Origin of the sequence: Marivirga sp. (genome assembly GCF_051117495.1) — a bacterium.
Classification (GTDB): Bacteria; Bacteroidota; Bacteroidia; order Cytophagales; family Cyclobacteriaceae; genus Marivirga.
Map to the genome: position 1 here is coordinate 115,343 of NZ_JBNPEF010000015.1, position 57,671 is coordinate 173,013.

43 protein-coding genes (2 of these 43 running past the window's edge) are annotated in these 57,671 nt (G+C 34.6%); 29 read left to right on the forward strand and 14 right to left on the reverse strand.

The genetic code is table 11. From position 1 onward, the window contains the following. Positions 1-204: the beginning of a DUF4174 domain-containing protein gene (locus ACFE0M_RS08955; RefSeq protein ID WP_434545413.1), read on the reverse strand. It extends 234 nt beyond the left edge of the window; only the first 204 of its 438 coding nucleotides appear in the window; it begins with the start codon at positions 202-204; its stop codon lies beyond the left edge, outside the window. Positions 205-568: 364 nt separating this feature from the next. Beyond that, entirely contained in the window at positions 569-1,048 is a 480-nt protein-coding gene (locus ACFE0M_RS08960) for an Lrp/AsnC family transcriptional regulator (RefSeq protein ID WP_434545414.1), read from the reverse strand. Between the two features lie 124 nt (positions 1,049-1,172). On the opposite strand from ACFE0M_RS08960, the gene ACFE0M_RS08965 reads away from it, so the two are divergent. Then, positions 1,173-2,426: a cystathionine gamma-synthase family protein gene (locus ACFE0M_RS08965; RefSeq protein WP_434545415.1), complete on the forward strand. Its 1,254-nt coding sequence runs from the start codon at positions 1,173-1,175 to the stop codon at positions 2,424-2,426. Positions 2,427-2,673: 247 nt separating this feature from the next. After that, on the forward strand, positions 2,674-4,203 hold the full coding sequence (locus tag ACFE0M_RS08970; protein WP_434545416.1) for a SulP family inorganic anion transporter: 1,530 nt from the start codon (positions 2,674-2,676) through the stop codon (positions 4,201-4,203). 220 nt (positions 4,204-4,423) lie between these two features. Here the strand turns inward: ACFE0M_RS08970 and ACFE0M_RS08975 are convergent, their stop codons facing one another. From ACFE0M_RS08975 to ACFE0M_RS08990, 4 genes are all read right to left on the reverse strand, one after another. Then, positions 4,424-6,835, reverse strand: coding sequence for an outer membrane beta-barrel protein (locus ACFE0M_RS08975; RefSeq protein ID WP_434545417.1), 2,412 nt, complete (start codon positions 6,833-6,835; stop codon positions 4,424-4,426). A gap of 194 nt (positions 6,836-7,029) precedes the next feature. Further along, on the reverse strand, positions 7,030-8,892 hold the full coding sequence (locus tag ACFE0M_RS08980; protein ID WP_434545418.1) for a helix-turn-helix domain-containing protein: 1,863 nt from the start codon (positions 8,890-8,892) through the stop codon (positions 7,030-7,032). Between the two features lie 267 nt (positions 8,893-9,159). Next, positions 9,160-10,422, reverse strand: coding sequence for a LamG-like jellyroll fold domain-containing protein (locus ACFE0M_RS08985; protein WP_434545419.1), 1,263 nt, complete (start codon positions 10,420-10,422; stop codon positions 9,160-9,162). A gap of 275 nt (positions 10,423-10,697) precedes the next feature. Then, positions 10,698-12,173 carry an aminopeptidase P family protein gene (locus ACFE0M_RS08990; protein WP_434545420.1) on the reverse strand — a complete coding sequence of 492 codons (1,476 nt, stop codon included), beginning with the start codon at positions 12,171-12,173 and terminating at the stop codon, positions 10,698-10,700. 164 nt (positions 12,174-12,337) lie between these two features. Between ACFE0M_RS08990 and ACFE0M_RS08995 the strand changes: the two genes are divergently transcribed. From ACFE0M_RS08995 to ACFE0M_RS09025, 7 genes are all read left to right on the forward strand, one after another. Then, positions 12,338-13,468: a cytochrome-c peroxidase gene (locus tag ACFE0M_RS08995; protein WP_434545421.1), complete on the forward strand. Its 1,131-nt coding sequence runs from the start codon at positions 12,338-12,340 to the stop codon at positions 13,466-13,468. Further along, on the forward strand, positions 13,452-14,174 hold the full coding sequence (locus ACFE0M_RS09000) for an MbnP family protein (protein WP_434545422.1): 723 nt from the start codon (positions 13,452-13,454) through the stop codon (positions 14,172-14,174). The genes ACFE0M_RS08995 and ACFE0M_RS09000 overlap by 17 nt, the downstream gene beginning before the upstream one ends. 53 nt (positions 14,175-14,227) lie before the next feature. Next, positions 14,228-14,716, forward strand: coding sequence for a cupredoxin domain-containing protein (locus ACFE0M_RS09005; RefSeq protein WP_434545423.1), 489 nt, complete (start codon positions 14,228-14,230; stop codon positions 14,714-14,716). 176 nt (positions 14,717-14,892) lie between these two features. Continuing rightward, positions 14,893-17,241, forward strand: coding sequence for a fasciclin domain-containing protein (locus tag ACFE0M_RS09010; protein WP_434545424.1), 2,349 nt, complete (start codon positions 14,893-14,895; stop codon positions 17,239-17,241). A 125-nt stretch (positions 17,242-17,366) separates the two neighbouring features. After that, positions 17,367-18,371 carry a sensor histidine kinase gene (locus tag ACFE0M_RS09015; protein WP_434545425.1) on the forward strand — a complete coding sequence of 335 codons (1,005 nt, stop codon included), beginning with the start codon at positions 17,367-17,369 and terminating at the stop codon, positions 18,369-18,371. Continuing rightward, the gene (locus tag ACFE0M_RS09020) at positions 18,371-19,141 is read left to right on the forward strand and encodes a LytR/AlgR family response regulator transcription factor (protein ID WP_434545426.1); all 771 of its coding nucleotides are present in this window, start codon (positions 18,371-18,373) and stop codon (positions 19,139-19,141) included. Before ACFE0M_RS09015 ends, ACFE0M_RS09020 begins: the two co-directional genes overlap by 1 nt. A 10-nt stretch (positions 19,142-19,151) precedes the next feature. Continuing rightward, positions 19,152-19,514, forward strand: coding sequence for a hypothetical protein (locus tag ACFE0M_RS09025; RefSeq protein WP_434545427.1), 363 nt, complete (start codon positions 19,152-19,154; stop codon positions 19,512-19,514). Here the strand turns inward: ACFE0M_RS09025 and ACFE0M_RS09030 are convergent. Next, positions 19,511-19,747, reverse strand: coding sequence for a hypothetical protein (locus ACFE0M_RS09030; RefSeq protein ID WP_434545428.1), 237 nt, complete (start codon positions 19,745-19,747; stop codon positions 19,511-19,513). The genes ACFE0M_RS09025 and ACFE0M_RS09030 overlap by 4 nt on opposite strands. Before the next feature lie 191 nt (positions 19,748-19,938). Between ACFE0M_RS09030 and ACFE0M_RS09035 the strand changes: the two genes are divergently transcribed. Further along, positions 19,939-21,237: an MFS transporter gene (locus ACFE0M_RS09035; protein WP_434545429.1), complete on the forward strand. Its 1,299-nt coding sequence runs from the start codon at positions 19,939-19,941 to the stop codon at positions 21,235-21,237. A 323-nt stretch (positions 21,238-21,560) separates the two neighbouring features. Here the strand turns inward: ACFE0M_RS09035 and ACFE0M_RS09040 are convergent, their stop codons facing one another. After that, a complete protein-coding gene (locus ACFE0M_RS09040) occupies positions 21,561-22,478 on the reverse strand; it encodes a glutaminase (RefSeq protein WP_434545430.1) in 918 nt (305 codons plus the stop codon). Between the two features lie 205 nt (positions 22,479-22,683). Here ACFE0M_RS09040 and ACFE0M_RS09045 point away from each other — a divergent pair, with 205 nt between their 5' ends. Continuing rightward, positions 22,684-23,811, forward strand: a complete 1,128-nt coding sequence (locus tag ACFE0M_RS09045) for a DUF4221 family protein (RefSeq protein ID WP_434545431.1) — start codon at positions 22,684-22,686, stop codon at positions 23,809-23,811. Here ACFE0M_RS09045 and ACFE0M_RS09050 read toward each other — a convergent pair. Then, the gene (locus tag ACFE0M_RS09050; protein ID WP_434545432.1) at positions 23,808-24,752 is read right to left on the reverse strand and encodes an AraC family transcriptional regulator; all 945 of its coding nucleotides are present in this window, start codon (positions 24,750-24,752) and stop codon (positions 23,808-23,810) included. The two genes, ACFE0M_RS09045 and ACFE0M_RS09050, sit on opposite strands and share 4 nt — an antisense overlap. A 304-nt stretch (positions 24,753-25,056) precedes the next feature. Between ACFE0M_RS09050 and ACFE0M_RS09055 the strand changes: the two genes are divergently transcribed. Both ACFE0M_RS09055 and ACFE0M_RS09060 read left to right on the forward strand, forming a co-directional pair. Continuing rightward, a complete protein-coding gene (locus ACFE0M_RS09055) occupies positions 25,057-26,580 on the forward strand; it encodes an aldehyde dehydrogenase family protein (protein ID WP_434545433.1) in 1,524 nt (507 codons plus the stop codon). A 106-nt stretch (positions 26,581-26,686) separates the two neighbouring features. Next, positions 26,687-27,079 (forward strand): DUF779 domain-containing protein, encoded by a 393-nt coding sequence (locus ACFE0M_RS09060; protein ID WP_434545434.1) that lies wholly within the window; start codon positions 26,687-26,689, stop codon positions 27,077-27,079. Between the two features lie 118 nt (positions 27,080-27,197). Here ACFE0M_RS09060 and ACFE0M_RS09065 read toward each other — a convergent pair whose 3' ends face one another. Further along, positions 27,198-30,236, reverse strand: a complete 3,039-nt coding sequence (locus ACFE0M_RS09065; RefSeq protein WP_434545435.1) for an efflux RND transporter permease subunit — start codon at positions 30,234-30,236, stop codon at positions 27,198-27,200. Continuing rightward, positions 30,236-31,297: an efflux RND transporter periplasmic adaptor subunit gene (locus tag ACFE0M_RS09070; protein WP_434545436.1), complete on the reverse strand. Its 1,062-nt coding sequence runs from the start codon at positions 31,295-31,297 to the stop codon at positions 30,236-30,238. Before ACFE0M_RS09070 ends, ACFE0M_RS09065 begins: the two co-directional genes overlap by 1 nt. A gap of 105 nt (positions 31,298-31,402) precedes the next feature. Here ACFE0M_RS09070 and ACFE0M_RS09075 point away from each other — a divergent pair, with 105 nt between their 5' ends. The 16 genes from ACFE0M_RS09075 (at position 31,403) to prfB (ending at position 51,648) form a co-directional block, all read left to right on the forward strand. Further along, complete coding sequence (locus ACFE0M_RS09075) at positions 31,403-32,557, forward strand: hypothetical protein (RefSeq protein WP_434545437.1); 1,155 nt, start codon at positions 31,403-31,405, stop codon at positions 32,555-32,557. A gap of 34 nt (positions 32,558-32,591) precedes the next feature. Beyond that, entirely contained in the window at positions 32,592-33,644 is a 1,053-nt protein-coding gene (locus tag ACFE0M_RS09080; RefSeq protein ID WP_434545438.1) for a hypothetical protein, read from the forward strand. 77 nt (positions 33,645-33,721) lie between these two features. Next, positions 33,722-34,507, forward strand: coding sequence for a GLPGLI family protein (locus tag ACFE0M_RS09085; protein ID WP_434545439.1), 786 nt, complete (start codon positions 33,722-33,724; stop codon positions 34,505-34,507). Then, positions 34,504-37,149 (forward strand): carboxypeptidase-like regulatory domain-containing protein, encoded by a 2,646-nt coding sequence (locus ACFE0M_RS09090; RefSeq protein ID WP_434545440.1) that lies wholly within the window; start codon positions 34,504-34,506, stop codon positions 37,147-37,149. The genes ACFE0M_RS09085 and ACFE0M_RS09090 overlap by 4 nt, the downstream gene beginning before the upstream one ends. A gap of 126 nt (positions 37,150-37,275) precedes the next feature. Further along, positions 37,276-38,397 (forward strand): 6-bladed beta-propeller, encoded by a 1,122-nt coding sequence (locus ACFE0M_RS09095; protein WP_434545441.1) that lies wholly within the window; start codon positions 37,276-37,278, stop codon positions 38,395-38,397. Positions 38,398-38,532: 135 nt separating this feature from the next. Beyond that, a complete protein-coding gene (locus tag ACFE0M_RS09100; RefSeq protein WP_434545442.1) occupies positions 38,533-39,012 on the forward strand; it encodes a hypothetical protein in 480 nt (159 codons plus the stop codon). A gap of 569 nt (positions 39,013-39,581) precedes the next feature. Next, positions 39,582-40,997 (forward strand): hypothetical protein, encoded by a 1,416-nt coding sequence (locus ACFE0M_RS09105; protein ID WP_434545443.1) that lies wholly within the window; start codon positions 39,582-39,584, stop codon positions 40,995-40,997. Further along, positions 40,998-41,318 carry a hypothetical protein gene (locus ACFE0M_RS09110; protein WP_434545444.1) on the forward strand — a complete coding sequence of 107 codons (321 nt, stop codon included), beginning with the start codon at positions 40,998-41,000 and terminating at the stop codon, positions 41,316-41,318. A 51-nt stretch (positions 41,319-41,369) separates the two neighbouring features. Further along, complete coding sequence (locus ACFE0M_RS09115; RefSeq protein ID WP_434545445.1) at positions 41,370-41,807, forward strand: hypothetical protein; 438 nt, start codon at positions 41,370-41,372, stop codon at positions 41,805-41,807. A gap of 330 nt (positions 41,808-42,137) precedes the next feature. After that, positions 42,138-45,233 carry an efflux RND transporter permease subunit gene (locus tag ACFE0M_RS09120; protein WP_434545446.1) on the forward strand — a complete coding sequence of 1,032 codons (3,096 nt, stop codon included), beginning with the start codon at positions 42,138-42,140 and terminating at the stop codon, positions 45,231-45,233. Positions 45,234-45,528: 295 nt separating this feature from the next. Continuing rightward, entirely contained in the window at positions 45,529-45,942 is a 414-nt protein-coding gene (locus ACFE0M_RS09125; protein WP_434545447.1) for a hypothetical protein, read from the forward strand. Between the two features lie 335 nt (positions 45,943-46,277). Continuing rightward, complete coding sequence (locus ACFE0M_RS09130) at positions 46,278-47,327, forward strand: hypothetical protein (protein ID WP_434545448.1); 1,050 nt, start codon at positions 46,278-46,280, stop codon at positions 47,325-47,327. 151 nt (positions 47,328-47,478) lie between these two features. Then, positions 47,479-48,039 (forward strand): hypothetical protein, encoded by a 561-nt coding sequence (locus ACFE0M_RS09135; RefSeq protein ID WP_434545449.1) that lies wholly within the window; start codon positions 47,479-47,481, stop codon positions 48,037-48,039. Between the two features lie 179 nt (positions 48,040-48,218). Continuing rightward, positions 48,219-48,767, forward strand: a complete 549-nt coding sequence (locus tag ACFE0M_RS09140; protein ID WP_434545450.1) for a cob(I)yrinic acid a,c-diamide adenosyltransferase — start codon at positions 48,219-48,221, stop codon at positions 48,765-48,767. A gap of 57 nt (positions 48,768-48,824) precedes the next feature. Then, positions 48,825-49,889 (forward strand): branched-chain amino acid aminotransferase, encoded by a 1,065-nt coding sequence (locus ACFE0M_RS09145; protein ID WP_434545451.1) that lies wholly within the window; start codon positions 48,825-48,827, stop codon positions 49,887-49,889. A 666-nt stretch (positions 49,890-50,555) separates the two neighbouring features. After that, a protein-coding gene (gene prfB, locus ACFE0M_RS09150) for a peptide chain release factor 2 (RefSeq protein WP_434545452.1) occupies positions 50,556-51,648 on the forward strand; the annotation gives its coding sequence in 2 pieces (ribosomal slippage) (positions 50,556-50,615 and positions 50,617-51,648; 1,092 coding nt in all). Between the two features lie 181 nt (positions 51,649-51,829). On the opposite strand, the gene ACFE0M_RS09155 is transcribed toward prfB, so the two are convergent. The 3 genes in view from ACFE0M_RS09155 to ACFE0M_RS09165 are tightly spaced (at most 45 nt apart) and all read right to left on the reverse strand, a layout consistent with a single transcriptional unit that may run on beyond the window. After that, positions 51,830-52,927 (reverse strand): efflux RND transporter periplasmic adaptor subunit, encoded by a 1,098-nt coding sequence (locus ACFE0M_RS09155; protein WP_434545453.1) that lies wholly within the window; start codon positions 52,925-52,927, stop codon positions 51,830-51,832. Beyond that, positions 52,924-57,243 carry a CusA/CzcA family heavy metal efflux RND transporter gene (locus ACFE0M_RS09160; protein WP_434545454.1) on the reverse strand — a complete coding sequence of 1,440 codons (4,320 nt, stop codon included), beginning with the start codon at positions 57,241-57,243 and terminating at the stop codon, positions 52,924-52,926. Before ACFE0M_RS09160 ends, ACFE0M_RS09155 begins: the two co-directional genes overlap by 4 nt. A 45-nt stretch (positions 57,244-57,288) precedes the next feature. Further along, positions 57,289-57,671 carry the 3' portion of a hypothetical protein gene (locus ACFE0M_RS09165; RefSeq protein ID WP_434545455.1) on the reverse strand. The gene runs 19 nt beyond the window's last position, so only the last 383 of its 402 coding nucleotides appear in the window; its start codon lies beyond the right edge, outside the window — the gene reads right to left on this strand; the stop codon is at positions 57,289-57,291.

The window sequence follows — 57,671 nt, forward strand, 5'->3', positions numbered from 1 at the left end:
GATAACTTTCAAGTCTCGTTCATCATACCCATCCTTATTTTGACTGATTTTAGCTAGCTGTCCTTCAAATGGGGCGGATTTCTGATCGTTTGAGTAAATGATCAGAACCCTGTTTTTCCATTGAAAATCATCCAAGCTTTTAATTTGGGCTTGAGTGGAACTCAACTGAAAGATTGAAAGTGTAAAAAATAATAAGTATCTCATGGTATTTTCAACTAATTGAACTGGAGTATGTTTAAAAAGTACGTCTCAAGATAAGGTCGCTCCTATGGAGCTTTGGAGAGTGCTATGATTAGAATTACCATAAGGTCGTCCCGCTGGGACTTGTTTTCTTATCAAAGATTGAGATTTAAAAATTGACCTGCTGTTCTATTAATATATGGAAACGACTTTAAGATTAAAGGTAATGACTTTTTAATCAGGTTTAAGTGAAATAGAAATCAATATTTATGCACCAAGAATGCTCTACCATAGCACCGTAGGTGTGATCTTATGGTAACTTTGAAGCGAAAATAAAAATCTAAGCTCCGTAGGAGCGACCTTATTCATATCTATTAATCAACAATTATCACCCCAAAGGCACAGCAATTGTATCCGTAATTTTCTTCATTACAAAGGAGCTTTGAATATTTGCCAGATTCTCACTGGTAGATAATTTATTCACTATAAAATCTTGAAATGCATTCATGTCTTTTATCAAAATCTTGAGATGGTAATCATATTGCCCGGCCAGGTGATAACATTCTGTAACTTCTGGAATCTGCGCTACATGAGCTTCGAACTGAGCCAGTTTATCTTTGGTGTGTTTTTCTAGTCTCAACATGCAGAGTGCCATTAATCCTTTACCGGTTTTATCTGCATCAATCAATGCAACATATTGCCCGATTACGCCTGTTTTTTCCAATCTTTTTACCCTTTCGTAAACAGGCGTAATGGTCAAATCAAGCTGTGCCGCTAACTCTTTATTGGTTATGCGTGCATTCTTTTGCAGGAGCTTTATGATTTGAATATCTGTTGAATCTAAACGAATAGTAGAATTATTTTCCATTTAAATAGATTTAGAGGTACTTAAAAAGATTATCTGTCTTTAAAATTCAAAAATATAGTTTTATTTTCTTTAATATATAGTATCTAAGAATTATTTTCTAATTTTATAAAAAATAATAGAAATTATGAGCGAGCATTCTTTTTCACCTGAGAGCCTAATGATGTCTTTTGGCTATAAGCCCGAATTATCAGAAGGAGCTATTAAATGTCCTATTTTTCAGACTTCAACCTTCGCTTTTAAAAAAGCAGAAGACGGTAAAGCATTTTTCGAAGTAGCTTATGGTAAGCGAGAAAAGTCTGATGAGGAAGAATTAGGTTTGATTTATAGCCGTTTGAATAATCCTAACCTTCAAATCACCGAAGATAGATTATGTCTTTGGGATGGAGCCGAAGACGCAGCTATTTTTGAAAGTGGCATGGGCGCTATCAGCAGTATGTTAATGGAATTCTTAAATCCTGGAGATGTGTTATTACATTCTGTACCTGTTTACGGTGGAACTGACCATTTCATCAATCATGTTTTACCAAAATGGGGCATTCAATCTGTAGGAGTAAACCCTTATCAGGATAAAGCCGAGGTTATGCAAGAATTGGAAGCTAGCGGAATGAAAGATAAAGTTCGTTTCATTTATCTGGAAACTCCTGCCAATCCCACTAATGCTTTGGTAGATATTGGGATGTTTAGAGAGATTGCAAATGAAATTCAAACTCAAGAAGAGCCAGTTTACATAGGAGTAGATAATACTTACATGGGGCCTGTTTGGCAACATCCCTTAAAATTAGGAGCTGATTTAGTGATTTATTCAGCCACCAAATACATTGGAGGACACAGTGATTTAGTAGCTGGAGCATGTTTAGGTGCAGCAGATTTAATAAAAAGAGTGAAAGGTTTTAGAACTTTCATGGGAAATATGGCTGGCCCTCACACAGGTTGGTTGCTAATGAGAAGTTTGGAAACTCTTAAAGTCCGAATGGAGAAGCAAGCTGCTAATGCTGAGGAGGTTGCTAATTTCTTAAATACACACCCTAAAGTAGAGAAAGTATATTATCTAGGGAATTTAAAACCTGAAGATGGACGTCAATATGAAATCTTTAAAAAGCAATGCACTTCCAATGGTGCCATGTTGGCTTTTGACATCAAAGGTGGTGAAAAAGAGGCTTTTAAATTCTTAAATAGCACTAAATTAATAAAATTAGCGGTTAGTTTAGGAAGTACTGAATCTTTAGCTGAACATCCTGCTACCATGACCCACTCGGATGTTGATGAAGAGTTAAGAAATAAAATATCAATTACTTCTAGTCTAATACGAATTTCTGTGGGAGTGGAGGATGCCAAAGATTTAGTTTGGGATATTGAGCAGGCTTTAGAGAAAGTTTGATTTTTAATAATTAAGAGTCTAGAACCAAGATTCTAGACTCTTGATGTTTTAACTTTCAGAATTACTATTGAGCTTTTTGTCTATTGAATGTTGTCAACTGTCTATTAATCACAGCAAGTAGCTCTATTTTCAAAATTTCAGAATATTTTTTCATTTTGGTTTATTTTTAATAATAAACCCTTACCTTTGCGCGCTCATTTGAGAAACGGCTATACAATATGATTGTAATAAAGCCAATTTTGAGCACATGAAACAATATTTTAAATTATTTGACCTTTCTCAAAAAGTAGATTACAAAACCGAGGTTTTATCGGGGATTACAGTTGCTATGGCTTTAATTCCAGAAGCGGTGGCCTTTGCGTTTGTAGCCAAACTCTCTCCCCTTACAGGTTTGTATGCGGCTTTTGTGATGGGATTAGTAACTGCTATTTTGGGTGGACGTCCTGGCATGATATCGGGTGCAACAGGGGCTATAGCGGTTGTAGTTGTTTCCTTGTCAATAAAATTTGGTGTAGAATATGTCTTAGCGGCCGTCATATTATCTGGAATTATTCAGATAATTGCTGGAATATTTAAACTTGGGAAGTTCATGCGTTTAGTTCCTCATCCGGTAATATTTGGGTTCGTAAACGGATTAGCCGTAATTATTTTTACCTCTCAATTAGCTCAATTTAAAGATGATGCTGGTAATTGGTTAACAGGAGAACCATTATATATTTTATTAGCTTTAGTTTTTGGTACCATGTTGATAGTTTGGGGGTTGCCTAAGGTTACTAAAGCCATTCCATCTTCTTTGGTGGCGATCTTGGTAGTTTTTGGTATTGTTGTTTATTTTGGAATAGATACTAAAACAGTTGGGGACGTAGCTTCCATTAAAGGTGGTTTTCCTCCATTCCATATTCCTACAATCCCATTAAATTGGGATACTTTCATGATAATTTTACCTTATTCAGCTATAATGGCTGCAGTTGGATTGATAGAAAGTCTGTTAACCCTCAATATCATTGATGAAATCACCGAGACTAGAGGTAGAGGAAATAAAGAAGCAGTAGCTCAGGGTACAGCCAATATATTGTCTGGCTTATTTTCAGGAATGGGTGGATGTGCTATGCTTGGACAAAGTTTGATTAATATTTCTAATGGCGCTAGAGCTAGACTATCAGGAATTGTTGCAGCTGTAATGTTACTAATATTTATCATGTTTGGTTCTTCTTATATAGAGCTGGTGCCAATGGCCGCTCTAACAGGTTTAATGATCATGGTGGCTATTGGAACCTTTGAGTGGGCCAGTTTGAAAACACTTAATAAAATGCCAAAGTCTGATATTCTGGTTATGGTATTGGTAACCTTGGTGACTATCATTCTACACAATTTAGCGTTAGCTGTTATTGTTGGGGTGATCATTGCGGCATTGGTTTTTGCATGGGATAACGCCAAAAGAATTAGAGCCAGAAAGCGAGTTGATGAAAATGGGGTAAAGCATTATGAGATTTATGGTCCGTTGTTTTTTGGGTCAGTTTCGGCTTTTAATGATAAATTCGATGTGATGAACGATCCTGAGGAAGTTATTATAGATTTTCAAGAGAGTAGGGTAGTGGATATGTCTGCTATTGAAGCCTTGAATAAAATTACGGAACGATATTTGAAAGTAGGTAAGAAAATACATTTGAAGCATTTAAGTCCTGATTGTAGAAGACTTTTGCAAAATGCAGATAAAATTATTGATGTTAATGTAATAGAAGACCCTAATTATAAATTGGTGGTTGATAAAGTTTAGTATTTAGTTTTTCATAGTGAGTAGTTTTGGTTTAGGTTAGAAAGCCGGGAGTAGTGACCCGGCTTTTCTTTTTTTAGATTCTAAAATGGTTTGGACTTTGCCGCTATTTTTTAGATTTGAAATATATTTCTTTATTATGTTTAATTAAAAGTGAAATTGATATTACTATTAGCCCAGTAGGAAAGTTGAAAACATTTCTTTTTCAATATATGAAAGTTGGTTAATTCACTCTATTTTTTTCGTCTTCAGAACCTGAGTTAAGTTTTACGGATTTTAACTTATTATTACCAAATGTTTGAGTATAGGTAATATTTAAAGATTGTATATTAAGGTCTATATTGGCATTACTTATACCTTTTCCATTTAATATAACCCCTTCAATATCAATTGGATTAAAAGTGTCAAATACATCAATAAAGGAAAAAGAAAGACTCCCTTTTTCAAATGATTTTCTTATACCTAGGTCTATACGTCCGTAAGGCTGGCTTTTCCACAAGCCCATGAACTGTGCTGAAAAGTAATTTCCTGAAGCTTCTATTGTAAAGTCTTTTGGTAAGGAAAATGTAAATGTTGAATTGGCATTCCAGGTAAAACCTTCATCCTTAAGGCCATTGTGTGTTTTGAATGATTGATGATTTAGGGAGAAGTCATTTTGAATATCCCACCATGAGGTGATAAAAATAGGCAAGCTAGATGTAATTGCCAAGTTATTGAAATATTCCATATTTTGGCTGCGGTATATTTGTTCTCCTGTTTCAGGATTGGTTTCAGGTTGATATTGTTGTATTTGATTATCCGTAGTATTATACTTTACTGAAATCCACCAGCTTTTTAGTTGATAGCTCAGATCTATGCCATCTGTAATTGCTGGAAATAAAGCCGGATTTCCTGCGAAAAATGTATTTGGGCCATTAAAAAGAACAAATGGTGCAATTTCACCAAAACTTGGTCTCGTAATTCTTCTTGAATAGGCTAAACTAATGGTGCTTTCTTCAGCTAGTTTATTGGAAATGGAAAAATTGGGAAAAAGGTTACCATTTTTTCTGTCAACCAATCCTGTGTTTTCTCCATCACTTAAATATGTATTGGTAAATTCATAACGTAATCCACTATAAATTTTTAGGTTTTCTGAAATACTCCAGTCAAATGAAACATAACTAGCCCAAACATCTTCTGTTAATTTTGCTAAGTTGGTAAATCTGTTATTAACAGTCCATTGTTCTTGTTCAAAGTCTGTTACTATTACATTATTCTCTAATTCTGACAGACTTACTTTTACACCTGCCTGCATTTTTAGCTTGTCGTTGGTTAGGTTTGTGTAGTCAATTTTACTGACTTTAAAATTAATTGGGGTATCTTTTGTGACTTTTAATGCAGTTTCTTCTTCTTTCTCATCATTAATTTGAGTATGAATATCATAAATTGAAGGGTTATCATTTTCAAAATACAGGTAGTCAAAATGAGCATCTAGTGAATGTTGCTTATTAAACCGATGCTGTAATCCAAAACCAAGAATAGCATCCTTCCAGATGTTACTTTCATTGAATTCCATAGTAGTTGTAATAGTAGAATCTGGAGATACCTTGTTTACACTGGTTGTAAATGCGTCCATAAACCAATTACGTTTATGCCCAGTAGCTAGTAAGTTGACAGTCGTTTTATTGGTTAATTCATAAGAAAATCCTGCACGTAGATTTTGTTCTGTTAAATTAAATACTCTTTCTTGTTCAATATTTATGGTTTGGTCAGAAATATCCCTAAATATTTTTCTGTTTTCTAACCATAGTTGTTCATTTTCATCATTACGAATGCCGTATTCTATAAAATAGTTTATACGATTCTGGCGATGGTTCAAGCTTAAATTGCCTGCTAATATTTTGCCCTGATTATAGCCGGCTGTCAATGCTATTATGCCGTTTGTACCCAAATCTGGTGAATTTTTGGTGATGATATTGATTAAACCTCCTACACCTTCTGCATCATATTTTACAGGGGGAGATGTTATGAGTTCTATTTTTTCAATGTTTGTGGCATTCATACCATTTAGCATTTGCACAACTGCTTCTATAGGCATTTGACTTAATTTCCCGTTGATCATAATACCCACACCATTTTGCCCAAACATTGTAATACTATTATTCTGCTGATTAACAATTACCCCCGGGCTTCTGGCCAGTACATCTAAAACCGATTTTGAAGATGATGTAATTTGACTTTGCACATTCACTACCATACGGTCTGCTTTTTTCTCGTATAATGGTTTTTTTGCTTTAACTACTACTTCATCAAGGTTTTGAGCATCCACTTTCATTATAATAGTGAGTACAATGTTTGATTTTTCATTTGTTATTTCTAAGGTTTGAAAGAAAGGATCATAACCAATCATCAGAGTTTGGAGAATGTAGTTTCCATTATTTATATTTTTAATTTCAAAATTACCTTCTGCATCTGAAACAGTACCTGTAACCAGAGCAGAATCCTTGGGTTGAAGGATAACCACATTGGAAAAAGATAGAGCAGCATTGTTTGAATCCTTAATTGTCCCCGTAATTTTATTTTGTGCTTGAGCAAATTGCAGTGTCCATAAAAGTATAGTAATCAAAACGGCAGTAGTTTTAAATAAGCTATTCATGATACTTTATATTTAAATTAAAATAAAAAATTGAATAATATAAAGTTCAGAATATTGTGGTAATGCTACATAGTACTACTGTTGCGATAGCTTTAAAATTTAATAACAGGCTTTAAATTATGTTGCATTTATTTAAGAATGGTTGTGTAATAATATGAATTAGTAGGAATCACCTACTCTTGACAACAAAAAAGCTATGGACGATTTTCTTCGGGAAATCCTATTTTATTTAATAGTTCGTCATAACGAGGATCATCCTTAAGTAATAAAAGGTTAGGGTCTGTTTGCAGCCAGATTAAATCAACTTCATGTCTTTCATAAGACCTTTCCAAATAATAAAAAGCACTGTCAGTCATATCCATACTCGCATAAGCATGAGCAGTAAAGACATTGATCATGGCCTCATTTTTTGTTACGCGTTCTCTAAGCTCTCTCATAAGCTTATCCCGAAGCGTAGGTTGATTGAGTTTGTCATAAGCAATAGCTAAGTGAGCCACCATGGAAGCATGCCTTTTATCAGAAATTTCCAGTCCTTTTTTTAATGTTTTTTCGGCTTCCTGATGCATGCCCATTGCATTGTATAAGTTGCCAAAATGATCGTAATAAGCTTCCTGTTCTGGGTCAATTTCAAATCCTTTTTCAATGGTTTGGAGAGCCTTATCCACTAGTTCAATATGATAATAAGCATAGGCCAGGTTCCAGTAAAAAGTACCTGCAAAGGGATCAGACTGAATTTCTTGTTTGCATTCCGTAATCACTTTTTGGAATCTTCTCAACATCAGGTCTAGATGAAAATCAGTATAGCCTGATCTGTGTTCTAGTTTTCTGGCTTTTTTAAACAGCTTATCTGCTTCTTTAAAATCCCAATCGAAAAAGTATTTTACGATGGCCATATTCCAAAGCAGTAAAGGATGGTCAGGGTCAATTTCTTTAGCCTTATCATAATATGTGTTTGCTATTTTTTTAGCCTCCTCATTTATCAAGTCCCCATACCAGGTGCCTTGAGTAGCATAAGCACCGCCTAACCAAATATACGCTTCCACAAATTCAGGATCATGCTGAACGGCAGCCTCAAAATATTTTATTGCTTTATTAATTTTATCCAATGACCAATTCCCTTCTATTAAATATTTTCCACGAAGATAATTTTCATAAGCCACTGGTTTTTTTGTAATAGGTTGATTAACGGAATTGATTTCATCCTGCGAAATATAAGTGTTAAGTGCTTTGGCAATGCTTTTAGCAATATCAGTTTGGATTGCAAAAATGTTTTCAAGCTTTCTATCATATTGCTCTGACCACAGGTGATTATCAGTTTCCCCTTCTATAAGTTGCGCATTGATTCTTATTTTTCCATTGTTTTCTTGAACACCTCCTTCCAACACATAATTTACTTTTAGCTCCTTAGCTATTTCAGGAATGGATTTATCGGAATTTTTATAGCGCATTGAAGTCGTTCGGGAGATCACATGCATATTTTCAAGTGCTGTAAGGTGATTAAGCACTGCCTCCATTACGCCATCAGAAAAATGCTGCTGATCAGGATTTTTACTCATATTGGCAAAGGGTAAGACAACGATGGATTTTTCCTTTGTTAATTTACCTTCATCTTCATTTCTTCTAAGAAATATAAAGGCAATAACTAGCACAACAAATACACTTAAAATAACATAAAGTTTATAGCTGATCCTTGAAGCTTTCTTTTCTTTTTCTAGAATCGAATTTTTTACCTTACCTGGTGTAGCCCCAAAATAATCATGAAAAGATTTGCTGAAATAGGTAGGACTGTTAAACCCAACTTTATAGGCAACCTCAGCAGCAGAATAATCTTTTTGTTCCAGTAATATTTTGGCTTTTCTTAATCTGTATTCTCTAATAAATTGGCTAATTGATTGGCCCGTAACATTTTTTAATTTTCTATGTAGATGTGATCGGTTTAATCCAAATTCTTTAGCTAAATCCTCTACTCCAAATTGCTCATTACTTAAATTAGCTTCAAGAATTTCTTGCAATTTTAAAATGAAAGGATTGTTGCTATTGGAATTGGAAGTATTCATATGTATATGAATTTACAACAAAATGTTGTTTTTAGGAACTATTTTATTCCAGAATTCTTATTATTCCGAGTCCGATAATCATATATTATTACTTAGACATTTTATTATAACTTTTAAATTTAGGTAATTGTCCTGTCCTTAAATGATGTAAAAAAATGATAAGAATATAAGTTAAATAAAAGAAAAATAGCACTAAGAAGTTCCTCAGTGCTATCTAAATTTAGTATATATCTAAAATTTTATTGCTTATTAAAAATAGGCAAAATATTAACTTTTCGATAAAGCATTTATTTCTTCCGGACTAAGGGTTCTGTCGTATATTCTCACTTCATCAATTGCACCGTTAAAAGGCGCACATGGTCCAGTTGCACACTCACCAATTCCAATATGGAAAGGATTTGTTGATTCCAAATAGGTGCCACAATTTGAAAAACCGCTATCTAAATTGGAAACATCCCTTTGTGTTCCGTTAATATACAGATTGAAGCCGGAAGGGCTGTAATTTCCATTCCAAGTACCCACTACATGATACCACTTATTAGCCTCCAAACTAGTTGCTTCAGTTATTCTGCCATCGTATTTATTACCGTCAGTAGCGTAAAATATATTAAGTCTTTGATCTTCAGTAATACCAAATACAAAACCTATTCTTTCATTACAGGCACCTTCTACACCCGTACCATTATAATTTGAAAGGATTCTCGCAGTACTTCCAACTTCAGAAATATAAATCCAAGCGGCAAAACTGGCTCCATTACTTAAATTTTCGTCTATTTCGGGAGAAGTAACAATATGGTCATCTTCCCCATCAAATTTATATGCTTTACCTGATTGTTGGTTGCGGTCATTAAATGCGGATACTCCATTATTTAAAAACCCATGAAATTCATTGCCACTATAATCTTCTGCATCACCATCGAAAGGATAATAAGCAATTAAACCATTTGTGGGCAGCACAATGATTTCCTTTGTACTAATATTTCCTTCTGGCTCTTGATCTGTGGTCACTTTTAAAGTAGCTTCATATATGCCAGGTGTATTATATTTAACTACAGGATTTGATTCAGTAGAGGAAGCAGGTGAGGCTCCTTCAAAATTCCATTCCCAAGAATTTGGGGAACCAACTGAAGTGTCAGTAAATGTAATCTCATTTCCCTGATCGATAATGGAGTCGCTGGTTTCGAAGGAAGCTTTTACAGACTTAACAACCGTTATAAATTCTGATTTCACTTCTCGGTCACTGCTATTTTCATTTGATGCCGTTAAACTGATATTATATATTCCAGATTCTTCAAATACCACAGTAGGATTTTGTTCCGTAGAAGAATTAATGTTACTACTTCCAAAATCCCATTCCCATGAAGTAGGGTTGTTGGTGGATTGGTCGGTGAAAGTTACAAACTCACCTTCAAAAATGGTGATTTTGGATGCTGTAAAATTCGCATTGATTTCTGGTATGTTTTCATCCTCTTTATCACATGCACTCAAAATTACTAGGCTGAAAATAATAATGGATAATCTTTTTAACATGAAGTTTTTTTTAAAAATGTGAAATGTATTTTTCTTGATAAGAAGTAATATTTGTTACTCTACTTATTAAATGGATAATTTGCGCAAAATAGTAGATTTTGTTTTAATTAAAAAGTAATTAATTAAGACTTTAGTATTTTAATTATTTTCGCTAAAATAAATTGGATTTATTGATATTAGACAATAAATATTATTAGGAGCTGCTAAAATTTATTTTTTATAGAATATGATTTTTGTGTAGCACTTTTCACCCAAAAATAGAAATGCTATTAAATTTATTCATCCAATTTCGGGAAATTAAATTGCCCAAATGCACTATTTCCCTTCATCAGTTTCTCAATTTCCTCACTTTTTCTAGGAGCATCATTTGATAATAATTCCACCCCGTCTTTCTTGATTAGGTAGTCATCTTCAATTCTAACGGGTATATCCCACCATTTTTCATCACATGGACTACCTTCTGGAATATAAATCCCCGGCTCTATAGTGATGACCATGTTTTCTTCTAGCGTACCGTATTCTCCTAAATCATGCACATCCAAACCTATATGATGACAACATCCATGAGGATAGTATCGATGTCTGCCTGTTGCAGGGTCAATTAAATCTTCTTCATTAAGACTTTCTACAATTCCCAATTCCAATAATCCTTTATTGATAATGGCTAAAGTAGTATCAAAAACAGCCGAAAATGGAACTCCTTCCTTAGCAATTGATGCTCCTGCTTCCTGTGCTTTATAAACCAAATCATAAATGGCTTTTTGTTCTTTTGAAAATTTTCCGTTTACTGGGATTGTGCGCGTAACATCAGCTGTGTAACCATGATATTCAGCTCCCAAATCCATCAATATTAATTCCCCATCTTCAATTTCAGGCTTATAATTATCTATATAATGCAATACACAGCCGTTGTGTCCTGCACCCACTATACTAGGATAACCTTCATATTCTGCTTTGTATTTTTTATAAATAAATTCATGCATGCCTTGTACTTCCAGTTCGGACATGCCCGGCTCCATGGCACGCATAACCTCAGCTTGTCCTAAAGCTGATATTTTTACTGCCTTTCTTAGCAAGTCCAGTTCTTCTGCTGTTTTGATACCTCGCATTGGACGAAGTAATTCATCCAATAAAGTTGTATTCAAATTATTTTCTTGTGGCTCCGGAGTGATGTCTAAATTTTTATCATCAGGGTAATTTGCCTTTTGTTTAAATTGTGCAATCAAATCATATAAATCCCCTTTTTCTTGAGTTTGCCTTACGTCATCTTGAAAATCATAGAATAATACTTGGTCAAATTTTGAAAAATCGATTGGGAAAGTCTCAAAATTCGGAGTTTCAAATGCTACCTCCAATTTTAAATCATTCACCGCCTCAGCTGTGCTAACTCTGCCTCCATCATATAACTCGGCCAAAGCATTTCTGCCCCTTACAAATATGATCTCATTCATGGTTTTACCATTAATATTTTGCTCTTCGGAAAAAATCAAAAGCAATGCATGAGGCTGTCTGTGACCAGTTAAATAATAAAAATTGGGATCTTGGTGATATTTAAAGTTTACATCATTGGCACGGTTTCGTATTGGATTGGAAAAGAAAACTGCCACTGAATTTTCAGGCATCTTTCCTCTTAAAATATCTCTTCTCTCTTTATGAAAGTCACTTGAAAGAAAATCCTGAGGTTTTTGTGTTTGGCTGTAACCTAGGGTTGCCATTACAAATAGAAAAAAAAGCGTTTGAAATATCTTCATAATTTTAATTTTTTTGAATTTAAAAATAAAATCCTAAATCAGCCTAGATTTTTATATCAATGGTGGATGTTTTGCTTTTTTTACAAACATTTATCAAAATAGATAAACTTTTCTTCATATAAATTACGTTTGTTGGTAATGATTAACAATATTTAATTTTAAAATTGGATCGATTCATAATGCGTGTTTTAGTCTTCTTTTTCCTTTGTATGTTTTTCATCATTGCTTGTGATCCTAAAGAGGTGCCCATGCCTGATGAAGATTTTGAATTGGAAGCCCCTTCCTATTTCGGGAGTTATAATGAACGGATTCCCGAAGATAATCCGATTACACAAAAGGGATTTGAGCTGGGGAGAATGTTGTTTTATGAAAAAAAGCTTTCTGGTGACAACAGCATGTCTTGTGCAAGTTGCCATCAACAAAGCAAAGCATTCACTGATGGTAAGGCAATTAGCCCGGGAATAGATGGCATAAATGGAAAAGTAAGTACTATGTCATTGGTGAATTTGCTTTGGGCTGAAAAGTTTACATGGAATGGGAAGATGGAAACCGTAGAGGCACAATCCACCGAGCCTATTCGAAATCCAATTGAAATGCACGAAAATTTCGAGAATGCCATTCAGAAATTAGAGGAAGCTGGCTATAGCCGATTATTTCAAGAAGCTTTTGAATCAGAAGAAATAACAGAGGAATTAATTGGGAAAGCCTTATCTCAATTTCAAAGAGCTCTAGTTTCCTCTAACTCCAAGTATGATCAATATTTAAGAGGTGAATATGAACCAACTCAATCTGAACGAAGAGGGGAACAATTGTTTTTTACTCATCCAATTCCTGGTCAGCTAAGAGGAGGAAATTGCGGAGATTGTCATTTAGGCCCCTTGACCTCTGGGGCAATTGATGGCTTTCAAGGTTTTCATAATAATGGTTTAGATGATGATGATAATATGGATGAAGGGTTAATGGCGGTGACAGGTAATCCGGCCGACAAGGGTAGGTTTAAGACCCCGAGCTTAAGGAATATTGCTTTAACTGCCCCTTATATGCACGATGGAAGGTTTGAAACTTTGGAAGAAGTCATCGAACATTATGATAATGGAATCCATCAAAGCAGTACTCTTGATATTTTGATTATAGAAGGAAGCAATGAGAACCAAGCTTCTGGAGATCAACCACAATTATTTTTAACAGAACAAGAAAAAGATGATATTATCGCATTTTTACACATGTTAACAGATGAAGATTTTATTAATAACCCCCAATTCTCTAACCCCTTTGAAGATGATGAAAACAATTAAATACCTTTTTTTATTAACTCCATTCATATTTTTTGCATGTGAAGAGGATGTGGAAAATACTTCTTCCTTAGAATTAGAATTTGTTCACAAAGTAGGACAGGAAGATTTTGAATATGGTGAAATATATCAAAATGAAGCCGGAAATGAATTCTCTTTGCGTTTATGGAGAACTTATATCAGTGAAGTAAAATTGATTAAATCAAATAATGAAGTTTATGCAGTTCCTCATAGCTATCATTTAATTGAACCGGAAAATGGTAATAAATTTAGGCTGAATCTAACCGAAATCCCAAGCGGAGATTATAAATCAATTGAATTTTACATAGGGGTATTTGGAGATGAAAATTTATCCGAAGATATAGTGGGTGATTTAGATCCTTCTAATAATATGGCTTGGAATTGGACTACAGGCTATAAATTTGTAAGGATGGATGGAGAATTCCAAGATTTATCTGGAAATAGAAGAGGAGTAGTGGTACATATCGGCACAAGAGCTAATCTTAAATTTCAATCTTTTGAATTCTCTGATGGCATGAACATATCTGAGCAATCGAATAAAATTACATTTGATTTAGATCTGTTGGAGGCATTCAAAAACCCCAACACTATTGATTTTGAACTGTTAAGTGATTTTCAATTTAATAATGAAGCTGATTTAATAGGAGAGAACTATGCTAATGGATTTGTGAAATTGGTAGAGCAATAATTATTATTTAAATTGATAATCAAAAATCTATAACAAATAAAACATTTTGACCTATGAAAAATTTTAAACGAGTATTATTGTTATTACCCATATTGTTTCTAGCATTTTCGTGTCAGGATGATATGGAAGATGTTGTAGATGACGGTGATGATGATAACAATGATGATAATTCAATCAATATTGTGGCTATGATGGTTGATAATTCTGGAGCATCAGCTTATTTCGTTTCTTCAATTTCTGGAAATGAAGATTTGACAGCCTTAAATGAGGATAATAGTCCTTGGGAGTTGACAGTTGGAACAAGATATGAACTAACAGTTACAGGAGCAAGTACCCACCCATTTGCTCTAAGGGATGGAGATAATAATATTTTGTTGAGTATGAATGACGTGGACGGATCCTTTGAAAGCGACTCAGATGTTGATTTCCAAACTAGTGGCACAAGCTTCAATTTTACATTAACTCAGGAACTGGCTGATGAGCTTAATAACTATGTTTGCACTATTCACTCGGGTATGACAGGAAGTATTTCGATTAATTAAATCATTCACAAGTTCTATCATAAACTCCAATTCATATATCATTATGGGTTGGAGTTTTTTTTGCAGTTCATCCAAATAAGATAACGACTCATCTAACCTAAACTACAACTCGTCCTTATAAATATTCCTTATAACATTATTTCATGTTGTTACATCAAACAAAAAAATTAACAACTATGAAAAATTTATGGAGATTACTATTATTAATTCCTTTAACATTTATCGCAATATCATGCGATGATGAGGAAATGGATGACGAAAACATGGAGCCTGCACCTACTCTTGTAGAGGCTGCAGAAGATGCGGGATTAACGACCTTATTGGATGCTGTGGGAGCAGTTGATGGATTGAGTCAGACACTATTAGATGCAAGTGAAATCACAGTATTTGCGCCTACCAATGCTGCTTTTTCTGATGCTTTAGAGGCATTTGGTGCTTCTAACCTTTCCGAATTGATAGACGCAATAGGCGGGGTTGAAAATTTAGAAACTGTATTAGGTTTTCATGTAGTGCCGGCAGTTGCTTTTTCAGATGACTTAATTGATGGAGCACAAACCTTTAATACTTTAGCTGGTCAAAGCCTTACAGTAACTGCTTCTGGCGGTAATGTGACGGTTACGGATGTAAATGATAATACTTTCAATGTTGTAACGGCAGATGTGGAAATCGAAAATGGTGTAGTACATGTGATCGATGGTGTTTTATTACCTGAACTTCCTGAGGATGATGACGAGGAGGAAGAGTTGCCAAATTTAGTAGATGCAGCTACTGATGCTGGCTTAACTACCTTATTAGATGCTGTTGGAGCAGTAGATGGTTTAGCGGATAACTTATTAGCTGCTGAAGCAATAACAGTTTTTGCTCCAACCAACGATGCATTTGGAGCTGCTTTAGAAGCCTATGGAGCTGCAGATTTAAATGAATTAGTAGAAGCATTAGGCGGAGTTGAAAATTTAGAAACCGTATTAGGATTTCACGTTGTGCCTGCTGTAGCTTTTGCAGAAGATTTGTCTGATGGTGAACAAACATTCAATACTTTAGCTGATCAAGAATTAACGGTAACCGCTTCTTCTGAAGGAGTAACCGTTACTGATGCATTAGGTAATACTTTCAATGTAGTTACTGCTGATGTGGCGATTGAAAATGGTGTGGTTCATGTAATTAACGGGGTATTACTACCTGAATTACCAAATCCAAATTTAGTAGATGCGGCAACTGATGCTGGTTTAACCACACTTTTAGATGTAGTGGGTGAAGTAGATGGTTTAGCTGATGATCTGTTAGCCGCTGAAGCTATCACTATTTTTGCACCTACTAATGAGGCGTTTGAAGCTGCTTTAGAGGCCATCAGTACTGCTAATTTAAACGAAGCAGTGGAAGCTTATAAAGTAATTGAAAATTTAGAAACAGTTTTAGGTTTTCACATAGTTCCTGCTGTTGCCTTTGCTGCTGACTTGGCCGAGGGAGCGCAAACTTTTAATACACTTGCTGGACAAGAATTGACCGTAACTAGAACAGGTTCTGATGTTACTGTAACTGACTTATCAGGAAATATCTTCAACGTAGTAACGGCCGATGTTGCTATAGATAACGGAGTAGTGCATGTAATCGATGGTGTTTTATTACCAGATTTACCAAATCCAAATTTGGTTGAATTAGCTACATTTGCAGGTTTAAGCACACTTTTAGATGCAGTAGGTGCAGTAGATGGTTTAGCTGATGACCTATTAGGTGCAGATGCAATTACCGTTTTTGCTCCTACCAATGATTCGTTTGCTGATGCGTTAAATGCTTATGGAGTTGATAACTTAGACGACCTTGTGACTGAACTAGGAGGAGTTGATAACTTAGAAGCTGTATTAGGTTTCCACGTTGTGCCAGCAGTTGCCTTTGCTGAAGACTTAGCAGAAGGTGCTCAAACTTTCAATACTTTAGCAGGACAAGAATTAACAGTAACGAGGACTGGATCTGATGTAACTGTTACTGATGTTTCAGGGAATACTTTTAGTGTAGTAACTGCTGATGTGGCTATTGAAAATGGTGTGGTTCATGTGATTGATGGTGTATTATTACCAGAAATTACACTTCCAAATGTGGTTGATGCTGCCACAAGTGCTGGTTTAACTACTTTGATTGATGCTTTAGTGGCTGCTGAGTTAGATGATGACGTTTCTAATGCTGAGGCGATCACGGTGTTTGCTCCAACTAATGAAGCTTTTGTAGCTTTGTTGGAAGCCCAAGAAGTAGAGGACTTAGACGGATTAATTGCAAAATTAGGCGCAGAAGCTGTTGCTGATGTTTTGACCTTCCATGTGGTACCGGCCGTAGCTTTCTCACATGATTTATCTGATGGTGATACTTTTACAACGCTACAAGGTGAAGACTTAACAATAAATATCACTGAGAATGGCGGAGTAACCGTAACCGATGTTAATGCAAATACCTTCAATGTTACTACTGCTGATGTAGCCATTGAAAATGGAGTAGTGCATGTAATTGATGGTGTATTATTGCCAACACTTTAATAGATTATGGTTTATTTAGTTTTAAATGCAAAAAAAGATGGGATTCATTTCCCATCTTTTTTACATTACATTTATGATTTAATAATCTTACACAAGATTATTTAGTGGTTTTATAATTACTTTAAATGTTCCAACACAAATATAAATTCTTATTTATTGCTTTACTGGCAATCTATTCATTCCTCAATATCATTGTGTTGGAAGGGGACAGGCTTTTTCAGGCTGGCTTACCTTACAATTATTTATTTTGGACTATTTTAGGGCTTACCTTTGCAGTATGGATGTCCAATTGGCTCATCCAAAAATACTTGACAAGGTATTGGGCGAAAATACATGCTTTGATAAAACAATTTGTTATCAGCATTTTTTCAGTTTTGCTTATAAGTTTAATTTCAGTGGAAACAACTGAGCTTTTATTAGGAGATCCTTTTACTTTAAGCAGACAAAATTTCCTTTTAACTTTTGCATTTACATTTAGAATTAATCTTTTTCTTAATACTATAAATGCCATCTTTTTCTTCAATAGGAAATATAAAGAAAAAGAACTAGAAGCAGAGAAATTGAAAAACATCAATATAGGTTCTCAATACGAAAGATTGAACCATCAATTAAATCCTCATTTTCTCTTTAATAATCTGAATGCATTATCAACTTTAATGCATGACGATTTAGAAAAAGCAGATTTATTTCTTCAAAAACTTTCCGCAATCTATCGTTACATATCACAAAATGTAAATGAAGAGTTGGTAAGTCTGGAGAAAGAGATACATTTTTTAAAAGACTACGTTTCTTTGCTTGAGATACGTTTTAAAGACTCATTGTTGATTAATATTTCAATCGATGAAGAAGCGGAGAAATGCTTTATTCCACCTGTAGTACTTCAACTTTTGATAGAGAATGTGGTAAAACATAATTTTTTCACAATCGAAAAGCCAGTAAAAGTTGAAATCATAAATGAAGGGCTTAATTTAAAAGTAAGTAATACTTTTCAACCCAAAACAGAAGATGTAGATTCTATGGGAATAGGATTGCAAAACATTTCAGAACGTTATAAGTTTTTAGATAAGTCGATTGAAATTAATAAAAGCAAAAACAGTTTTGAAGTTATAATTCCATTAATCATTGTATAATGAATTTGTTAATTTTTGAAGATGAACCATTAGCACAGCAAAGGGTAGTGCAAATAATCCAAAAAACAAGACCTGAATGGATAATTTCTGGTACAGCCCAAAGTGTAGCTGAAGCTAGAAATTTACTTCAGAATAGTTCAGATATTGATTTATTAATCTGTGACATTCATTTGGCGGATGGAGAATGTTTTAAAATTTTTGAAAATCAGCATTTACAAATCCCTATTATCTTCTTGACTGCATACGATCAGCATGCACTGGAATCATTCAATCATTATTGCATTGATTATGTTCTCAAACCTTTACAGGAATCTCGATTGCTTCAAGCATTTGAAAAATATGAACAACTTTGCCTAAGAGAGGAAAAACTGGAACTTGAAAGCAATGTTATTCAATCTGTCATCAAAAAATTATCTTCTAAAAACTACAAGCAAAGATTCTTGACCAAAGTGGGCAGTAAAATGCTTTTTAAGGATATTCATGAAATTGCTTATTTCTATGCAGAAGATAAAATTGTTTATTTGAAAGAGATTGGAACCGCCAAAAAATATATTATCAATTTCAGTTTAGATGAATTGGAGAAGAAAATATTAGATCCATCGCAGTTTTATAGAATCAACCGCTCAATAATCATTAATTTAGAGGCTTTAGTGGAAATGAAAACCTATCATAACGGAAGACTAAAGCTTTTTGTCAAATCTTCTGATGATTTGGATTTAATAGTGGCGAGAGAAAGAGTTGGACAATTTAAAGATTGGATAAATCAATAATTTTTTAATCATGACGAAATACATATTAATTTTAAGTGTTTTTACTTTTTTAAATATTAATTTTATTCAGGCGCAAGAGTATTCTAAACAAGAATTGGACTCCATCAAGAGGGAAATATTTACTATCAAAAAGGATGTAAATCAAATTCAGCTTCAATTGTCAGATGCTAAAAAGACCTTGAAAACAGGAATTTTTGTAGCCACTCTTGGTTACACTGTAACCATTATCGGTGGTCAATTATTAGGTACTAATCCAGAATTGGGTGAAGCATTGCTATATACTGGTGGGGCTATTGGAATAGGGGGTACCATAGTGTTAGTAAATGGATTCAATAAACTAAGTTTAAGTAAGCCAAAAATAAGAACGGATTAGCCCAAAGCAATTTCTCCCCAATCAGCGTGCATTTCATCAAAACGTTGCATCACTTTTTTCATAAAATCTTCAGAAATTAGGCTTTTTAATTCTTCCACATCTGCCACTTCATATTCATCAATTTTGAAAGTTTGTTCATATAATCCTAATTCAAATTTTACTAAATACTTTTCATTCCATTGGAATAGACTGATTTTACAAAAATCATTGGGAAGTTCACCTATTACCCTCATTTTTTATAATTTTAAGTTTAAGCAAAGGTAATACTACTTTCTCGAGTTTAAAATTGAAAATAAACCTGTCAGGTTTATCCTAATTATTCATGAATAAAACGCTATTTTTTTAACTTTATAATTTCAAAAAAACCTGACAGGTTTGGGCTCACTTCTAATGTGTAAAAAAGAGAATTCATATATAAACATTGATGGCAGAATTAAAGGAACGATTTTATGATTATTTGATTGAGGAAGATGAACCTAGAGCCTGTAAAGCAATTCCTGAAGAGGCTTGCACTAATGTTCCCAAGAATTTTACGCTCAATATTGCCAATGGAACATTAACAAAACTGGCAGAAAAAATTATTAGCCCAAACCTAACTTTAGCTTGGATCATGGATTTTTTCGGTGCTTCTTCTGCTATGATAGGTGCCTTGGTTCCTATAAAAGATGCAGGTTCATTATTACCTCAATTGGCTGTTTCTGGTAAGATAAGGTCATTTTCAATCAGAAAGAATTTCTGGGCAATCAGTGCCTTGGTGCAAGGGTTTTGCTGGTTGGCTGCGGCTGGTCACATTTTCTTTGGTGATGAGAAAAGCTTTCCGATGGCAATGCTAGTGCTTTTAGCGGTTTTTAGTGTAGCAAGTGGTGTGGCTTCTGTAGCCTATAAAGATGTGATCGGAAAAACTATTCCGAAAAATACTCGAGGGCAAATGCTGAGCTATCGTTCTACTTTTGGCGGAATACTAAGTCTGATTGCTGGGGTAGTTTTAGTGTTTTTTATACAAGAAGAAGCTGATAAATCCATTTATGGGTTCATGTTTCTGTTTGCTGCTGCCTTGTGGTTTATAGCTTCTATTTTGTTTTTCATGATTCAAGAAGAAAAAGGAGCCACTGATGGAGGTAGAAATCCCTTGCAAGAAGTTAAAGCTGGAATAAAATTGATAAAAGAAGAAACGAATTTCAGAAATTTTCTTTTTACTCGAGCGCTGTTAATGGCGGTTCCATTATTGCAGCCCTTCTATGTTTTGGTTGCCAACGATATAGGCAATCCTGACTGGAGTTTGTTAGGATATTTGATTATAGTAAATGGATTAGCAAATGTATTGAGCAGTCCAATTTGGGGTAAAATAGCGGATCAATTGTCAACTCGTCTAATGCGTATTTCTTCCATAATTGCGATTGGTGGAGGAATTTTTGCCTTAATGTTTTATTTTGCTACTGATTGGAATCTAGGTTTTTATGCATTCCTGCCAGTTTTTTTTATCAATGGTATAGCCTATAGCGGAGCCAGATTAAGCCGAAAAACTTATTTAGTAGATTACGCTCCTGATGATAATCGTGCCACTTATGTTTCAGTGGCAAATACTTTCATTGGGTTGTTCACCTTAGTGGCAGCTGGCTTTGGCGTAATAGCTGATTTGTTCGGACTTCCAGCGCAAATTATCTTTTTTATGAGTTTGTTGGTTTTGGCTATTGTTTTGAGCTTTAGGTTGAAGAAGGTATGATGATTTTTAATCGCCTTTTTTTGGTAAATTATTATATTACGCCCTTTCAGGGGTTCTATGAGTTATGCTTTAAGCATAGGGCTTCACCCTATGTTAAGATATGTCGTCCCTTCAGGACTTGGATGATTTTGAGCTTTAATTATCTTAAGATAGTTTATGTAAATTAGTATAATGATAAGTCATCTATAATTATGACTAATGAAAATTTGGTGTAATATTAATTTAGTCCTGAAGGGACGTAATATTTAAACACATGGTGTAGCCCTGTGAAAAGAAAAACGAAAATCTTAAGCCCTGAAGGGGCGTAATAGTTTTCTAGTAATCTAAAATATAGACATTTCCGTATGAGTTGTAAACAACTCCAAGGCATGCATACCTTTGGCCGAATTTCCCTTCTCATTCAATTTCGGACTCCAAACTGCAATACTGTATTTACCTGGGTAAACCGCAGCAATTCCACCGCCCACACCACTTTTTCCAGGCAAACCAACACGAAAGGCAAATTCACCGGATTCATCATAAAATCCACAAGTCAGCATCAGCGCATTGATTCTCTTGATTTGGTTGGGTTCTAAAAATAGTGTGCCATCTGGGGCGCATTTTCCATGTTGGGCGAACAGCTGGAAACACCATGCTAATTCCACACAATTCATATCAATTGAGCATGTATAAAAGTAAAAATCTAAAACATCTTCTGGATTATTGTGAATGTTTTTAAAGCTTTTAATGAAGTTGGCCATGGCTACATTTCGATAACCCATGCTTTTCTCAGACTGAAAAACAGCTTCATTATATTGAATTTTATCTGTCCCTTGAAGGTCATGGATAAATTTTAAATATTCTGCTTTGGGGTCTTCCAACTCAGACAATAGAATATCGCAAATCACGATTGCCCCAGAATTGATAAATGGATTTCTGGGAATCCCTTCCTCATGCTCTAATTGAACCAGAGAGTTGAAAGGATCACCGGATGGCTCAACATCCACTCTATCCCAGACTTTATTGCCTATGCACTGAATGGCCATGCTGAGGGTAAAGACTTTAGAAATACTCTGAATAGAGAATCTTTCTTGATAATCTCCTGCATTATAGGTTTCTCCATTGACAAACTGCAAAGAAGCCCCAAATTTGTTAGGGTCAATTTTGGCTAATTCCGGAATATAAGAGGCCACTTTCCCAGGGTGCTCCACTGAATTGACCGTATGTAAAATATCATCGAGTATTCTGTTGTAGTCTTCCAAATTGTAGTTTTTGTTTTTTTCTTGCTTACGGCTGGAATGATGTTGAGATGCAAAGAATTGTATTTATAAACTATAAATCCATTTTTAAATGTTTTTAATTTAAACGAGCGGTTAATTAATTATCCCAACAGAATATAATATTTTCTATTGAGGCTTGTAACTGTTGTATTAATTAGTTAGTTTAAAGTGACGGAAATTCAAATATATGTTTTTAGCAAGATCTATTTTAGGCTATTTCATACTTTTATTGGTTTTTGCGATGGCTTGTAATGAAAAAAATATTCAAGAATTAGATTACTCTATAACTCCATATCCCATTAAAACCGGCTATGACGGCACCAATTTTTATTTTAATTACACATTACAAAATACTGATAGTGGTGAATACATTTATTACTATGATCATTTGATGAAAAGAATTTCTATTGTTGATTTTGACAATAAAGAGATAATAGATCATATACCGTTGAATAATGACAAATATGAAATAAAAGGAGTAGGGGAGATTATCCTTTCTGACACTTCCCTGATACTTCGTAATATGAATTGGTTTTATTGGGTCAGTAATGACGGTTTGGTTCAAAATTATGCTGATCCAGAAACTTTTAAAGGGATGAGATTTAAAGACGAGTTTGATTATACATTCGGTTATAAAACTTCCTATCAAAACCATATAAATAAATCAGAAGATATCATTCAGTTTTCTAAGTTTCCTTCGAATTATGATAAGAATCATTTTAGTAAGTCCCGATTGGTAAAAGTATTCTTAAATAAGGATAGTATCATTAATTCTAATGAGCCTTTAGATTTTTCAAATTATAAAAATGAAAATGAAACATTTGGCTTCAGGTCTAATCCATTTATTATAAGTATGAATAATGAGGTATATGTTACTTACCCATTTACACCCGATATCCATATTTACAATAGAGATGATTTATCCTTGGAAATGACGGTAGAATTATCCAATTATGATGAATTACCTAATAATAAACCTATTACAATAGCTAAATTTAAAGAAATTACTGAAGAAAATTTTCAGAACGAAACTCCTCTAGATGATCAAACATATTATCATAATCTATACTATGACCCTTATCGAGAGTTGTTTTATCGGCCTGTAAAGAGGGAAATACTTGAACATGAAGAGGTTATGGATTATAAAATGTGGTTGCTAATTTTTAATCAAGATATGGAATTGTTGGGTAAGTTAGATTTAGAGGATAAGTTTTCCCCATTTCTTTATATCAGCAAAAAAGGATTGTTTATAAGAAAAAAGAAACAACAAGAAAATCGAATAGACTTACACAGAATTGATTTTGAACTTCCTTAATTCAAAAATGAGCCACCTAATTGGTAATTCTTTTTAAATGCAGAAGGAGACACGCCTTCTTCTTTCTTAAAAGCACTGGTGAAGTGAGATAGGTTTTCAAAACCACTATTAAAACAAGCTTGCGTTATACTGCAATCAGGTTTCTTTAACCATTTTTTGGCCAATTTTATTCTTTCAGAGAGCACATACTGACCGGGTGTAATGCCAAATGCCTCTTTGAATTTTTTAAAGAATGTTGCCCTGCTCATGCAAGCCGCGTTGGCCAGCCTATCGAAGTCAATTTTTTCATTGATTTTATTTTGTATGATATGAATAGCATAGGCTAAAGGATGATGAGTGGCTAATGCTTTAGGAGAAGAAGTGAAAACATGTCTAGCCTGAGTTTGCATCAAACGGATAATCATTTCCTTCATGGCCAAATCCACATATAAATCCTTGGTGGTACCGTCCTCTGTTCTAGAAATTTTAATGATTCTATCCACCGTATTAATCAACTCCTGATTATTGATGATATGGTGAATGCTTGGATCAATTTGCCATTGCTCTTGCTCCATTACTTTCGGATGTTTTTCATTCAACATATCCAAAGTAAAATCTATTAACTGTTGGGAAATGGCCAGGGCAATGCATTGAGTCGGTTGTCCTTTTTTAGCTTCCGGGAAATCAATTTCCATGACCTCATTGGGGCCAACAATCACCGATTCGCCAGGTAGATAATCAAATGCCTCTTTATTTTCTAGATGCATTACTTTTTTGCCTCTCAGCATGGACGTGAATACAAAGTCGTTGAAAACCAACTTCACATCTTTTGCTTGTTGATGAGTTTCAAATACATTCAGTTCGCAACTGTCATAAGTATAGGCAGTACGATTTTCCACTAAAGTGAAAAGCGAGTTTTCATTTCCTAAAGGTACTTCGTATGGGCGGATGGCTTTGTTCATAGCAGATTATTTTTCTAATATCTGTTAAAAACCTGTCAGGTTTTCAAAACCTGACAGGTCTCTTTGCATATTGGTTAAAATGAGTCTTCCTAATTGCTACCCCGGTCGGTGGCACACCGACCGGAATCAGGAATAAACAATCCTATCAGTTCTCATTTGAAATTACAGTAATACAGCTCTACAATTTAGTAAATTTTATGATATTCTAAAAATCAGATGGAAAGCAAAATGATTCATACGCTTAACAAAACTTTTAAGAATTATAAGTAGGAAATTACATCAAAATAAAAATTAAAAGAATACTATGGAAACTTTAGAAAAAACTCAAAAAACGGTAGAGCGCCCTACCTTTAAGGCGCAATATGACCACTTCATTGGTGGAGAATGGGTAAAACCCGCCAAAGGTGAATATTTTGACAATATTAGTCCAGTTGATGGCAAAGCTTTTACCAAAGCTGCCAGAGGAACAAAGGAGGATGTAAATAGAGCCATTGACGCAGCTCATAAAGCATTTGAAACTTGGTCGAAAACATCTGCGGCAGCTAGAGCCAATGTGCTTTTGAAAATTGCTGATATCATCGAGGAAAATCTTGAGATGCTGGCAAGAGTAGAAACCATTGATAATGGAAAAGCCTTAAGAGAATGTAGAGCTGCTGATTTGCCACTTTGTGTAGATCACTTTAGATATTTTGCTGGTGCCATCAGGGCAGATGAAAGCTCAATTTCAGAACATGACGAACATACCGTAAGCATTAATCTACAAGAGCCTTTAGGAGTTGTAGGTCAAATCATTCCTTGGAACTTTCCATTATTAATGGCAACATGGAAAATAGCTCCAGCCTTGGCAGCCGGATGCTGCACAGTAGTGAAACCAGCAGAACAAACCCCAACTTCCCTAATGGTCTTAATGGAGTTGATTCAAGATGTAGTGCCTGCAGGGGTATTGAATGTAGTAACGGGCTTTGGGCCAGAAGCAGGTAAGCCATTAGCACAATCAGATAGAATAGCAAAAGTAGCATTCACTGGAGAAACTACTACGGGTCGTTTGATTATGCAATATGCTTCTGAAAACTTAATTCCTGTAACCATGGAATTAGGAGGGAAGTCTCCAAACATCTTCATGAAATCTGTAATGGACAAAGATGATGAGTTCTTGGATAAATGTATTGAAGGAGCTGTAATGTTTGCCTTAAATCAAGGAGAAGTTTGTACTTGTCCTTCAAGGATATTGGTACATGAGGATATAGCAGATGAATTTATGAAAAGAGTGGTAGAAAGAACTAAAGCCATCAAAATGGGACATCCTTTGGCAGAAGATACCATGATGGGAGCGCAAGCTTCAAACGATCAATTCGAAAAGATTCTTTCTTATCTTGATATTGGAAAACAAGAAGGAGCAGAGGTGCTTTGCGGTGGCGTAAAAGCAAATCTAAATTCTGGTTTGGAAAACGGCTACTATATTGAGCCTACTATCTTCAAAGGTCATAACAAAATGCGTGTATTCCAGGAAGAGATTTTCGGTCCTGTAACTTCCGTTTGTACTTTCAAAACCACTGAGGAAGCGATCGAAATTGCCAATGATACCATTTACGGATTAGGTGCTGGTTTATGGAGTAGAGATGCTCACGAGTTATATCAAGTGCCTAGAGCGGTAAAAGCTGGACGTGTTTGGGTAAATAACTATCATGCATACCCTGCGCATGCACCATTCGGAGGCTATAAGAAATCCGGTTTCGGTAGAGAGAACCACAAAATGATGTTGGATCACTACAGACAAACCAAGAACATGTTGATTTCTTATGACAAGAATAAATTAGGTTTCTTTTAGTAGATTGTTTTAAGTAGTAAGTTATAGGTTGTAAGTAAGGAAACTCATTTACAATCTATAACTTTTTTACTTATAACTTAGAACCTAAAACTTAAAACTGTTAAAAATGGAAAGAGTAACAATAAGCGACAAAGCAATAGAAGTGATAGATGAATTGAGAGACAGATTTGGTGATTTGATGTTTCACCAAAGTGGGGGCTGCTGTGATGGTTCATCGCCTATGTGTTTTGAAAAAGGTGATTTCAAAGTAGGTGGAGGAGATGTCTGGTTGGGGAAGGTTTACGGCTGCGATTTTTTTATGAGTAAAGATCAATTTGAATATTGGAAACACACCCATCTTACTTTAGATGTTACAGAAGGCAGAGGTTCTAGCTTTTCATTAGAAATCCCGATGGGCATTCGGTTCATGATTCGCTCACGAATCTTTACTATGGAGGAATTGGAAAGTTTAGACCCTATTATGACAGGAGAGGAATATTTAGAGGCGGATGCTAGATAATATTATGTTAGGTCTGACTTTCGGCACTAAGCTAACTTCATGCTTCCAGCTACCAACTTCTGATTTTTCCATAGCCACTTCAATATCTATTAATGAAAACACCTCTTTTAGCATGTACCTAATTTCCACCATTGGGGGCTAGGGGGCTCACATGATAATAAACCAAAGGCACAAAATACAAAGCCGTGAAAGTGCCTATAGTCAAACCGCCCATAACCGCCAGAACGAGGGGCTTTTGCAATTCTGCTCCCAAGCCGCCAGAAAGTAAAACGGGACTCAAAGCCAGAAGGGTAGTAATAGAAGTCATCAGAATCGGTTTCAGTCTAATTTTGCCAGCTGAGAATATAGCTTCATAGATGCTTTCCTTATCTTTCTTTTCTAAATTTTTGATATTGCGATTCATGGTATCTACTTTCAAGATAGCATCATTTACCATAATTCCCAGCATCACCACCATTCCTATGGCTGACATGATATTGATACTGCTTCCGCCTAGCCAAAGGACAATCATAGCCCCCATAATTCCGAACGGTAAAGTGAAAATCACAATTAAGGGTTGCCAAAAGCTCTCAAATTGAGCGGAGAGAATGAAATACAACAGCACTACGGAAATCAACAATATAAAGGCCAGCTCTTTAAGATTTTCTTGGTCTGAAAAATACCTTCCTGATATTTTCTGAATCAGACTGTTTTGATTTGCCCACTGATCAATATCCGAAATCAATTCCTCAGAATTAGGCTGAACTACATCTTCTGTAAGGTTGATGGAGAAGTAAGAACCTGAAACATCAGCCGTTATTTTTTTCAGTCTGTTGCCCCATTCATATTCTACAAAATTTCGTAAAGCATAACTTTTACCTTCACTATTTCGCACTTTGGCCGTTTTCAATAATTCGGCAAAAGCTTTTTGGTCGGTTTCCAAAATCACAGGCGTAATAATAGCAAATTGCTTCAATTCTGATATTTTATAATTGCCCAAGACCCTTTCTAATTGACTGATAATTTGCTCTGGCCTAATGCCGTATTGCAGTAATTTTGGCTGTTTGATGGTCAAAATCATGCTGCTTTCCTCTTCCAAAGAGGGGCCGACTTGAAACTTATCAGCAGGGAAGGATTCCAATACAGGTTTTACGGTTTCGGGATTGGCATTTTTCAAATTAGGATCTTGCCATTGCACTCTGAAATAAGGTTCATCGCTGGCAAACAACATATCAAAAGCATTTTTGGCATTTTCTCTTTCAAATGAAGCTTTCGGATAGGACTGCTTTATTCGATTTTCAAGGACATTTAGCTGCTCATGTTTAGCTTCCTCATTATCAAACTGTAGATAAATTAAACTTTCTTGCAATTCTGCATTTTCCAAACTCAATAGATATTGCGGAATGCCTGCGTCCGTTTCGCTAAATTGAAGTTGTTGGTTCAAATTATCTAGTAATTCCTGACTTCGGTTTGCATTTTCAATGACATCTATCGGTTCGTTCCAATTGATTTTGACCACTGCATCCATTCTGGTAATTTCGGGTAAGCCTTTTTGCTCCATATTCCAGAAAGCCCATAAGCCTAAAGGAATAATGAGAATAATAAGAAAAAAGCTCAAGCCTTTATTCCGGAATGACCAATGATGTGATTTCTCAAATCCTTTGATAATCCTTTTGAAAAAGCGGCTGTCTTCCTTTTTGAAATCTTTTTTCTTTTCAAAGAATAAGCGATAGAGTAGGGGAAGCAGTACAAAGGAAACTCCCAAAGAAACAGTCAAAATAATGCCTACAGAAACGGCTTGGTCAAAGAATAAAACCCCACTCACGCCACTTAAGAAAATTAAGGGGACAAATACTGCCAAAGTGGTCAAAACTGAACTGATTAAAGCGCCCTGTACTTCAGCTACTCCAGCTACGCATGCATCCAGAAGATTCAAGCCTTCCATTCGTTTTCGGCTGATGTTTTCTAAAACAATAATGGCATTATCAATCAGCATTCCCAATCCTAACGCCAATCCGCTTAATGAAATGATGTTGATGCTTAATCCGAATATTTCAAAGAATAGAAAGGATAAAATAAGAGACAATGGCAAACTAATTCCCATAATCACAGGCAATCGAAAAGAACCCATAAAAAGGAAGAGTACTCCAAAAGCAAACAGTCCACCGAAAAGCAAACTGCCCTGCAAATTATTGATGCCCGCTTTCAGGAAGATAGATTGGTCTTGGGTAATGGCAATATCCAAAGTGGGATAATCCTTCTTAAATTGAGCAATGGATTTTTCAATTTCAGGCATTAGTTCCGTCATCACGGCTTGTGGTTGCTTGTGGATATTCATCACGATGCCTCTATTCTGATTAAAAAAATGAAAACCGCTAACCTTTTCCTCTGCAGTCTTAACTATTGCCAGCTGGTGAATAGGAATGTATTTTTCTTCATTAATTCTGACGGGAATTTGAGCAATGTCTTCCGCATCATTCAACCTTCCAGCCATGCGCATATAGTATTGATATTGCCCATCTTTTACTTCCACTCCGCCCAGTTCCTGATTGGCTGATTGAATTGCTTGTGAAATGGATTCTATTTCCAGCCCTGCTCTTTCCAAGGCCTTTAAGTCAGGAATGATTTTAATTTGCTCATCCACCGTTCCATTTAAATCAACTAGAGAAATCCCCTCAATTTGTTCGATTCTCTTTTTAATTACATTTTCCGCCAGTCTGGAGCTCTCCACCATATTGGCAGCATCCTTGGGAATCAACTGAATTTTTGCAATTGGGATATCGGTGTAATTCACTCTTATCACCCTTGGTCGGGACATATCAGCCGGAAATTGATCCGTGAGGCGGTCAATTTTCTCATTGACTTCCACAAAAGCCAGATCCATTCTTTGCCCATAGTTAAACCGTAAGCGCAGCAAACCATTTTCATTAGATGCAGTGGATTGCAAATCGGACAGTCCCTGCATGGTCGCCAAAGATTCCCGCATGGGTTTAAGGATGTTATTTTCAATGGCTTCAGGGGAAGCATTGGCATAATCTACTCGAATAGCCATTTCGGGTATATCAATATCAGGAAGGAGGGAAACAGGTCGGTTTAACCATGCCAACACGCTCAAACCAATGAGCGCAACAAAAGTCATGATGACGGCTATGGGCCTTTGGATGAAATAGCGGGTCATTAGTTTTCTGAATTTTGAATACTGATAGGGGCATCATGTGCCAATTGTAAGTTGTTATTGGTAATCACCACCGTTCCAGCTTTTATGCCATCCGTGATTTCTACCATTTTGCCATTATCATATCCGAATTCCACATAATTCCATTTTGCCAAATCCTTTTCCACTGAGAAAACAACCGGCTTTCCAGAACGCAATACCATACTACTTTTGGGTACTTGCAATCTTTCTCCTTTCGGAATTCTAATCTCTACTTCTACGTTCATTCCGGGCCAAAGAGCATGTTCTCCTTTTAATAAAATTTGCGTTTGCACCAATCCATTTTCATCCACTTTTGGGTTAATGCTGAAAACTTCTCCTGCAAAACTAGCATCCATAGCCGGATTACGAATCTCAGCTGGCATGCCTTCCTTAAGGTTTAAAGCTTCCGATTCCAATAAATTGACTTCTACCAAAAGGCGGTGGTTAAATTCAGCGAATAATTCATCTCCAGCTTTCACACTTTTGCCTTTGAAAGCCTGTACATCGTATAAAGTACCGGAAAAAGGTGCTCTAATGACAGTTTTTTGTAGTGCTATTTTGGCTTCTTTCAGCTGAATGCTACTTTCCTGCAATCCACTGCCAATTTTCAATTTTTGATAAAGACTGTCCTGTTCAGGGTTTTCTTGAGCCAAAAGTTTAGGGAAACCAATGAGGCTATTTTCAAATTCCAGTTTGGCTTTTTCATATTTAATTTCAGCAGATTGCAATTGTAATTGCGCCTCTTCAGGATTTAGGCGAACCAAAACCTCTCCTTCTGACACATTTTGTCCTGATTTGATATTGGCTTGTTGGATAGTCCCATTGGTTTCGGCTAAAACCAATACATCCTTATGTGCTTTTACTTTACCAGCACTTTCAATCAATAAATAAAAAGGAGCAGAAATAGCGGTATCCACCTTCACCATGGTATTGGGTGCTGTATTTTTTACATTTTCCGTGGCTGATTTCTCATCGATCTTTTCTTCGCTACTACAGGCCCAGAAAATAACTGAAATGAAAATTAAAGTGATTTTTTTTGACATATTGATTTTGGTTCAAACTTAAAACTACTACATTGGTAGTTTAGAATCAAAGGTTTTATGAAGAATCTATTGATTTTTATTTTCACTAAATTACATAAGTCATCAATGAAAAACATCATTTTATTGAGTTGTTTAGTCGCAATGCTTTTTTCATGTGAACAAAAGCTACAACAAGAAAAGAAAGCACGTCATCAATTTTCAAAGAATATTCAATTTGATTCTATTGATTTAAATTTAGTATCATTATCAAAATTCAACACTTCATTCGTTGGGAATTTCCACATTAATGAAGATTATATTGCTTTTTTGGATAAGAAGTATGGCAAGATATTTCATTTTAATGCTAATGGAGAATTGCTCGATGAATATCTAGGAAGAGGAAATAGTCCTTTTGAAATTAATACAGCTTATATAGATGGATATTTGCCATTAAAAAATGGTAATCATTTGTTTTTAGGCTCATCTTTTGATTTACACTTTCATTCAGGAGATAATTTTGAACGAATTAAGAGTGTCTTTTTAAAGTGGGACGGAGAACAAGATATTGAGAAAGTTAGGTCTTCCTCAGAACCAGATGTCACTCAGTTTGCTCTATACACATTAGATTATCAAAATTTATTATTAAGAGAGGGCGAGAATGGACAAATTTATATCCCTATCTATGGTGAAACACAATATTTTAATGGATTGAATTCTGATTTTTATTATAAGAAAGGAAAAATTTTAGCTCGAATGGACGTGGAAGCTGGGAAAATTACGAAGGTTATAGGAAATAGATCTCCCCGATATCTGGAAAATAAGTATTTACCTCATCATGCTTCTTTTTCTTATGATATTGACAGTCTTTATAATTTTTACATTAGTCATGAAATTGATTCATTAATTTATAAATATAATCAAGATTACGAATTGATTTCAGCATTTGGGGTTAAGGGAAGTGAAATGAATACTAATTATACTAAAATAAAAGATTTTGAGCCTAAATTATTTAAAAAGTTATATTTTAATGAAAGACCCAAGTTAGGATGGTATTCTCATATTGAGTTCATTGACAAATTAGGCTTGTTGTTTAGAAGTTATAAGAAAGGTGAGCATTCTGAATTTGATGGTTTGCAAATTTTTAAAAATGAGACCTTAATTGCAGATTTAAAAGTACCCAAAGGATTTATAGTAAAGGGCTACATTAAATCTTATGTATTTGGAGAAGTGATTTCTGAAAATTCAGAAACCTTAAATTTATATAAATTCAAACTAGAATAATGAAAACCTTTAAAATCTCTTTTCCGCAAATAATATGAAAAAACTAATACTCTTCATTATACTTCTAATTACATACGCTTGCACACTAGAATCAATTCCTAGGAAGCAATATGCCTATAATCTAAAAGAAGATTTAATCTCTAATCAAGATAGAATCCAATTAGTGGACTCAGGAGCTATTTTAAGTAATATCGTTACCAGCTATCAGCTGGACAATAAAAGACTTTATGTGGTGGCTCAGCAAACTCCTGAAGTCTCAGCTTATGATTTAGAAGATGCTTCCTACCAATCTTTTCAATATCAAAAGCGTCCGGTTAAAATTAATGAATTTGATTTAGGCCATGATAAACTCATGATGTTTTCTGCATTATCAAAAGCGATCTTTGTGCTAGATAAAACGAATGGGACTGTGCTAAATGAAATCAATTTGGATCCTCAAAAATATGAAATTGAATCTCGCCTGGGAGAAAGTCTTTTTCACCTTAATGAAAAGGATAGTCTATTTTATGTGGGGTTAAAAGATGATGATAATACGAAAGCTATTGAGTTAGTGGGCGCATTTGATTTTTCCGGTAAATTACAATTTACTTTTGGGGACTTTACACAAGATAATGACGCATCAAAACCGGGTTATCTGCTGAGTAATGCGGGTGTACTTTCTCAATTAACAAAAAAGTCCCTTTATGTTTTAAAGAAAGAGACTTCCCGATTGTATCAATTTGATTTGAGTGGCAATCTACTCCATAAAGAGATGTTGAGTTTTGAGAAAATACCCAAACATGAAAAAGTGAAAATGAAAGGGAAAAGTGTGATTAAAGACCAGATCATGGATTTTAAAGTGGACGAAAGTAATCAGACCATGGTTTATACTTACTTTACCGATACAGGCGAATTTATGGGGGAGAAATTACCCGCTATGTACCTTGCTTTTAAGGAAGTGCAATCAGACTCGATTAGCATAAAGGAGGTTAATTTCTTTAAACTGATTGATTATCAGGAGCAAACGATATCGACTATTCCAATCGATAGAAATTCAGAAGAAAAATACTTCACTCGATTTAATATACATGAGGTCAGCAATAAATAAAAGTAATCTTAACAGGTAGAACCAAATGATTGCGGATACGAGAAAAATCGATTAAATCTTAAAATTAAGTCAAAAAAATGAAATACAAATTTTTATTAATACAACTGATAATGCTTTTTGGATTTTTCACAACCCTTCAAGCACAACCTAGCTTTAAAGCTACTTACGAGCTTATTTATCAACCTGATTCTACCAATAGTAATAATAAAGAATCAGAGACATTTTTATTGTATATAAATAATGAAATGTCTCAGTTCCTTAGTTATAATAAGGCGCTAAATGATACATCCTTCTTAGAAATACAAAAAGGAAATATGACCACTGAAGAGGTTGTTCAAAATGCTTTGGCAGCACCGCGAGTAAAAACTCATTTAAAAGTCAATAAAATCTATCATGAGTCTAAGATGGAACTTTTAACAGAAATGATGGCTAGACTATATAAATACTATCAGCCACTAAATTTGATGGAATGGATCATTGGCAATCAAACTAAAAACATCAATGGCTATAATTGTCAAAAAGCGACTACTTCCTATGCGGGTAGAGATTATGTAGCTTGGTTTGACCCTGAAATACCCATAAGTGATGGCCCTTATAAATTTTATGGTTTGCCGGGACTTATTGTATCTGTTTATGATACCCAAGAGCATTATAAATTTGATTTAGTGGGTTTGGAAAAAGGAGATTATGATATCAAGAGAAATTTATTGAAGGAGGATTATCAATTAGTTACACAAGAAGAATATAAACAAATGCTAGTTAATTATAAAGCTAATGCTGAAGCAAGGGCTAAAAGGGTATTTTCACAAATGAGTGGAAAGCCAAAGAAATCCTCTGCCAATAATCCTATTGAGCTAGAATGAGAATATGCCTAGCCATATTATTTTTTATATGTAGTGTCGGATTAAGCGATGCTTATGCACAATTCAAAATTTTTGGTAAAGTTGAAAATGAAAGAGGAGAATTGCTCATAGGGGCGTCTGTTTTATTAAAAAATATGAACAGCACCAAAATTATAGATTTTAGTATAACCGATAAGGATGGCAATTATCAAATTCCCATTGACGTGGCAGATAGTGTAACATTAGAAGTTTCCTATATCGGATATAAAAAGATCAAAAAGTCAATCTTTGTGAGTGATTCAATGGAGATTAACTTTAAAATGATTGAAGATGTGAAGGAATTAGATGAGGTAAAGTTGAAAGCGCCTCCCATTATTGATTTTGGAGATACTATAAATTATTCAATCAATGCATTTAAAAGCCAGCAAGATAGAGTGATAGCAGATGTATTGCGGAAATTGCCGGGCATATCTGTGGATGGTGAGGGTCGTGTAAGCTATATGGGAGAACCTATTGAAAAGTACTATATCGATGGACTGGATCTATTGGAAGGAAGATACAACTTGGCCAACAATAATTTACCGGCAGGAGCTGTGACAGATGTCCAAATATTGGAAAATCATCAGCCGATCAGAATTTATGATAGCTTGGTTTTTTCTAATAAAACTTCATTAAATATTAAGCTCAATAAGAATGTCACACTTACAGGAAGTGGAAAATTGGGTGGAGGTTTAAGCCCTGGTTTATGGGAAGCCAACGTCAGTCCGATGTTATTTAACAAGAAACAACAAGTGATAGCTTCTTTTCAATCAAACAATACGGGCAATAATCTACAAAGAGAACTGCAATCCTTTCGATCTTCTAGTTTAAATTTTGGCCAAAAAGATTATCTCCTGGAAGTCCAATCTATTAACCAACCGCCATTTAATGAAAAATTTTGGTTAGATAATCAATCGCACTTGGGAAGTATTAATTATTTAAGAAAACTCAATGAAAAATGGCAGATAAAAGGCAATATTAATTACTTGGATGCAGGGAAAGTGCTAAATGGGATTACGGAAACCCAAATTTTCATACCTAATGATAGCATTCAATTATCAGAAGTTAAGCGAAATGAAATTAATTCAAACGTGATAAAAGGGGAGTTATTCTTAGAGAAAAATATAAGTAATAGCTATTACAAACAGAGCATTTCCATTAATTCTACTGTAGATAATAAATTTGGTTTACTGAATCTTACCAATCAATCAGATTTTAATCAGGATTTAGATCAGTCTCATTTAAGGATTCAGAATGATATTTTAGCAATTAAAAAGGTTTTTAATGCTTTGATTACTTTTAAATCCAGTTCTAATTATATCAAAAATAGTGAATTACTCAGTGTCGATCCTTCCGTTTTTTCTAATGTAATTGGGTATGCTCCAAATGCTATCCAGCATCTGAATAAAGATATTTTGGATACAAAAAATAAAATGAGCATGTCAAAAAAGTTCGGGCGATTGTTAGTGAATCCTGAGATGGGATTTAACTTATTATCAGAGGACTTACATTCAGAAATTAATGCGGAAAATAATAGTGAAGAGTCTTCAGATTCCTTGAGATCAAATGATTTGAGCTTAATTAATCTTTCTCCTTATTTAAACATTAAGACAGAATATGCATATAAAAAGTGGATTCTGACTTTAAACCTTCCTTTGTTTTACAGGAACTTTTGGATCAAAGGCAATGGTTTAGCTACTCAAGAAAACAATTTTACTCGTTTAAACCTCGAGCCTGAATTTAATACGCACTACAAATTCAAGAACTTTTGGAAAGTGAATTTCAATGCAGCAATCAAAAATGAATTTGGTAATGCAAACAGGATTCACAGTGGGTATATTTTAAGATCTTATCGTAATTTATTGAGGTTTGAAACGCCTCTGGAAGAAATTCAATCACAAACTATTGGTGGAAATATTCAATATCGAAATCCTATTAAAGCCTGCTTTTTGACTTTTCGCTACAGATATGGCCTGATGACTTCCAACATTCAAGAAAGCTACAGTTATTCTCAGCAAGGAGCTTCCATTGTTAATACATTGGAAGATGAAATTTATTCAAGCAGACAAATGGTATCAATGGACATAAGCAAGTATTTCAATGCCATTAAGACTACTTTTTTTGTTAATTCGACTGCCATGCAAATGCGGAGTCCAAGAATTTTGAACGGTAGCATGACAGATTTAGAAAATAACAATTTTAATTATAGCGTAGGAGCAAAAGGTGCAATGACTTCCTTTATAGAATATGATTATGCTTTTCAACAAGATTTTTTTTCCAATGAACTTAATGAAGTAAGGGCCAATTTTTTAAGAAGAGATAAGCATGAGCTTTTATTAGACGTGTTTGTAAGTGAAAGTCAATATTTTGGAATCCAATTTCAGGCTAATAATAATTTTATCTCAACTGAGAATACAGGATTTAATCAATTTTTAAATTTATCATACAATTACATCTTGAATAAGATAGGCCTTGACTTAACCTTCGAATGTAGGAATCTATTGAATAATCAAAACTATATTTCAGTATTTCCAGATGCTAATAATTATGTACTTAACCAATTTCAATTGAGACCAAGGCAGTATTTGTTGAGTGCTCAATTTTCATTGGGTAACTTTGATTAGTTGTTCTTACAAGCTTTTTAATGAAAAAGTGCTTAGTAAATTTAATTTTAACTAAGATAATAATTTTAAAATTGGATTTATTTCCCTTATTTTAAAGGTGTCTATCAACTATTCAAATAATCAACTATGAAGAAGTACATTCTAATCCTTTTATTAGCCATTATATTTAATTCTTGCACAGAAGATAAGCAAACTGAAATTATTTCTGTAGATCCTACCAAAAGTAAACAAGTTTCATTTGATGAATTAGTGAATGATTATCAGCTGATAAAACTTGAAAAACCAGAAGGAATTGAGTGGGGTCAAATAAATATTATTAAAAAATATAAGGATTATATATTTCTGGCTGATAGATTTCAGACCAAAACGATTACTGTATTTGATATGGAGGGGAATTTTATAAAGCAGTTAAATAGAGCGGGAGATTCACCAGGAGATTACAACAATTTGTCACTTTTTACTTTCGATCCAGTAAATAATGCTTTAGTGGTATATAGTAGAATGCAAGGCGTAAACATATACGATTTTGAAACATTAGAAATTCAAAAGGAGATTTCTATTAGCGAACGCTATTTTATGGGCTTGGAATGGATAGCAAATAATCAATATTTTGCAATCAAAGAGTATAATTCTAGCGAGGAGGAGGGCGGTTTTTATGTTTTGGGTGAAGACTTCAGTGAACAAAAAGAATTGGAAATACCCAACTATAATGCTTCCATAGAAATTTCTTATCCTTCCACTATTTCAAGAACTGATAATGATGTTTTATACAATTTTTCAAGCGATAGTTCTAAAGTATATGCGTTGTCAGAAAATAATATGGAAGTTAAACATCAAATAAATTTTGGCAATAGCAATATCGATTCAAAAGCTGTCTGGAATGCAATGGAGTCAGATGAATTTGAAAAGGAAGTATTCGAAAATAAAAAGGCGACTTTTATACAGTTTTTTAGGGAAAGTGAAAATGGCCTTTCTTTTTGGTTCATTAATGGAGCTAATGAAGGACAGAATAATTTGGCTATTTATGACAAAAATACTGGAGCATCTAAAGTGATAAGGAAAATATATGATGGAGAAAAGGATGTTACTTTGGATTTGTATCCAAAAGGAATTTTAAATGATCAATATGTAACGATTTTAAACCCTGAATCAGATTTGGCTGATAAACTTGCTGAAGCAAAGGCGAGAAAAATTGAACTGGGGGATGATTATTTGTTTGTTTATGATTTGAAAAGGGGTGATGAATAAAGAATTTTCTTTATTGTTAGACTTCATAACTCTTGCACAGAATTAATATACCAACGGTCTAAAATTATATAAATAAATCAATAAATGTAGCTCAAATTAAATATTTAGCCGGTGAACCTATCATAATTTATTAAAATGAAAGCAGTAAATATTTCAATTCAGATTGTCATTTTGATTATTTTAGGTGAAGTTTTGCATATTGCTACTTTTGATTTCACTCTGTATAATTCAAAAGCTCTGGGGACGCCTCTGGAGTTTTTGTTTTATATTTCTCCGTCACTGGTGTCAATTTTTTTGGCCATTTGTATAAGTTTATGGGGTATCCGCCTTCCAAGTTTTTGGCAAAATTTCTTTTTTGTAATTATTAATATTTATTTGGCGACATCTTTCCTTAGTGTCTTTTTAATTAGCTGTGATGAAACAAAAAACTTAAATGTTTTTTATACTGTTCTAGTTGTCTTATTAGATTTGATTACGATTGGGTTATTGTTCTGTAAAATTATACCCCGTATAGGGAAACTAAATATTCTGATTATAGCGGTTAGTACACTCGTCCTTATGTTCGACTTTTTCGTTTTTCTGATTGGCTATGAAATGCTGTATCCTATTTTTTGAAATAATCCCTTTAATTTTTAGAGCTAATTTAATTAGCATAAATTCTCGAACTATTGACCAACCTGTACTTTACCTTTCATAGGGTAATTCCATTCATAGAAATGATGTAAGAATAGGTTCAAATATGAGTAATAAAATTCAGTATTATTCTGTGCCATTTTAAATAGTACCTGCCTTTTAGCAGTTTGTCTTTGTCTGAAAGAGGCTAATAGTAAATCTAAAGTACTTTTTTAATTTAAAACTATATTAGTAATATTTAAAGAATTATTTAATAATTCTAATAAATTAATAGTTTTACCAAAAAAAATTAATGTAATAAGTTTGGTTTTTTTTTTCTTTTTCTGTTTACACTTGTAATATCAACTCAGTAAAACTATAAAATGTAGTTACTGATTCGAGACAGCCCCCGCTAGCACAAGCTGTTTTGAGGAAACCATACAGAGTGAAGAAATTTGACTTGTACTCACCTGATTAGGCCTTTGGTAGTTCAAGGAAGGTTTGTTTTCATGATTTAGTCAAAGCTGGTTGATATAATAATTTAATATAAACTATAACCTAATTTTAAAATTATGCTAAAACTATTTAAAGCACTTTATGTACTTTATTCTCATAAGAATCGATTAAAGCTTGCTAATACTTCAACTGAAATCGTAGAATTAATGCCTAGAAGGTTTTTATTTACGGGTATCTTATTATTACTTATTTCTGGCTGCCACACTTTGGATCCCATAGAAGTAGAGCCTGAAATTGAAAAATATAAAATCGCTAATTCTGATCCTACAGTTATAGATTTAATGGAAGAAAATGTATATAGTAATTCAAATCAAAGGCTCAATAAAATAAAGTTTAGAGAGGATTCAATTTATGTATTAAAAACCGGTGAAATGACTACTTATTCTATTCCAATCCAGACTAAAATAGTTGGTGCATCAGAAAACCTTATTTTGGAATTGGAAGATGAAAGACTAGTTAAAGCTGCTATTTACAGCTTACAACCTAAACAGGTTTGGTACGATGAACACTATGAGGGGAAGGATACGGATTTTACTACGATTGAAGGGAATTTGATTGTTACTGATTTATTTAGCGGAAAAGAAACAATATTTAGTAACTCACCTTCAGGAAAATCATCAAGAAAATTAACTCAAGACTGTAATTTTTTTATTTCCTCAGCTGAGGAATCACCTAATTGGTATATTTGGTTAGATTTAGAGAGTTGTAGTTCGGGTGGGGGCAGTTCTTCAGGAGGCTCTGATTCAGGAGACCCTTACAATGGCTCACCTGACGCAAATAACCCAGATCCTGGAAGTGGTTCCGGTGGTGGTGGGAACTCATCAGGATCAGTACCAATTTCTGGAGATGAGGATAGTATGAATGATGTGCCTTGTCATATTGGATTTGTTAGAAATTCATCTGGTGAATGTGTTAGAGATTGTGGAGAAGGTTACATTAGTGGGGCCACTGGATGTATTTTGGATTGGGATAATTACATTGACCAATTGATTAAAGAATTCTTGAAAGAGATGGACTGTGATAAGTTGCAAAATACACATGGGTACCTTACAAAAAGCATGTGGGATTTTTATGATAAATATAAGGGTTGGTGTAGAGAAGATATAATTTATGAAAAAGGAGATTTGAGCATCACTGGATTAGGATCTCAACCTGCAGGCCCTTTAGCGGATTTTAGGTATATTGAAGATCCACTTAATTCTAAGCTTATAATTGATATGAGGCATTTACTAATAATTGGAAAATATGGAAGGGCTGTAGGTGAAAGTGTTGAATTTGTTCAATATCTTTCCAACAATGAAAGTGGTTTTGATGATCAAGATTATTATTCTAATGAGCTAGGTTACAAATTCTATGAAATTTATGGAGATGCTATAGATCATAGCTCTGATAATATAGTTGATTTCCTTGTTACTTTCCTTAATGATCCAGCAAAAAGAAATGAAGTTTCTAGTCCCAATAAGTGTAAATAAATGAATTTTTCAAAAAAATCTCTTCTAGTCATTCTCTTTGTTTTAGCCTTGTTGAGTGTGACCGTTATTTTATGGAAGGTATCATTAAGTCCACTAGCTATTGAAGGAAGAGAGAATGAAAGAAACGCTAAGAAAATTGAAATTGGATTTTCAAAAAATGAACTAATATCAATAATGGGAAGACCTAATAAAATTTTAACAAATTTGAATTCTGAAATTTCAGATACCATATATTTTTATAGGCCAGGCTTTGCAGCTGCATCTGGCATTGATTTTTATATTGAAAACGATACTGTTGTGTTCATCGGTCTTAATGAGTAAATTCAAAAAAAATGGACTTACCCTTTTCTGAGAAATAAGACCTTTGTATTTATGACCATTCTTACAAGTAAAATTTTGATTTTGTTTATCACTGGCGTTATTCATTCCATTATATCGTTTGGTCAATCGAATAAATCAATGGTGTACAATGGTGAGCAATTAGCTAATGTTGTTCTTAGTGATGATGTTCCAATCAGTATTTTATATTACCAAGTGGAAGATTTCTCAGATGTATTAAAGATTGGAGACTTGATAGAGAAAAAATGTGAGAAATCTCCTGTAGATGAGGTATGCGTTTTTACTTTTCCCAATATGAAATTTACTTATATTAATTTAAATGGTGATTTTGAACTTTCAGAAATTTTATTTTTCGGAAAGCGAAGTGGCATAAGAATAAATGATGAAAGGATATTTATAGGTGAGAAAAATATTTCTCAAAATATGCAAAGAACTTCACAATCCTTATTAAGTAGCTTTAAAAATGGATAAGGATTAACTCCTAATCAGAAATTTGGGGGGTATAGATATATGGATTTGTTTATTGATGAAAATGATACGATAGAAAAGATAGTTTATAAAAGGAGTCTTCTTTAATGGAAATTCAGCACGCGATTGTTTTTTTATAATCTATGACCAGTTTAGAAGAAAAAAAAGATGAGCAAAAAAACAGCTTGCTCATCTTTTTAAATTCCACCGAGTATAGAAAAATCTATATCAGAAATCATCTTAATGACTTACTTTAGAATACTGTGTTCTTTAATTTACCTAGAACCCTAGTTTTCCTCTTTCCAATCCCCCAATAATTCCTATCTTTACCACATGACCCCATTTCGAATTATTATTGCTTTTTTAGTCGTCAGTTTAATGGGATTGGCGCTTATTCCCAAACTGTCGGTCAACCTGAACCCTACTTATCAGACGCCTGAGATCAGTCTGCAATTTAGTGTGCGTAATGCAGATCCTACGCAGGTTGAGAAACTGGCCACCGCTCCATTGGAAAATATTTTATCCCAACTTCGGGATTTAGATGAGCTTAATTCCCAGTCCCGCTATGGAAGTGGAAATATCACCTTACGCTTTTCTAAAAATGCAGATTTAGCCTATAAAGGCTTTGAAGTAGCCACGCTCATCCGACAAGTCTATCCGCAATTGGATGAAAAAGTGAGCTATCCCATTCTGCAAAGCAGTGGGGGAGATGAGGAGACGGAAAACAAAATCATTCTGAGATATACGGTCCGCGGACCTTTTGCTTCTTACAGAATAAAGGAAATTACCCAAGAGTCTATTGTAAAACCTTTGCAAAATATTGCGGGAATAGAAGCTTTGCCTGTTTATGGAGCTAATAATCTTCAAATCAGTATCAATTTTCATCCTGATAAACTGGAAGCCTACGGATTAAATTCCAGCGATTTAAGAACGGCTTTACAACAAAGTGGTCAGTTGCGATATCCCGGTTTGGCACAAAGTGCGGGCAATGAAAAATATGTTTTAGTGCTAGATCAAAGGTTTGATGATATTCAGCAAATTGGCGAATTGAAAATCACACAAACCGAATCAGGCAATAGCTATAAGCTAAAGGATTTAGCGGATATTAATTTGGAGGAGCAAGAGCCCAATAATTACTACAGAATTAATGGTGAAAACTTTGTGACTTTGGTGGTGGAGGCTCGAAAGGGCGTAAACCGAATTAATTTGGCAAGAGAAGTTAAGTCCAGATTAAATCAAATTGAAGATAATTTGGCGGAAGGCGTGGCGCTCCGTTTGGTTTATGACGATACCGAATATTTGGAAAAAGAGCTTGATAAACTTTATGAACGCTCTATTCTTTCCATCAGTATTCTAATACTTTTCATCTTTCTGATCAACCGCAATTGGCGCTATTTATTGGTGCTTTTTGCTGGTATTTTAGTGAATGTTTCCCTTGCCATCATAGGGGTTTGGGCATTGGATATCGAAATCCATCTGTATTCGCTTGCAGGTTTGACCATCTCCTTTGGCTTAATAGTCGATAATGCCATTGTAATGATCGACCATATTCATAAATATAAAAACAGACATCTGTTCTTGGCACTTTTGGCCGCATCTTTAACCACCATTGCTGCTTTATTATTGGTTTTCCTTTTGCCTGAAGAACAAAAAATGAATTTGGTGGATTTCTCCAAAGTAGTGGCTTTGTTATTGGGCGTATCATTGTTAGTGGCTTTATTTTTTACGCCTTCACTTTATACGTTGCTATTTACCGCTCAAAATCAGAAGAGAAAAGGCAATTCCATGAAGCAGTTGCGCAGAAAAGTGCGCTGGTTTAACCGATATTACAATGCCATTCATTGGTCGGTAAAATACCGCAAAGCTTTCTTTGTCTTGCTATTGTTGGGATTTGGATTGCCTATTTTCATGCTGCCTGCCAAATGGGAAGATCATGAATGGTACAATAAAGTCATCGGTTCTGATATTTATCAGGATGATATCAGACCTATTTCCGATAAGTGGCTTGGCGGAAGTTTACGACTTTTTGTGCGCAATGTTTATGAGCGGTCCAGTTATAGGCAGAATGAAAAAACAAGACTTTATATCACTGGAAGATTGCCTTATGGCAATACGTTGGAGCAGATGAATACCATTATGAAGGATTTTGAGGATTTCCTGCTTCAGCAAGAAGGAATCGATATTTTTACAACCCAAATTTATTCAGGCCAGTACGGGAGTATCGAAATCATTTTCAAAGAAGAATATGAAAAATCGGCATTTCCTTATCAGCTCAAGGCACGTCTTTCTTCTAGAAGTACAAATTGGAGTGGAGTCAATTGGAGCGTTTATGGAGTAGGGCAGGGCTTTTCTACGGGTTCGGGTGATAGAATCCCGTCTTTTCGGGTGGCTTTGAAAGGCTATAATTATTTTGAACTGGAAAATCAGGCCGATAAATTGGCTGATATGCTGTTGGAACATTCTCGAATTCAAGAAGTAAATACCAATGAAAGGATGAGCTGGCGTGATCAGAAAAGTAAGGAATACATCATTCGACCGGATTTGAAAGAGTTGGCTTTTCATAATATCAGTCTCTCGGATTTCACCAATGCGATCCGTATGCATGCCCCGGCTAATGGAGCTACTGCTTATTTACCCATCGGTGGAGAGCAATTTCCGGTAGTGTTGGCATCGGCTACAGCTGATAATTTCAATAAGTTTGCCTTGGAGCAATATAGCTTGGATTATGCAGGAAAAAGAATTCCTACTGGAAATCTAAGTAAATTGCAATTGGAAAGCACAGTTAATGCGATTTATAAAGAAAACAGAAGCTATATCAGAATTTTGAGCTTCGAATATTACGGTTCTTCCCGTTTTGGAAGTAAATATTTGGAGGAAGTTTTGGCTACCTATGACCAAATCAAACCATTGGGTTATTCAGCTGAAAAGCAATCCTTCAGTTGGGGTTCGGCAGATGCGAAAAAACAATATTCACTTTTGCTTTTACTGATCGTGGCCATTTTCTTTATTTGCAGTATTTTATTTGAAAGCTTTAAACTGCCATTTTATATATTACTATTGTTCCCGCTTTCTTTTATTGGCTTGTTCCTCACTTTCGGCTGGTTTGAGTTTTATTTTGATCAAGGTGGTTATGCCGCATTTGTGATGTTAGGGGGCTTGACTGTAAATGCTGGAATTTATATTCTCTATGATTTCAAAAACAGAAAGATTCAAAGTAGCAGAGGGTTTTTGAAATCAGTTAGTACTAAGGCCGCGCCTATATTATTGACTATATTCTCCACCTGCTTTGGTTTAATTCCATTTGTCATGAGCGGACAGAATGAAGTCTTTTGGTTCTCTTTGGCTGTTGGTACCATAGGTGGCTTGATTTTTTCAATGGTAGGTGTGTTTTTCTTTTTTCCATTGTTGGCGGTTAAGGTTCGTAAATGAATTGGTGTTGATGTGATTAGGTCAGACAGGAGGTCCGGAGATAGAAATAAATAGAAATAAGGTGAATAATGTGGTAATTAAAGTTGGGGTATCTAGTTCTAGTATCCTCTTGTACTTTTGATTTAACCAAAAACACTCATTTTCACTTTTTGGATAAAAACCTTTTGATGAATACTCAGAATCATAATATTAAACCTTCAATATTTTACTTATATTAGAAGTTTATAAATGTCAATTAGTTTAAGCTTTTTAAATGAAAGGAATTAACAATTTTCTTTATTTAATTATTGGCCTCATGAGCTTATCATGTACTTATAATGATATTGCTTCAGAAGAGATGATAGTTGGGGATTGGGTGAAAATAAAATATGTCGAAGTATTTGATAATGGAACTGAAAATGTTTGGCGCTACAAATGTGAACTTGACCCCATAGCAATAGTCAATCCTGACAGAACTGTAGAATTTAAACATAATTGTTCGCTTGGAACAGCTAAAAATGATGATTTGGAGGTAGTGGGGAATTGGGAAAAATTAGATAATGGAACCTATCAAATTAGCCATCAAGTTTTGAACTCTGATAAAAGTGGAAGTACTGATTCAATTTACTTCTCAGGTCAAAATACTATGAATTTAATTTATAATACGGGATATAAGTATAAAGGAAAGTATTTTACTCATGTTCGTTTTGAATACGTCAGAGATGAATGAGTTTTTGTTTTAAAGCGTTTTTTTTGATTGTTTTCTCAGGCTTTTAAAATATAAACCACTAGTTCAAGCTTCCGCTTGGACTTTGGCTAGCATATCAATAAGATTTAACCAAATTTTTCGATGAATAATATCATTCCCATGCTGAAAAACTTAATATTTCACCTATATTAGCAGTTCAGATATAAAATCAAAACCTGCAAACCCTCTTATTGTCGGTTTTTTGTTTTGAGGCGTGTTTGAGGGATTATTATTAGTTTAATTTTGACTGGCATAATATTAATTGAAATTAGAACTTCTAATTTCTGTTTTTAATAAATAACTATTACCATGAAATTATGAGTCTTGATAATGAAAAACTTAAAGAGTATAATGAAATTGAAGTTCAATCATTGGCGAGGAGGGATGAACTTGGTACAAAAGGCTTTGATGAAGTAATTAGTACTCTTTCAGAATTAAAATCTATGATTGATGAGATGGTAGAAATATCACAATCAGTTCAATTGCCAGATCAAATAGATAAGCAAATCGATGGATTCATTAGTACTTTCATAAGTTTTTCCAATCAAATAGGTAAATATGATTTAGATAGTGACGGCAGGAATAATTTTGGTCAAAGAGCTAAAATAATTCAAAATATAAATCAATACTACAGTCAGGCTTTATCCGGAACTAGTAACAATAACTTTCTTAATGTATATAATACTGCCAAGAATTTTAATTTGAAAGGAATTCAAAATGAAAGGCAAGAAGTAGCTAAAATAAAGAAAGATTTACAGAAAAGTAAGTTAGATTTTGATGAGACTATTAAGTTATTAAGAAATAAAGCTGGCGAAAAAACAGCAAATGACTACGCTGAAATATTCGAAAACCAATCAACACGACATTCAAATTTTTCTATTTCAAATCAATTTCCATATATACGGTTAGGAGCAGCTCAAATTTGGTTGTTTTTTGGGATTATATCTGTTTTTATATTGGTATTCGTAGTCTATTTACTTTCTAATGAAAAATTACCCACAACTGAGATAATAACATTAAAAGGTGTCAATGGTGAATATCAACAAGTTCAATACTTAATAAGTAATATTGTTTCAAGAATATTAGTAATCTCAATTTGTGTTTTTCTGATTGGGTTTTCGTTTAAGCAACATAGCGTAAATAGACACTTATTTACAATAAATAAACACAGGCAAAATGCTTTAGAAAGTTATCAGTTGTTTATCAAATCAATCGATCCAGATGACAGGCAAGTACGACATCAACTAATTATTGAAGTCGCCAAAGCAATTTATGAACAAAATCAAACTGGTTATATATCTGATAAATCAAATAGTCCATCTTCAAATGGAATTATTGAATTGACAAAATATATTAATCAAAAATAGATTTTAGGAGCACTTATTTTTTCTATATCAATATAAAAAGATGCTTTGTACGGATAGAATTGATTATTCACTTTTGTTCTTAAAATAGTTTGTTTTTATCAAGGGTTTAACTTAACTCTTAATAGTTTTAGGTTTAATTTAGATTACAATCATGAAAAAACATTTATTGCAGTACTTATGGATGGTTATTCTTTTCATTTTTCTTATAGGGTTAATTATTTGGGGTATTTGGTTTATAGAAATTGAAGAAAATCAGATATCAATTTTTGGAATTGTGGCGGTCATTATGGCTGCTTTCACCTCTGTTTTGACAGTAACTATCAATAATAAAAAAGCGAAACAGCGAGAATACGAATTACATGTTTTAAAGGAGAAGCAAAAGGTGTTTGAACATTTTTATAATTCTTTTTTTGACATGTTAAAAGAAGCAAAAAAAGGAAAAAAAGGTGCGTCAACAAAAACTATAAATGATATGATGCAATTTAAAAAAGGACTTATGAATTGGGGAAGTGAAAAATTAATCAAAAAATATATAGATTATGACAATAAACTCACACAGCCTAATTCAAATTTTACAATGTTAATCGATGGTAATAATTTTTTGAAAGAAATCAGGAAAGAGATGGGATTTGATGATTCAAATAGTCTCAATCTTATTGATATTATTTTAACTTCAGAAGCACGAGAAGAATTAAGGCAAAATTATGATTGAACATTATAAAATTCCTTTAAATATCATTAAACAAAAGAATTAATTAAAATTCTGACAAACTAAAATTTAGTAATGTAATTTAAGATAAAATTAAATTCTTAACCAACTTCTCCTCCACATCCCCTAACTTCTTCCCACCATTTCCCCTATATTTGCATCACTACAAACGACTATAAAAAATGAAAATATATACTAAAGGCGGAGACAAAGGGAAAACCTCTTTATTGGGTGGTTCGCGGGTTTCCAAAGCACATTTGCGTATTGATACTTATGGCAATGTGGATGAGTTGAATTCTTGGATGGGCGTATTGCGTGACCATAAAGAAAATGTATCCAGAAATCTTTTATTTATAGAAATTCAGGACAGACTTTTCACCATCGGCTCACAATTGGCCAAAGAGCCAGGAGAAAGTAAATTTCCTATTCCGGATATTTCAGAATCAGATGTGGAGAGATTGGAACAGACTATAGATGAAATGAATGAAAACCTACCGCCTATGAAAAATTTCATTTTGCCGGGCGGTCATCAGTTGGTTTCTTTTACGCATGTAGCGCGTACCGTCTGCAGGCGTGCCGAAAGGGGAGTGGTGGCATTGAAAGAACATGAGGAAGTCAATGATTTGATAATCACCTATTTAAATCGATTGTCAGACTATCTATTTATGCTTTCACGCAAGTTAACCCAAGAATTGAACGCCAATGAAGTACCTTGGGTACCAAAAAAGTAATTGCAAATAAGCCCTTTTTTTTGTACTTTCGTGCAATTTTAAACTAAAGCGACCATCATGTTAGATACCTTAGATATATCCATCAAGAAAGTTCAGAATTCACGCATAAATGAGGTGGATTTTGATAATATTCCTTTCGGGAGAGTTTACTCTGACCATATGTTTATTGCAGACTATGAGGATGGTCAGTGGAGTGATTTGAGAATTGTACCTTATGAAAACCTTTCTTTGGCACCTGCTTCTAGTGTCATTCACTATGGGCAATCTGTTTTTGAAGGCTTAAAAGCTTATAAAAATAGTACTGGAGAGTCCGTAGTTTTCAGACCAGAAGCTAATGCCAAGAGATTGAATAAATCAGCCGAAAGAATGTGTATTCCAGAAGTACCGGAAGAACTGTTCATGCAGGCCATGACCGAATTACTGAATGTAGATAAAGACTGGATTCCTAATAAAGAAAATACTGCACTTTATATTCGGCCTTTTGTTTTCGCTATGGATGATTATATCGGCATCAAGCCATCTGAAAAATATAGATTTATGATCATCACTTGTCCAGTTGGGGCTTATTACAGCGAGCCGGTAAAGGTGAAAATCGAAACAGAATTCACCCGTGCTGCCAAAGGCGGAACAGGTTATGCCAAAGCGGCCGGTAATTATGCAGGTTCCTTATATCCTGCGAAACTAGCACAAAAACAAGGCTATCACCAATTGGTTTGGACGGATGCTGTGGAGCATGCTTACATAGAAGAATCAGGTACAATGAACATTATGTTTGTGATCAATGACACCTTGATCACGCCTGAAGCTAGTTCTACTATTTTAAGGGGAATAACCAGAGATTCGGTTTTGACTTTAGCGAGAGATTGGGGTATGAAAGTGGAGGAAAGAAGAATCAGTGTGAAAGAAGTAGTAGAAGCAGCCAAAAATGGCACTCTAAAAGAAGCATTTGGTGCTGGAACTGCAGCCACTATTGCTCATATTGCTTTAATAGGATATGACGGAGTAGATTATAAATTACCTGCTATCGAAGAAAGAGAATTTTCTAATAAGGTATTGAAGGCAATGGATGCCATTAAATTAGGCGAAGCCGAAGATAAATTTGAGTGGATTTATAAGCTTTGATATAGATTTTAAATATTGATTTTGCCGTACGATGAACGATTGTACGGCTTTTTTATGACCCTTTTTGTTCCCCCAAAAGGGCAAGACACACGGAATTACATTTGTTTTTTTATTTGATTCATTATCACCTTACTGTACTAATTGAGTAAGGGCTGTTGAAAATAGTGATGTAATTTATTGATTTCAATCTAGGGGTCTATCTACTGGAGGAGGCTTTGTAGATTTAGATTATTATAGAGGAATTTTCTTTAGTAGCAAACCGGTAGAATGATTAATTGAAACTTGCTCAGAGAGAGCGGGAGGAAAGTTTAGCGGGCCAGCGATGGCAATGTGAGTGGAAGCATTAAACTTTCTTGAATTTTTGTTTCTTTTTGTTCAAGTCCTAGCAGTGTATTGAACTGAACTTCAATGCAGATAACAAAATTCTGCTTTGTTAAAGGATGTGAGCGAGGGCTAATCAGCCTTTGGCTGTTCTTTTGTTATCTTTTGATACTTTTGTGGTTAAATTCCAGCTTTAGCTGGTTTTTAGTCTTGTTATATAGTAGCAAAAAGAAAGGTAGAAAGAACTATGAAGAATATAACTTTGAATTGAATTGAAGCTTATATTAATAAGCTTCCTAATTTGTTAAGTATTTATTTTAATAAACAACATAAAACAAAGTCCTAATGACTAGTGACGATTTAAAAGATTTAAAGGCCCGAGTGGAAGCACTTCGGGGGTATCTTTGACTACGATAAAAAAGTAGAAGAAATAAAAGAACTGGAATTGGTTTCGGCCCAGCCTGATTTCTGGAATAATTCAGACGAAGCGGAAAAGACCATGAAAGTAATTCAAGGTTTGAAAGAATGGACTAAACATTTTGAAGAGCTAAATGAGTTATTTGGTGAGGTGGAAACTTACTATGAATTCTTGGAGATGGGAGAATCCACAGAGGAAGAGGTTCAAAAAGCTTATCGAAAAGCTTTGAAAAAAGTGGAGGAGCTGGAGCTTAAGAAAATGCTTTCTTCAGAGGAAGATCAGTTTTCCGCTATGTTACAGATCACGCCTGGTGCCGGTGGTACGGAAAGTAACGATTGGGCAGGAATCCTCATGCGGATGTATATTATGTGGGGCGAGTCTAACGGCTATAAAGTAAAAGAAGTGGATTTCCAAGAAGGTGATGTAGCCGGGGTGAAATCAGTTACTTTGGAATTTGATGGTCCACAAGCTTATGGATTCTTAAAATCAGAAAATGGGGTTCATCGTTTAGTGAGAATTTCTCCTTTTGATAGTGGCGGACGAAGGCATACTTCCTTTGCTTCCGTTTATGTATATCCAGTAGTGGATGATACTATTGAAATTGATATTCATCCTAATGATGTGGAGTTGCATACATCCCGTTCAGGTGGTGCTGGTGGTCAGAATGTAAACAAGGTAGAAACCAAGGTACAATTGACCCACAAACCAACCGGAATAGTGGTGGTTTGTCAAGCCAACAGAACACAATTAGGTAATAGGGAAGAAGCCATGAAGATGTTGAAATCCCAGCTATACCAAATTGAAGTAGAGAAGAAAAACGCAGAAAGAAGCGAAGTAGAAGCAGGTAAAAAGAAGATTGATTTTGGTTCTCAGATTCGAAATTACGTATTGCATCCTTATAAATTGATTAAAGATGCCAGAACGGGAGTAGAAAGAACTGATGTTCAAAATGTGTTGAATGGTGATTTAAATGATTTTATCAAAGCCTATTTAATGGGCGGTGAGGAAAAGATGGGGTAAAGGATTTTTCCCATAAATTTTATATTAAAAAAGCACGATGAGAGTCGTGCTTTTTTTGTTTGACTTTATGAAATGGTAAAGATTTAATAGTTAACTAATAGTAACAAAACCTTTGCTGTCTTTTGTCATAGCATTTGATTTCAAAGGTAAAAAGCTCTTGTTTTTAAAAAAACTAAAATCTCTATTGATTCAAATAATAAGCACCATCTAACACAAACATTTTATTCTGCTCCAAATCTTCAGGATTAATCCCAATAAAATCCTCATTTTCATCTAAAGCTTTTACTTCCATTTTTTGATAGTTGCCTTTAGATATTTCCTCAAAAATAAAAATTTGATCTTCTTGCTTCAGGATTCCCTTTTTGGGCATCAGCAATAAGCTGTCTGTTTTTATATGCACTTGAACTTCCAATTGTGCGCCTAAAGGAAGATTTACAGTTTTGGGTAAATCCGCATGAGCCAAAACACTATTATCGCTCACTTTTTTATTGATAAAATGAAGTGTGCTTTCATACCACTGTTTTCCTTCAGGAAGTTTAAAGCTTACGCTTTGTCCTTCTTTTAGTTGATCTACATCTTTTGGAAAAACATTGAATTCTAAGTGCATTTCATCCAAATTGACCAATTCAAAAAGGCTTTTGCTGGGTTCAACCAGCATACCTTTGCTGATATTCACTTCTGTGATTACACCGCTGAAAGGTGCTCTTAGGCTTAACACATTCTGTAAATTCCCTTTTTGCAAGCTTGCTGCATTTATCCCTAATTTTTGAAGCATGCTTTTTTTACTATCTGTATTCACTTTAGCTTCAAAATAATTAGCTTCAGCTTCCTGAAAGCTTTTTAGGGAGATAGATTGATTCTCTACTAGGCTTTTCTTCCTATTATAATCTGCTTCTAATCGCTTTAGGTTATTGACTGATGCGAGATAATTACTTTGCAAAGTCAGAATATCAGGGTGGGAGAAAGTAGCCAAAATCTGTCCTTTTTTTACTTTCTCACCAGGCAAGATCTCAGTTCCTTCTATAAAAGCATGATGAACCAAATGCAGTTCTGCTATATCTTTAGGAGCAACAGCTAATTCTCCTATGGTTGTTAGTTTTTTATCTAAGGGTGCCTTTTCTAATTTCCCTACTTTCAAATTGGTGTTCTTTACCTGATCCTCCGATAAAGATATTTCACTTTTATTCTTTTGCTGTTCCTCAGCAATAGTTTCTTCTTTTCCACTACATGCCATAAAAGCGAGTAAGGATGTTAGGATAATTATATTGATGATTTTCATTTTCTTTCTGTTAAATATTGTAGTTCAATTGAAATATTGGCGATCTCTTTTTGGAGCTCTAAATTGGTTTTTTGAATGTTGTAAAGTGCTATTAAATTCTGCACAAATTCATAAAAGTTCAGTTCTCCAATTTGGAGTGCTTCAGCCGATGATGATTCTAAATCATCCAGTTCCTCCATCATGGAAATGCTTTTATCAATGAGCGCATTATAATTTTCATAATCATTTTTAGCGCTTATCAGCCTTTGATTCCTTTCATTATTTTCCCAATCCAAAGTGGATTCTTGAATGTCCTTTTCGATTTTCAATTCCTCAATCTTCCCTTTTACACCATTGTAAACAATGGGAATGCTAATGCCTATTTGTACGCTCTGATAACCTGTTACATTTTGCAAACTTTGGTTTACATAGCCGACATAAGCATTTGGAAAATACTGAGCTTTACCCACTTTGATATTGGTCTCTGCAGCTAAAAGCTGTTGCTCGTTTCTTTGCGTAAAAGCAGGGTCTAAAGTCAAAGAATCTAATGAAGAAGTCCATTCGTAACGACTGTAGTCCGTAGCCGAATCAGGCAATTGATCGCAAAAGCATAATTGCTTTAGTGCTTGAATGTTATCATTGAGCATTTTACGGCTTTTGATTAATTCATTTTCAATGCTCATTAATTGTCCGGATAAGCTTAAGGTTTCTAATTTCCCACTTTCGCCTTTTTCAACCATTTCCTCAGCCTGCTCCACGCTTTTCTTTAAGAGTTTAGCTTGTTCTTCTAAGAAATCAACTTGCTTCAAACTGAAAGTCCACTCATTCCAGGCTTTTCGAATCTCGCTTGAAATTTCTTTTTTGGCTAAATGAAATTCCTGTTGAGCTAATTCAATCTGAACATTTGCCATTTTTTGCCTCCTGAAATTTGCTGGGATATTTCCAAAGGACTGTTGCACATTCCAGCTGTAATCAATCTCAGGTCCATCTAACTGCCCCCTTTGATAATTGATATTAGTTGAGGGTATTTCAAAAGCTTGTGTTTTAAAACTCTCAGCTTGTTCTATTCTCAATTTAGCATTTTGTATTTGAGGATTTTGCTCCATTGCATTTTCTATCATCACACTCAATGCATCAGGCTCTTTGTTTTGTTCTTGAGCATTTGTATTTTGATTGAATCCTAAAAAGCTAAAAAGCATTAGCAATACAATTGGAATCAGTTTTGAGGATGATTTCCCCTTATTTTTATTCATGAGATAATATAGAGAAGGCAATACCACCAAGGTCAAGAAAGTAGCGGTGATCAAACCGCCAATCACCACGGAAGCTAAAGGTTTCTGTACTTCAGCACCACTTGAAGTGGATAGCGCCATTGGTAGAAATCCTAAAGAAGCCACTAAAGCAGTCATGATAACAGGTCTTAATCTATCCGTACTTCCCGTTTTTATAAGTTGCAGTAAATCCATGTCTTTTTCATTTTTCAAATCATTTAAATGACTGATAAGTACAATTCCATTCAATACGGCCACACCAAAAAGAGCGATAAAGCCAACTCCGGCAGAAATACTAAATGGCATATCTCTGATCCATAAAGCTAAGACTCCACCTATTGCGGAAAGCGGTACAGCTGAATAGATCAATAAGGCATATTTCACTTTTCCGAAAGCAAAATAGAGCAAGATGAAAATTAATAATAGGGCAACAGGAACTGCAATAGCGAGTCTATTTCGTGCTTTTTCTAATGTTTCAAATTGCCCACCGTACTTAATAGAATAGCCAGGCTCCATTTTCAATTGACTATCCAGATTGGATTCAATTTCTGCCACAAGTCCCGCTATATCACGGTCTCTCACATTGGTTCCGACCACCACTCTTCTGCGAGTATCATCTCTCGAAATCTGCAAAGGACCTTCTTGATATTCCCATTTGGCTACTTCTGATAAAGGAATCAATTGACCACTTTGACTTTTGATGGTGAGTTTATCCAAATCAATAGAATTTCTAAAGGATTCTTTTAATCTGACCACCAGTTCAAATTTACGCTCACCCTCAAATATGAAGCCTGCATTTTCACCAGCATAAGCTGCTCTAATTATGCTATTCAATTCTTCTATAGAAACACCATACTGAGCTGCTTTTTTTCTATTATAGCTAATGACCCACTGTGCTAAACCTTCTGTCTGTTCTACCTTCACATCAGCGGCACCAGGTACTTCTTTTATTATTTCTGCTGCCTGATTCCCATAGTCTGCTAGCTTGGATAAGTCTTCTCCATATATTTTAACTGCTATATCGGATTTAGCTCCCGTAATCAATTCGTTAAATCTTAATTGAATCGGTTGAGTAAATTCAAAAATTGCCGTTGGGATAACTGCCAATTTCTCCTCCATTTTTTCAATTAAATCAAATCGATCTTCAGCAGTTGTCCATTCGTCTTTTGGTTTTAGAATGATCATGATATCTGCCAATTCAATCGACATAGGATCTGTCGGTACTTCAGCAGTACCAATTTTTGATACCACGGATTCTACTTCCGGGAAATTATCTAGTAAAATGCGTTCAGCTTTGGTGCTAGTAGCTATACTTTGTTCCAATGAAGAACCCGGAGGAAGTGTCATCTGCATGGCTAAATCTCCTTCTTCCAGCTGTGGAATAAATTCAGATCCCATTCTACTAAAGATAAATAGTGCTGCAGCTAATAAAATTACTGATAAAGAAATAGTGACCTTGGGATTCCGTAGGGAAGAATTTAAAACCGGTTTATAAGCTGTTTTCAATTTATTCATCACCTTATCCGCAAAAGTAACTTTATTTTGAATGTTTTTCTTTAAGAATAAAGCCGTCATCATAGGCACATAAGTCATAGAAAGAATCATGGCGCCCAATATGGCAAAGCTAACGGTCTGTGCCATAGGTCTAAAAGTTTTACCTTCTATACCTGTAAGGGATAATATAGGTAGAAATACCACCAAAATAATCAAGACTCCAAAAGCAGCAGATTTGTAGATTTTTTGAGAGGCATTGATTACGATATCATCCATTTCCGATTGGCTCAATTGCTTGCCAATATGGACCGTGAATAGAATATGCAGAATGCTTTCTACAATAATCACCGCTCCATCTACCACTATTCCGAAATCTATTGCTCCAAGTGACATCAGGTTAGCAGAAACATCAAAAATATTCATCATGATGAAAGCAAAAAGCAAGGAAAGGGGAATAATGGAAGCGACAATTAATCCTGCCCTGAAATTTCCTAAAAGGAGAATAAGTACCAGAATCACAATTACCCCGCCTTCCAATAAATTGGTTTTTACGGTATTGATTGCTCTGCCAACTAAATCAGATCTGTCCAGATATGGCTTAATTTTTACGCCTTCGGGCAATGATTTCTGAACTTCTGCCACTCTTTCGTTGACCAATTCCAGCGTTTCTGATGAGTTGGCTCCTTTTAGCATCAAGGTGATACCGCCAACAGCTTCGCCTTTTCCGTCTTTGGTCATGGCACCAAACCTTTTGGCATTTCCAAATTGTACCGTCCCAATATCCTTTATTAAAACAGGAGCTTTTTCATCATGCTTTAATAAGGTGTTTCGGATGTCATCTAAATTCATCATCATGCCTTCCGTTCTTAGGTAATAGGCATTCTGATTTTTTTCAATATAACTACCTCCAGAATTTTCATTATTGGCATTTAGGGCTTCAATAATATCCTGAAAACTAACTTTATGTTGAGCCATTAGTGTTGGATTAACAGCCACCTCATATTGCTTTAGATAGCCACCAAAGGAACTCACTTCTACTATCCCTTTTATGCCTGAAAGTTGTCTTTTTACTATCCAATCCTGAATAGTTCGGAGTTCCATGGCGGAATATTCTCCTTGGTGTTCTTCATCTACCTCTAAAGTGTATTGATAAATTTCACCTAAACCCGTGGTGATCGGCATCAGTTCTGGAGCTCCTAGTTTGGATGGAATTTCATCACTCACAATAGTGATTTGCTCTTGCACATATTGCCGAGTATCCAGAACAGGAACTCTTTCTTCAAAAACAATAGTCACTACCGAAAGCCCATATTTTGAAATCGAGCGTATCTCTTCTACCATGGGAATGTTGGCCATGGAAATTTCGATGGGGTAGGTGATGAATTGCTCCACTTCTTGTGCGGATAAAGATGGACTTACCGTCACTACCTGTACTTGATTATTGGTAATGTCAGGAACAGCATTGATGGATAGCTGCCCCATTGAATAAATACCGCCCCCAATTAAGGCGATTACTCCAAAGAACACAATTAGCTTGTTCTTTATGGAGAAAGAAATAATTTTTTGAAACATGAAAATGTTATTTACTTAAGATTTTGAAATAGATTAATCGATTTCTTAAGCAAATAGGGGAGGTCCTCTGTAGCTAAAGGAATTATTGAATTGAATTTGAATTGCACCAATGGTTCTTGGTGGAATAAGGAATTGATTTTCTGTTATTAGAGCTAAATTAAGTTTTAAACTATTAGGGATTAAATCTTGTGCTTTAACTTGTATTTTAGCTACAGCTTTTTTCTCTGTAATTACAGAATTACTTTTCTGAAAATTCTCAAGATGATTTGCTCCTAAATTAAGGTGAAAACCGACTTTGAGTAAATCTATGGGAGATTTAACTGGCTCTTTTTGAAGAATTTCCTTTAGATTAAACCCATCAGTGCTGTGATGATGAGGCACAAAGCTATGCAACAGTAAAATACTTACTGACAAACTAATGAGCGCTA

Coding starts and splice junctions, on each gene's coding strand:
- ACFE0M_RS09015 (WP_434545425.1), top strand. CDS start 17,367: ATGTTCCAACACAAATATAAATTCTTATTTATTGCTTTACTGGCAATC.
- ACFE0M_RS09155 (WP_434545453.1), bottom strand. CDS start 52,927: ATGAAAATCATCAATATAATTATCCTAACATCCTTACTCGCTTTTATG.
- ACFE0M_RS09000 (WP_434545422.1), top strand. CDS start 13,452: ATGATGAAAACAATTAAATACCTTTTTTTATTAACTCCATTCATATTT.
- ACFE0M_RS09115 (WP_434545445.1), top strand. CDS start 41,370: ATGACCATTCTTACAAGTAAAATTTTGATTTTGTTTATCACTGGCGTT.
- ACFE0M_RS09100 (WP_434545442.1), top strand. CDS start 38,533: ATGAAAGCAGTAAATATTTCAATTCAGATTGTCATTTTGATTATTTTA.
- ACFE0M_RS09080 (WP_434545438.1), top strand. CDS start 32,592: ATGAAAAAACTAATACTCTTCATTATACTTCTAATTACATACGCTTGC.
- ACFE0M_RS09025 (WP_434545427.1), top strand. CDS start 19,152: ATGACGAAATACATATTAATTTTAAGTGTTTTTACTTTTTTAAATATT.
- ACFE0M_RS09070 (WP_434545436.1), bottom strand. CDS start 31,297: ATGTCAAAAAAAATCACTTTAATTTTCATTTCAGTTATTTTCTGGGCC.
- ACFE0M_RS09090 (WP_434545440.1), top strand. CDS start 34,504: ATGAGAATATGCCTAGCCATATTATTTTTTATATGTAGTGTCGGATTA.
- ACFE0M_RS09075 (WP_434545437.1), top strand. CDS start 31,403: ATGAAAAACATCATTTTATTGAGTTGTTTAGTCGCAATGCTTTTTTCA.
- ACFE0M_RS09120 (WP_434545446.1), top strand. CDS start 42,138: ATGACCCCATTTCGAATTATTATTGCTTTTTTAGTCGTCAGTTTAATG.
- ACFE0M_RS09045 (WP_434545431.1), top strand. CDS start 22,684: ATGTTTTTAGCAAGATCTATTTTAGGCTATTTCATACTTTTATTGGTT.
- ACFE0M_RS08965 (WP_434545415.1), top strand. CDS start 1,173: ATGAGCGAGCATTCTTTTTCACCTGAGAGCCTAATGATGTCTTTTGGC.
- ACFE0M_RS09130 (WP_434545448.1), top strand. CDS start 46,278: ATGAGTCTTGATAATGAAAAACTTAAAGAGTATAATGAAATTGAAGTT.
- ACFE0M_RS09060 (WP_434545434.1), top strand. CDS start 26,687: ATGGAAAGAGTAACAATAAGCGACAAAGCAATAGAAGTGATAGATGAA.
- ACFE0M_RS09085 (WP_434545439.1), top strand. CDS start 33,722: ATGAAATACAAATTTTTATTAATACAACTGATAATGCTTTTTGGATTT.
- ACFE0M_RS09160 (WP_434545454.1), bottom strand. CDS start 57,243: ATGTTTCAAAAAATTATTTCTTTCTCCATAAAGAACAAGCTAATTGTG.
- ACFE0M_RS08975 (WP_434545417.1), bottom strand. CDS start 6,835: ATGAATAGCTTATTTAAAACTACTGCCGTTTTGATTACTATACTTTTA.
- ACFE0M_RS08990 (WP_434545420.1), bottom strand. CDS start 12,173: ATGAAGATATTTCAAACGCTTTTTTTTCTATTTGTAATGGCAACCCTA.
- ACFE0M_RS09050 (WP_434545432.1), bottom strand. CDS start 24,752: ATGAACAAAGCCATCCGCCCATACGAAGTACCTTTAGGAAATGAAAAC.
- ACFE0M_RS09065 (WP_434545435.1), bottom strand. CDS start 30,236: ATGACCCGCTATTTCATCCAAAGGCCCATAGCCGTCATCATGACTTTT.
- ACFE0M_RS08970 (WP_434545416.1), top strand. CDS start 2,674: ATGAAACAATATTTTAAATTATTTGACCTTTCTCAAAAAGTAGATTAC.
- ACFE0M_RS09145 (WP_434545451.1), top strand. CDS start 48,825: ATGTTAGATACCTTAGATATATCCATCAAGAAAGTTCAGAATTCACGC.
- ACFE0M_RS08960 (WP_434545414.1), bottom strand. CDS start 1,048: ATGGAAAATAATTCTACTATTCGTTTAGATTCAACAGATATTCAAATC.
- ACFE0M_RS09020 (WP_434545426.1), top strand. CDS start 18,371: ATGAATTTGTTAATTTTTGAAGATGAACCATTAGCACAGCAAAGGGTA.
- ACFE0M_RS09110 (WP_434545444.1), top strand. CDS start 40,998: ATGAATTTTTCAAAAAAATCTCTTCTAGTCATTCTCTTTGTTTTAGCC.
- ACFE0M_RS09055 (WP_434545433.1), top strand. CDS start 25,057: ATGGAAACTTTAGAAAAAACTCAAAAAACGGTAGAGCGCCCTACCTTT.
- ACFE0M_RS09030 (WP_434545428.1), bottom strand. CDS start 19,747: ATGAGGGTAATAGGTGAACTTCCCAATGATTTTTGTAAAATCAGTCTA.
- ACFE0M_RS09105 (WP_434545443.1), top strand. CDS start 39,582: ATGCTAAAACTATTTAAAGCACTTTATGTACTTTATTCTCATAAGAAT.
- ACFE0M_RS09010 (WP_434545424.1), top strand. CDS start 14,893: ATGAAAAATTTATGGAGATTACTATTATTAATTCCTTTAACATTTATC.
- ACFE0M_RS09135 (WP_434545449.1), top strand. CDS start 47,479: ATGAAAAAACATTTATTGCAGTACTTATGGATGGTTATTCTTTTCATT.
- ACFE0M_RS09095 (WP_434545441.1), top strand. CDS start 37,276: ATGAAGAAGTACATTCTAATCCTTTTATTAGCCATTATATTTAATTCT.
- ACFE0M_RS08980 (WP_434545418.1), bottom strand. CDS start 8,892: ATGAATACTTCCAATTCCAATAGCAACAATCCTTTCATTTTAAAATTG.
- ACFE0M_RS09035 (WP_434545429.1), top strand. CDS start 19,939: ATGGCAGAATTAAAGGAACGATTTTATGATTATTTGATTGAGGAAGAT.
- ACFE0M_RS09125 (WP_434545447.1), top strand. CDS start 45,529: ATGAGCTTATCATGTACTTATAATGATATTGCTTCAGAAGAGATGATA.
- ACFE0M_RS09005 (WP_434545423.1), top strand. CDS start 14,228: ATGAAAAATTTTAAACGAGTATTATTGTTATTACCCATATTGTTTCTA.
- ACFE0M_RS08985 (WP_434545419.1), bottom strand. CDS start 10,422: ATGTTAAAAAGATTATCCATTATTATTTTCAGCCTAGTAATTTTGAGT.
- ACFE0M_RS09140 (WP_434545450.1), top strand. CDS start 48,219: ATGAAAATATATACTAAAGGCGGAGACAAAGGGAAAACCTCTTTATTG.